The organism is Ruegeria sp. BH8, assembly GCF_056538065.1.
In genome coordinates this window covers 1-57,671 of record NZ_JBQFSP010000009.1, presented here as the reverse complement: position 1 = coordinate 57,671, position 57,671 = coordinate 1, and the positions used below count along the sequence as shown (strand labels likewise).

Genomic DNA, 57,671 nt, shown 5'->3' with positions numbered 1-57,671 from the left:
GCGTTGGTAACATCGTCCAGACCCATGATCAGCTCGGCGATGTTGGCGTTCATCACCTCAGTATGGGCGTGAACATCCTCAAGCGTGGCATTTTCGATGTCGATATCGGCCTCGGCCGTTCCAATCTTGGCCCGCGCCGCTTCGATCCGTGAGGTCAGCCCCTCAATCTGCGACTGGCTTTCGCGCACTTTCGTTTGCGTTTCTTTGATAAGCGCTTCGAATTGCTGGTTCGACATCTCTGCTGTCCTTTTTTTCTTTAATTACCCAATAAGATAGGGAATGTTACGGTCATTTACATCCCCTTGAGTCCAAAAATCACGCAAACTCTGGCAAACTTGGGGTGGAAAGGAAAGCCACGTGATCGCAACCTGACGTAGAACTCAACGCTGCGACTATGCTGCAACGATTGGGTATGAAAATAATTTGATCAAATCTGGGCTGATCGACCCGCATCGGTGGACATAGACAAAGCCCTCAACACCTGATTGGGTGCGGCAACTCAACTTCTGCGCGGAGAATGACATGCTGGACGCAACGACCGATCTGAAATCAATTCTGAAGAATCCTGACTTGCTTGTAACCAAAGCCTATATCGGTGGTCAGTGGGTGGACGGTGACAACGGAACTTTCGACGTGACCAACCCGGCCCGGGGCGATGTGGTGGCCAAAGTGGCCGATGTCAGCCGAGCGCAAGTCGCCGGAGCAATTGCACAGGCCGAAGCCGCGCAAAAGGAATGGGCCAAGTTGACCGGCAAGGAACGAGCGGTGATCCTGCGGCGCTGGTTCGACCTGATGATGGAGAACGCCGAAGATCTGGGCAAGATCCTGACCGCGGAGCAGGGCAAACCACTGGCTGAGGCCATCGGCGAAGTCGGCTATGGTGCCTCCTTCATCGAATTTTTCGGGGAAGAGGCCAAGCGCGTGTATGGCGAGACCATCCCGGGGCATCAGCGCGACAAACGGATCATGGTGCTGAAACAGCCCATTGGTGTGGCGGCCTCGATCACACCCTGGAACTTTCCCAACGCCATGATCACTCGCAAGGCAGGACCTGCGCTGGCGGCGGGGTGTGCTTTTGTTGCCCGCCCGGCGGCAGAAACGCCACTTTCCGCGCTGGTTCTGGCGCGTCTGGCGGAACAAGCCGGCGTGCCAGCTGGCGTGTTCAACGTAGTGCCTTCTTCCCAGGCCAGCGAGATCGGCAAGGAGTTTTGCGAAAACCCCGGTGTACGCAAGCTGACCTTTACCGGCTCGACCGAGGTGGGGCGCATCCTGCTGCGGCAAGCTGCTGATCAGGTCATGAAATGTTCGATGGAACTGGGCGGCAATGCACCCTTTATCGTGTTTGATGACGCGGATCTGGATGCTGCGGTCGAAGGCGCGATGCTGTGCAAATTCCGCAATAACGGCCAGACCTGTGTCTGTGCCAACCGCATCTATGTACAGGCCGGTGTTTACGACGCGTTCGCTGCCAAACTGAAAGCGGCGGTCGAAGCCCTGAAAATCGGCGACGGTCTGGCCGAGGGCACCACAACCGGTCCGCTGATCAATGCCGATGCGGTCGCCAAGGTGGAAGAGCATATCAAGGATGTTACGGACAAGGGCGGCGCCGTTCTGACCGGCGGCTTGCCTCACGATCTGGGCGGTACGTTCTTTCAGCCGACCATCGTGACCGGAGTGACTCAGGACATGATGGTGGCGCAGGACGAAACCTTTGGCCCGCTGGCCCCGCTGTTCAAGTTCGAGGATGAAGATGACGTGATCGCAATGGCGAATGACACAATCTTTGGCCTGGCCTCGTATTTCTATGCAAAAGATCTGAGCCGCGTCTACAAAGTAGCCGAAGCGCTGGAATATGGCATTGTCGGCGTGAACACCGGCATCATCTCGACCGAGTTGGGCCCGTTCGGCGGCGTCAAGCAATCCGGTCTGGGTCGCGAAGGCAGCCACCACGGCATGGAAGACTATCTTGAGATGAAATACGTCTGCATGTCGGTCTGATCTGGCGGCCATCGCCTTGGGGCGGTGGCCATTCTGCCCACAGGCGAAGCGTTGTTCCGGTCAAACGGGCCGGTGACGGCTGGGCAATGACCTTATTTCACCAAGCATGAATTCCCTGCGGGCAAGCTTCGTGGGGACTTTTCTATAGGCCCGATCCGATCCCAAACTTACGTCTTCTCCTCTTTGGCTATCACGGTCGTTACGGTGCGCGTCACCCGACTTCTGGTGATTGCAATCGCTCCTAAAACCAAAGCACAGGCTATGGCTTGCGCAGTAGTGATTGCTTCTCCAAACGCAAAGAACCCGACTGCAAACATCGTGGGCAATTCAATGCTTCCGACAACTGCAGTTTGAGAAGCGCCGATCAGCGGCGAACAGATCGTGTAGACAAGCTGCGGCACAAGCGCCGTGACCAATCCAATTCCAATGATCAGAACCCAATCGGACTGACCGTCAGGAAGCAGCGTGGAAACGTCTGCACTCAGCATCAAAGGCAAAAGCCCAAGAACCGATCCCAGCGACACCGAGGCGATACGTGCAAGTGGCGCAATTCGGGACAACCTGTGGACCAAAACAGAAATCCCGAAGCCAAAACCAAATGGCGCAGCCAGCGAGATTAAAAGCGTAGGAATGTGCTCGAACGGAACGGATGCTGGCGAGCCTGCTATGATGGCAGCCAGAATGATGAGGCCAGACGCAAGAAACGCGCGCCTTGTGGGAGTATCTGCGAACAAAGCCCACGCAATGATCAACGTGAAAACCGGATATGTCATATAGAGCACGCCCACCGTCGATGCGGGCAGTGTCTTTAAGGCTGTGACATATCCAATCCAGCCAAGCCCCATCACCACTCCGACCGCAAGACCCCAACAAATCTCGCGCCAGGCTTTTCGGTGTACGATGAGCACTGGCAGTAACAAAACCGCTGGAACGATGTAGCGATAGAATGCGACCGCGAAAGGTGCAACGCCCTGCTCAGTCAGCCCCCTGCTGAAATAGGGAACAAGCCCGAAACAGATTGAAGCAAAAAGAACGCCAACAACCGCAAGCGGTTGCGGAATAGCCGGTCTGGTCTGCGTGGATGTCGTCGACATCTGCAAGTTCTAGCACAGGTTCGCGATGAGTGTAGCCGAGTTTACCGGGCCGACGCATTGATGAGCATAGGCGCTGACATCAAAAAACAACGCCCCGCGTCTGGAGGAACGCGGGGCGCGGGTGTTGCGGCAGTCCGGGAGGAGGAGACTGCCGCCAGGCTTTCAAAGCCTCAGTTCACGGCCTTGGCGTCAACCACGTCTTTTTCGATGGCTTTAGCCGAGGTAATTTCGATCCGGCGCGGTTTCAGGGCCTCGGGCACTTCTCGCTTCAGGTCGATGTTCAGCATTCCGTTTTCATGGCTTGCGCCGGTGACACGGACATGATCGGCCAGAGCAAAGCGACGCTCGAACGCGCGGGTTGCGATGCCGCGATGCAGATAGCTGCGGCTCTTGTCCTCGGATGCCTTCTTACCGGCAACAACCAGCGAGTTTTCTTTCACTTCAACGGACAGGTCGCTTTCCGAAAAACCAGCGACGGCCACCGAGATACGGTACGTGTCGACATCGGTTTTTTCGATGTTGTAGGGCGGATAGCTTGGCTGTGCCACATCATTGGTCAGAACGCGATCCATCATGTCGGCGATCTGGTCAAAGCCAATGGTGGCGCGGTGCAGCGGTGCAAAATCAAATGTACGCATGTGTCATATCCTCAGTCTTGAGCGATTCACGATCTGGCCCTCCGGCTGGACGGACCAATGTTAATGACGGACCCCGTTGTGGCGATCCGATATCAGTGACATGGGAAGCGATTTGACCGAGTTCAACCCCCGCCGGAGCTGATGAATTTCGCACCAGACCCGGACGTGCCGGACCCAGCCTGTAACCGGCGGATCGTAGCCGTTGGTTTTGGCGCATCGCGCCGCATGATAGACTTGAGTTCGGCCACTATCTCGTCAAGCTCCATGCCGAACCCCACCTTTCTGCGACCGTTCGTGCCTACCGCTGAAACCACGGACAAAACCTGCCAGCGCGAGCCGTTTTTTGCCAGAATGGCGGATCCGGAAGACCCGAAGGTGACGTCGCAATCAAAAGTGATCAGGCCCTGCCTGCGATCCAATACGCGGCACGACCTTTCCCGCGTGATCGCCTCGGATCGTCCGCGCCCATACGAGGCTATGCTGATCTCGTTTCCCGAAACTCGCCCGCTGTGCAACACGAAAGGATCGGCAATCGAATACGGGATGGGCTCATTCAGCCGCATCAGGGCGACATCCATCCGAACGCCTTCGTGCGAAAGCGGGTTATTTGAAGCGTAGCCGGGCAGAACGGCAATTTGCGTAATCTGACGCTCGGCCAACGCGCTGCCGTTGCTCAGACCCGCACGAAACGTGATGTCTTCGGGCGCGTATGTTTCCCCGGTACGGCGGTCGACAGCACAATGGGCAGCGGTCAGCACCATGTCCTGCGCGATCAGAGTACCTGTGCAATAGGACTCTTCGCGCACATCCAGCCGCCCGATTGCTTCCCAACCGTAAAGGTCGTCCCGGTCTGTCAGCTTGCGTTTGTTGGCTTGCGCATGGGATGCGGTCGCCAGAACACTCAGGCCCAAAAGCAGACTTAGAAAGACCTTGGTCATGGCCGGATAAACCTTGCACCGACGTTCTTGCCCGTCCCCGAACCGGAGGTCGACAATCCAAATCCGTGCCCGGCAGACAGCTCGTCTCGCAGCAATTGCAGCGAATGTTCAACCGCAGTTCCGATCGCAACGCTCTGGCCATCCATGCTGGCCTTTGCCGCCACAACCGACACGATCTGAGGGCGCGCGCCTGTAAAAGAAAAAACCGGTGCTCCTGAAGACCCGAAGTCGACGTCGCAAGACATGATCATAACGCCTGCCTGCCGGTTCATGACCGAACAAACCTGTTGCAACGAAGGCGCTTCTGACCGGTCATGTGCATATGACACCACGCCTACTTCCGCACCCCGGCGCGGCTGATCTCCTGATTCAAACGGAATGACCGATGTGTTGCGGATCGGCTGCCAAAGCTCGATCAGGGCGACATCTGCGCCGACACGGTCCGTCGACGACTCAGCACTGAATTGATAATCCGGGTGAATTACAGCTTGTCTTGCCGTTCGATAAGCCAAAGCGCGGCCCAGCCGCCACCCGGCCAGAAATTCGATATCGGACGGGTTCACCCGCTGCCCGGACACCTTGTCGAACAGGCAGTGCGCCGCTGTCAGCACAAGGGTCGGCGACACAAGCGTTCCGGTGCAGAACCCTTTTCCGGCAATATCCAGACGACCGACAGCCATCCATTCGCGCCCGGAATCCGAGGTCTCCAGGCTTTCCAGCCTGGTGTCCTGTGCTGTAGCCGCCATCGGCAAAGCACAAAGAACAATCGCCTTAATCCATTTGCGCACTCGGGTCTCCGGGGACTCACTCTGAAGCTTTTGTCCTACGTGTCACGTTGGGCAAAAATAGGGCGATCGGTGTTCAGGTGAATTTCCTGAGGAAATGATGCGGGGCGGCATCAGAGTGGCTTATCGCAAAATTGGAACAGAATCTCCTGCCCGTTGCAACGCGGGTGGTTTCGGCCCCCCTGTTGCCCAATCCAGCAACTCGACCGTATGAACGACTGGCACTTGGGTGCCGGACCCGATTTGCATCATGCAACCGATATTGCCTGCGGCGATGATATCGGGCTTCTTCGCCTCAAGTGTTTTGATTTTGCGCTGCTTCAACTGACCCGAGATTTCCGGCTGCATCAGGTTGTAAGTCCCCGCGCTGCCGCAACACAAATGGCTGTCGGCGGGCTCGACCACTTGGAACCCGGCACGTTTCAGCAGGTCTTTGGGATAGGTCTTGATCTTCTGCCCATGCTGCAGCGAACACGCTGCGTGATACGCAACTGTGAGGTCCTGATCACGCCCTTCGGGCAAATTCAGTTGCATAACCAGCTCACTGATATCCATCGCGATACCCGAGACCCGTGCAGCATCATCCGATAGCGTGTCGTTCCGGAACATATGCCCGTAATCCTTGACCGTCGTCCCACAACCCGAGGTGTTGATCACGATGGCGTCCAATCCGTCGCCGTCCATCTCGCGAACCCAGGCTCTGATATTAGCGATTGCGGCTGCATGGCTGTCTTTCACCTTTCCCATGTGATGGGTCAGTGCTCCACAACATCCAGCACCCTCAGCCACCACAACCTCACATCCCAGCCGGGTCAGCAGACGGATCGTGGCGTCATTTATGTCGGTATTCAGCGCTTTCTGCGCGCAGCCCGTCATCAGGGTCACCCGCTTTTTCCGCTCGCCTTCGGGCGCAAAGCTTTGTGGATCATCATTACGGCTGACCGACGGAATGTTCTTGGGCGCCATGTCCAGCATGGCACGCAACCGGGCATCTGGCATGAGAAACCGAAACGGGCGACCCAGTTTCGCCCCGATCAGGGCCCAGCGAAAGCGCATCGGATAGGGCAGGATCTGCGCAAGAACCCAACGCAAAATGCGATCCGTCAAAGGGCGTTTGTAATTCGCCTCGATATATTCCCGCGCGTGATCGACCAGATGCATATAGTGCACACCTGACGGGCAAGTGGTCATGCAAGCCAGACAGGACAGGCACCGGTCGATATGTTTGACCGTCTTTTCGTCGGGCTGCCGCTCGTTTTCGAGCATATCCTTGATCAGATAGATGCGCCCGCGCGGACTGTCCAACTCGTCGCCAAGAACCTGATAAGTCGGGCAAGTCGCCGTGCAGAATCCGCAATGGACGCAATTTCGCAGAATTTCGTTTGCGCGCTTGGTTGCCGGGTCTTGCAGCTGCCGTTCAGTGAATGATGTCTGCATAAACCTATCCCATCAGCCCTGGAGTGAACAAACCACGTGGGTCAAACTTCGCGCGCAATCCCTTTGTCAGGGTCGAGACGGCCGCGGTCTCCGGTTGAAAGCGCCCCAGTCGCGCGACTGTTTCTGCATCCGCTCGTACAAGTGTCGCGTGGCCAGAAAACACACCTAGGCGCGCGCGCAGATCCGTGCCCTTAGGGACGCGCAGCCAGACAAGTCCGCCGCCCCAGTCAAACAGTAACTGATCCGCTTCAGCACGCGCAGAAACTTCGGCCGCATCTCCGGGTTTTACGGAAAGCCGCCAGACATCCCCGTCCTGCCTCTGAAACGGATGAGCATCGCGGATACCAGCCCAAAGCGTGTCTGCACCTGCTTCTTCTGAAATCTCACCAAACCGGGACAGTTCAGCCGTCAATCTGCCTGTGCGATATGCAACCGCGTCCGTGAAACCTTCGAGCCTAAGCAGGGCTTTCCCGGCGTCAGGATCATACGCAGCCCCCGTTACCTCGAACGGAGATCTCAGCGCGGCGGACAGAACCCGAACCGCAGTACCAGCATCCCGGACCCCAACAGATAATGTTGCCACCCGTTCTGGTTTTGGAAGCACCTTCAGCGAAACTTCGGTCAAAACTCCTAAAGTACCCCAGGACCCGCCCATCAATTTAACCAGATCATACCCGGTGACGTTCTTCATCACGCGGCCACCGTTCTTGATCACCTGCCCGCACCCATCGACATAGCGTACCCCCAGCAGAAAATCCCGGCAGGCCCCGGCTTGTATCCGTCGCGGGCCCGAAGTATTGGCCGCGACGACGCCGCCAATGGTCGGCTCACCCTGAGTCCCCAGCAATCCGCGATGATCCATCGGCTCAAACGCGAGGTGCTGACCGTCTGCTTCCAGCACTGCCGTGATCTCGGCCAAGGGTGTCCCTGCCCGCGCTACAAGGGTCAGCGCCCCGGGCTCATAAAGCGTGATACCGCGCAAAGCTCCGGTTTCGATTTCCGCATACGGGTCGGCAATTCCACGCGTCCCGCCTCCGACAATGCGTACAGGGTTTTCCAACCCGGCCACCAGCTTTGCCAGATCGGCCTCAGTCTCAGGTCTCATTGGCTTCATCTTTTCAAAAATACTCCGGGGGCAAGGGGGCAGCGCCCCCTTTATTCTGCTGCCATTCGCCGCGGCTCTGACACGTCGAGCGGAAACACTTTGGCCGCGTTAAGCAGCCATTTGGGATCGAAAACGTCCTTAACCGCCATCTGCGCCTCAAGGTCGGCAGGTGAGTATTGATGCGACATCAGATCCCGTTTTTCGATCCCCACACCATGTTCCCCGGTCAGACAGCCGCCCTCGTCAACACACAGCTTCAGGATCTCTGCCCCGAAAGCTTCGCATTTTTCCAGATCGCCGGGTTTGTTGGCGTCGAACAGGATCAGCGGATGCATGTTTCCGTCGCCTGCGTGGAACACATTTCCAACCGGCAGCCCGAACTCCTCACTCAGTTCTCCAATACGACGCAGAACGGTTGGTAAGGCTGACACCGGGATCGTGCCATCCAGACACATGTAATCGTTCAATTGTCCCATGGCGCCAAATGCAGATTTCCGACCCAACCAGATCTTGGCGCTTTCCTCGGCCGACTGGCTTTCGCGCAATTCAACCGGGTCATGGCGTTTGGCTATCTCGATGATTTTCGAAAGCTGATAATCGATTTCAGCGTCAGACCCCTCAACTTCGACGATCAGCAGCGCATGGCAGTCGGGATACCCGGCATGGGCAAAGTTCTCGCAAGCCCTGATGCACAATGTATCCATGAACTCGATCGCAACCGGCAATATGCCCGATTTGATGATGTCCGAGACACACTGCCCTGCAACCTCATTGTCATTGAAACCCATCAGGACCGGTCGCGCGCCCTCGGGCTTGCGAAGAATACGCAACGTGGCCTCGGTCACCACACCCAGCTGGCCTTCAGACCCACAGATGACACCCAACAGGTCCAGACCTGGTGCATCCAGATGCGCACCACCAATTTCGACAACGCTGCCATCCATCATGACCATGGTCACGCCCAACAGGTTGTTTGTTGTCACCCCATATTTAAGGCAATGCGCACCGCCCGAATTCATCGCGATATTGCCCGCGATGGCACAAGCCAGCTGCGAAGACGGATCGGGGGCGTAGAAGAAATCCTCTTCTTCGACCGCGCCGGTAACGCTTAGATTGGTGCGACCCGTCTGTACTCTGATGAAGCGGTTGTCATAGTCGATTTCCAGCACCTCATTCATCCGTGCGACGCCCAGAATGACGCAATCCGCAGTCGGCAAGGCTCCACCGGCCAGCGAAGTACCCGCCCCGCGCGGCACCACAGGCACGTTTTCGTCATGACAAATGCGCAGAACATCCGAAACCTGCTGTGTGCTTGACGGCAGCACGGCCAGCATTGGCGGGCATCTATAAGCCGTCAAGGCGTCACACTCGTAAGCGCGGGTTTCGGCGGGGTCGTGGATGATCGCCTCTTCGGGCAGAACCCGCGACAGCCGCGCAACAAGCGCAGATTTCCGGCTCAGAACATCCGGGCTTGGCTTTGGCATCTCCATGGCGTTCCTCTTTTTGGTAAAATAATATTACCAATTTATCGCGCTGGCAAGTTCCCATGCCCGGCCTTACTGTCGCGGTCATGACCTGGATCGAACGTGCCGCTCTTTTTGCCCCTCTGGACTATGCATCGCTGCTTCTACTGCTGGTTGCTTGGCTGTGGATTGGGTGGAAAATTGAACATCCGTCACCGCAGAGGCAATCCGTAGCCCTTATGATGGACGATTACCGGCGCGACTGGATGCGCGAGATGGTGACCCGCCAACCGCGCATGTTTGACGCACAGGTCGTGGCGGCCATGCGGCAGGGCAGTACATTCTTCGCGTCGACCACGATGATTGCCATCGGGGGCGGGCTGGCCTTGCTGGGCAACACCGAAAGGCTGGCAGGCGTCGCAATCGACCTCGCCATCGGCAGTGTCCCGGCAATGGTCTGGGAGATCAAAATCCTTTTCGTCGTATTGCTACTGGCCAACGCATTTCTGAAATATGTCTGGGCGCACCGCCTTTTCGGATACTGCGCCGTGTTGATGGCTGCAGTTCCCAATGACCCCGAAGACCCGCAAACCTATCCCCGCGCCGGTCAGGCGGCTGAGATCTGTGTCACCGCCGCGCGCAGCTTCAACCGTGGTCTGCGCGCCACTTATTTTGCACTGGCGTCGTTGGCATGGTTTCTTGGACCTGTCGCGCTCATTTTGGGTACAGCGGTCACGTTTGGCGTCTTGTATCGGCGCGAGTTCACCTCACACTCGCGGGAAATACTGATGGCCCGAGCGGCCAGCACGGATACGTGATACCGACACACCGCCACACTGGTTACACTGGTGCGATGCGATACTTGATTCTCTGCGCCATGTTGGCGAGCCCTGCCCTTGCCGACCCGCCAACAATCGAACAGGTCCTCACCAGTGCAAACGGTGATACATGGCGGTTCGATGTGACGATCCGGCATCCCGATACGGGTTGGGATCATTACGCCGACGGCTGGCGTGTTCTGGATATGGATGGAAACGAGTTGGGAATGCGCGTCCTGCTCCATCCACACGAAACCGAACAACCCTTTACCCGCTCTCTGGGCGGGGTGGTCATTCCCGAAGGCATGACTCAGGTGCAAATTCAGGCACGGTGCATCGTCGATGGATGGAATGAAGGCACCACAGTGGTCAAACTGGATTGATCCTCAGAAAATACCCATGGCCAGACCCGCACCCAAAGCGGCTCCTGTCTCGCGGCATTGATCCAGCTGGTCTTGCGGGATTGTCTTTTCGGCCAAGATGGCCTCGGGCGTTTGTACATGAGTGCAGATGATCAGCGGAGGCTGAACAGCTTTTAATCGCCAACCGGTGGCTATCCGTGCGATCTGACGGGCGGCGTTTTCGCCATCTGATCCTGCGCAAATCATCTGCGCATAGGGTCGGCCTTCTAGTTTTCCCAGCACCGGGTAGTAGCAGCGGTCGAAGAATTCCTTCATCAGACCCGAAATTGCCGCCAGGTTTTCTGGCGCGCAAAAGATGTAGCCATCGGCAGCCAGCAGATCTTCCGGCCCGGCTTGATTGGCTGGAATAAGCTTTGTGTCAGCCTCACCTCGCGCTGCTTCGGCCGCCGCTTCGGCCATCTGCCGGGCACCGCCTGTGCGGGAGTGATAAACGATCAGAAGCTGCGCCATGTCAGACCCGGTGGTAGGGGCCACCTGACAGAATGGTCGCGGCCCGGTAAAGTTGCTCGGCCAGCATCACACGGACCAGCATATGGGGCCAGACCATTGACCCGAATGAAACGGAAAAATCCGCCTCGGCCCGCAGAACTGGGTCGATTCCATCCGCGCCACCGATAACAAATGCCAGGTCCTGCCGGCCCGCGTCGCGCCAATCACCCAGCTTCTTCGCGAAATCGGGCGAGGACATGACCCGCCCCCGTTCATCCAGCGTGCACAACACTGCCCCTTTGGGTAGGGCCTTGCGCAGCAGCGCGGCCTCGGCTGCCATGCCTGCGTTTTTCTTGTCTTCAACCTCGATCACCTGCGCAGGCCCAAGGCCCAGCGCACGGCCGGTCCGGTCAAAACGGGTCAGGTAATCGTCAAGCAGTGTCTTCTCGGGTCCGGCGCGCAATCGCCCGACCGCAACTATGCTGATACGCATATCTCTCTCGCCTCCGGCCTGTTAATGCAGGCCGGGATGGCGCCTCAGTTCGCCGAGGCGCTGCCGCCCTGAGGCAGCCACATCTTTTCCAGCTGATAGAATTCACGCACTTCGGGGCGGAAGATATGGACGATGACGTCGCCCGTATCGATCAGCACCCAGTCGCCGGTGTCCTTGCCTTCGACCTTCGAGGTGAAACCGAATTCCTGCTTGATGCGATCCGTCAGCTTTTCCGCCATGGCCGAAACCTGACGGGTCGACCGACCCGAGGCAATCACCATGTGATCCGCAACCGATGATTTGCCCTGCAGGTTGATCTGCACGACGTCTTCGGCCTTGTCATCGGAAAGTGAGGAAAGGATTCGTTCAAGCAGCTTGTCGCTGATTGACTGAGAGTGGGCCATTATGTTGACCCCATCATCGGCGGGCAAACCCGCCTGTGTATGTAGAGACAGGACATAGTCCTCCTTTGCTGCGCGCCGTGAAACCCCGGCGCCGGGGTACTAATAAGGTAGCAAGGGGAATGCAACATTTCAATGAATGCACGCTGCAGGGCGCACACAGGCGCTTACTCTGTAATGATCTGTTGCGCAGTTGCGCCGTCTGGCAGCAACCGGATTTCGCGCTGCGGGAAGGGGATCGAGATACCTTCTTCCTTGAATGCGTCCCAAAGCGCCAGATAGACATTGCCCCGGATATTGGTCAGCCCCTTTGTCGGGTCGCTGATCCAGAACCTCAGCACATAGTCCACGCTGCTGTCACCAAACCCGGTGATGTGGCAAACCGGTTCATGTTTGCCGCCGCTCAGGACCCGGGCAACCGCCTTCACCGCCCTGATTGCGGTTGCGCGCACTTTATGCGGATCGTCGTCATAGCTGGTACCAAAATCCAGATCCAATCTCACGAACCGGTCGGAATGCGACCAGTTCACCACCTGGTTGGTAATCAGATCTTCGTTTGGTATCAGGTACTCGCGCCCGTCCCGCGTTACGACAGACACGTATCGCGCGCCAAGCGCATTGATCCAACCGAACGTATCCCCCAACGAGATCACATCGCCCGGCTTGATCGAGCGGTCCATCAGGATGATGATCCCCGATATCAGGTTCGACACCACTTTTTGCAAACCGAACCCGATACCCACGCCGATGGCGCCAGACAAAAGCGCGATGCCGGTCAGATCGAACCCCAACGTTCGGATCGCAGCTATAAAGACTGCCCCGTAAAGCAGAACCTGTATGCCTTTTGACAGCAGCACCTGCATGGACGGGGTTATGTCGTCATTGCTTTGCAATGCGCGTTCGGCTGCGCGCGTGCCGATACGGGCCAGTGTCAGCAGGATGCCAATCAGCAAAGTTGCCTTGAGAATCCCAAGAGCCGAAATATGCAGGTCCCCAATGGAAATCGCGACACCGTCAAGAAAACCCGCGACATCATCCGTCAGATTCAGCGCGACAAGCGTTGCGTAGATCCACATTGCCCACTTGAAAATCCGGCGAAGCGTGCGGTTTTGGACCAGTCTCGCGACCAGTGCTATCGCCAGCCACGCCGCCGCCAACGTAGCTATCACCCCGATAATATAGCTGCGCGATGGCCAGGTGAGCTGCTGCATGGTCAGATACAATGCCCACGAAAGCAGGATGAAGTAGACCAGCGCCAACCGCCGCATCAGCTGTACCAGAACCCGCAGCCGCCATTTTGGCCATCCCGTGCGTGAACGAGCCCAGGCATCCCATCTAGACTGGGTCAGGAATTTCAGCAGCAAAGCCAGCGCCCACAGCAACAGGATGATGAGCAATTGATATTGTCGCCAGCCCGGCGTGACGATCAGATCAAGCAGCCTCTCGAATTGCGCGGAAAAAGCCGCAACCATGTTGTTATAGAGGTCGGTCAGCGTACTTGGGATCAGGTCTTGGTTCATGCACGTCTCCTGCGGGGCCAGCTTGGACAGCAATGCAGGGCGATGCAAGCCTGACACTGGTTTTGAACCTTGATTGCCGGAAGGGCGCGGTATATCTGAACCGCATGAGACTCAATGTGGCCCAACTTCAGAATCTGGAAGATCGCGCGCGCTTGCGTGAACGGTTCTTTGGCGCTGCCCGCACCGTTCTGGCGCGCCTATCCGTCGCCTGAGCCAACTCGCCAGCTATTTCTCATTACATACGGGAGAGGACCGATGTCCCCCAAGACACTCTATGACAAGATCTGGGATGCCCATGTCGCGCACGAAGCCGATGATGGAACCTGCCTGCTTTATATCGACCGCCATTTGGTGCACGAAGTCACCAGCCCGCAGGCATTTGAAGGGCTGCGCATGGCAGGCCGTAAAGTGCGCGCGCCGGAAAAAACCATCGCTGTACCGGACCACAACGTGCCGACCACACCGGACCGCGTGAATGGGATCGAAAACCCGGAATCACGCATTCAGGTCGAAGCACTGGACAAGAACGCCAAGGATTTCGGCATTCACTACTACCCGGTGAATGATGTGCGCCAGGGCATTGTCCACATCGTTGGCCCGGAACAAGGTTGGACCCTGCCGGGTATGACCGTTGTCTGCGGCGACAGCCACACAGCGACCCACGGTGCATTCGGCGCGCTGGCCCACGGCATCGGAACGTCCGAGGTTGAGCATGTTCTGGCCACGCAAACGCTGATCCAGAAGAAGTCCAAGAACATGAAGGTGGAAATCACCGGCAAGTTGCAACCGGGCGTGACCGCCAAGGACATCACTCTGGCTGTGATCGGTGAGACCGGCACTGCTGGCGGTACCGGCTATGTCATCGAGTATTGCGGCGAAGCAATCCGTGATCTGTCGATGGAAGGACGCATGACCGTCTGCAACATGGCGATTGAAGGCGGGGCTCGTGCTGGTCTGATCGCGCCGGATGAAACAACGTTCGACTATGTCAAAGGCCGCCCGCACGCGCCGAAAGGGGCGCAGTGGGAAGCGGCTCTGACATGGTGGAAAACGCTTTACACCGACGAAGACGCGCATTTCGACAAGGTCATCACTCTGCGCGGCGAAGACATCGCGCCGGTCGTGACCTGGGGCACCAGCCCCGAGGACGTTCTGCCGATCACCGCAACCGTCCCGAACCCCGAGGATTTCGAAGGTGGCAAAGTCGACGCAGCCCGCCGCTCCATCGAATACATGGGGCTTAAAGCCGGCCAGAAGCTGAGCGAAGTTGAGATAGACACCGTCTTTATCGGCTCGTGCACCAACGGCCGGATCGAGGACCTGCGAGCCGCCGCCGAGATTCTGAAAGGCAAAAAGATCAAGGACGGCATGCGCGCCATGGTCGTTCCAGGTTCGGGTCTGGTCCGCGCGCAGGCCGAAGAAGAAGGTCTGGCGGATATCTTCAAAGAAGCCGGTTTCGAGTGGCGTCTGGCAGGATGTTCGATGTGCCTGGCGATGAATCCCGACCAGTTGCAACCGGGTGAACGCTGCGCCGCGACTTCGAACCGCAACTTTGAAGGCCGTCAGGGCCGGGGCGGGCGTACCCACCTGCTGAGCCCGGCAATGGCCGCCGCAGCGGCAATCACAGGACGGCTGACAGACGTTCGTGAAATGATGTAAGCTACCCTCATAACTGGATATTTGAGGGATTGAAGACATGAGTGACTGGACAAAATGGCTATTGCTTGGACTTCTGTCCATCGTGTTCGGCATCTTTGTGCTGGGCGCACCGGTCGTGGCATCAATTACCGTGACGGTGGTCACAGGTGTATTGCTGTTGATTTCGGGCGCATTGCAGGTTGTCGGCGGCTTCACAGTCGAAGGGACAGGCAACAAGATACTGTCACTTATCATGGGTGTCGTGATGCTGTTTCTGGGCTGGTCCTTTCTGGATCACCCACTGCAAGGAACGCTGACACTGGCAACCGTCTGCCTGATCCTGTTCATGGCTGGCGGCATTGCCCGCGTGATCCTGTCGTTCCAGATGCGTGGAACACAGTATTTCTGGGCGACGCTGGTCTCGGGCATCATGTCGATTGTTCTTGCAATCCTGATCTGGCGCTTTGCTGCAATGGACCCTTCGGTGCTGCTGCAATTGCTGGGTATCCTGCTGGGGATCGAGATGATCTTTAACGGGCTCGGCCTTGTCTTCATGGCGTTCTTCGTCAAGGACGCACCAAAAGAAACGAAACAAGCTTAACGCGGGGTCTGGGCGCGGCCCTCTCCCGCAGGAGTGTAAACATGGATAAGTTTGAAAAAGTCCACGGGGTGGCCGCCCCAATGCCGCTGATCAATATCGACACCGATATGATCATCCCGAAAGTGCACCTGAAAACCATCAAACGGTCGGGCCTGGGTGTCGTTCTGTTCGACGAGATGCGCTATCACGATGACGGTCAGGAGAATGAAGAATTCGTCCTGAACAAACCCGCCTATCGCGAGGCCGAGATTCTGGTTGCTGGCGACAATTTCGGCTGTGGGTCCTCACGCGAACACGCGCCCTGGGCGATCAAGGATTTCGGCATCAAGGTCGTGATCTCGACCAGTTTTGCCGACATCTTCTTCAACAACTGCTTCAAGAACGGCATTCTGCCGATTGTTGTCGGGGCAGAACACCACGCGATCCTGATGGATGATGCGCATAAAGGCGAAAACGCCCGCATGACCGTACATCTGGAAGACCAGCAGATCACCACATCGGACGGCGTCGTGATCGATTTCGAAATCGATCCTCACCGCAAGCACTGCCTGCTGAATGGTCTGGATGATATCGGGCTGACGATGGAAAAAGATCATCACATCGACAAGTTCGAGGATCACGCCAGTCAGGCCCGTCCCTGGGTGTGATTCTGGGGACGAATCTGTGGATACTCAACCTGACGGGGTCGCCAAGGCGGCCCCGCTCGCATTCTTGGGGTTGATTTTTCGAAAACCACAACATGTGGGTATCAATTTGAGATACACGTCGGATTTGCGTCGAAAATGATGCAATACCGCACCAGTTGCGCCATCTTTTTGCCCGAAATCCCGTGTTTTCTGCACCTCGGCTTGAGCAAAATGCCGCTTATCGTTCATGTTGACGCTGAAGAGGCATCCGTCAACGTCAGACGAAGCGACGGGCACAAGTTGGAAACAAGTCGACAAAGATCGGCTGATCCGGTTTGAAAAAGGGTTCGGATAGTGATTGCGCGCACAACAGGGGCGGCGATACGCGGTATACTTGTTGCACTTATGGTGCTGACACCTGCGTTGTACCTGCCTGTCTCATCTACGAACGGGACCGAGATACTGGTCTTTCTCGCGATCCTCGCGTTTATCCTGACCTTTGCCGAATACAATTCCGCCTTTCCCAGCTTCATCGAATTCCGCGACGCGCCCCCGGTCAATCGCCTTCGGTTTGTCGGCCTGATGTCGATGGTCACCTTTCTGACGCTGATCTGCAAAAACGCCTTTGAACCAACGCAGTTGACCACATTCTCTTATTCGGTTGGTTTGGCTGTCGCAAATGTGGTGGACTTCCCCTATTCTCCGGTGCGCCTCATCGTGTTGATGTTGCCCCCGGATGCCAGCCACGCCTTGATTGAACTGGTCCGCATCACGGCCAGCGTGGCTTATGTCGCGGCATTGGTCACGATTGTCAGCTTTGCCTATGCGGTCAGGGTTCGGGGATGGCCAACCGGAAATGGCGCCTTCAATGTTTGGACAAACCTGCCGCTGTTTGACCCGACCAAAGGGGGCGATGTCGTTACGCGCCTTCAACGGGATGGCCGCCTGAACATCTGTATCGGCATTCTGCTGCCATTCCTCATTCCGGCGATAATCAAGTTGATGAGCAGTGTGATCGCCCCGATCTCTCTCGGGAACCCACAGACCTTGATCTGGACCATGAGCGCATGGGCCTTCCTGCCCGCCAGCATGATCATGCGCGGCATGGCGACCCTTAGGATCGCGGGCTTGATCATGGAAAAACGCCGCGCTTATTCGACCAGCGAGTCAACACAGGCCGCATGATCCGCACCCTATGTCTGCTATTGCTGCCCTTTGCGGCACAGGCAGAGGTCGTGCGTATCGCCACCTATAATACCGAGCTCAGCGAAAAAGGTCCTGGCCTACTGCTTCGCGACATTCAACGCGATGACGCGCAGGTTCTGGCCGTTGTTGACGTTATTGCATCGGCACGCCCTGACATAATCGCCCTTCAGGGTATCGATTGGGACCTGAACAATACTGCTGTAATCGCCCTGACCGGGAAACTGCGCAACGCGGGGCTTGATTACGGATATTACCTTGCCGCACAACCCAATGCCGGGCTGGAAACCTCGCTTGATCTGGACGGTGATGGCAAGACCCAAGGCCCCGGCGACGCCCAAGGCTGGGGGCAGTTCACAGGTCAAGGTGGGCTGGCGGTGTTGTCGCGATACGAAATCATCACCGCTGAGGTTCAGGATTATTCCGAGCTGTTGTGGCGGAGTTTACCGGGCGCCATCCTGCCTAGAGCAAACGGGCACCCCTTCCCGTCTGACGCGGCACATCAGATACAACGCCTGTCTTCGACCGCACATTGGGTTGTACCGATCGAAACCCCTTATGGGCGGCTCAATCTCATGACCTTTCATGCCGCGCCACCCGTTTTCGATGGGCCCGAGGATCGAAACGGATTGCGCAACCAGGATGAGATCAGGCTCTGGTCCGTTTTACTGAACGGTGAACTGAGGCCAGTTCCCAAAGGTCCCTTCGTAATCGCCGGCGATGCCAACCTTGACCCAACGCGTGGAAAGGGCCGTAAACAGGCCATTCAGTCCCTTCTGGCCCATCCGCGTTTGCAAGACCCGCTGCCGAAAGACCCGTCAGGTTCGACCTCAACGGTCGCGTGGAAGGCCACGGGTGAAATGCGCGTGGATTATGTGTTGCCGTCGGCCGACCTGCGCATTTCGGATGCCGGTGTAACGTGGCCGGAAGAAGGCACCAAGCTATACGAATCCGCCCTGCGCGCCAGCAGGCACCGATTGGTCTGGATTGACGTCACCCTGCCCTAAGGCGTGACCGACTCTCCGTTCGCATAGGGCAAAGCCACAAGGCTGGGTGAGATCGCAGAACGCAATGCATCATCCAGATCTGTCTGATGCACGGAACCCAGCAACTCGGTCAGGTACGATCCGTCCAACTGATGTGGCACCTGCCACAGGTACCGCATTTCAATCAGGTGTGAGGACATGCGCCAGAATGGTCGCGCCAGCTGCAATGGCCACCATTGCATAGGCTTCACGGATATGTCCCGCCCGGTCACTCTCGTCAGAGACTGCGCGATCTCAGCTCCGGTCAGGGTGTAGCCAGCAAAAGGAACATCGCAGAACCGCGGCAGATCCTTTCGGATTTCACATAGCGCGACGGCAGCTTGGGCCAGATCAGGCAGATAGGCCCAGGCGTGCAGAGCTTTTGGATCTCCGGGATACACGAATTGATTGCGCGACAGATGCTTGGTCATGACCTGATCGAACCAGTTTCCAGATGCCTCGGTGTCAATGAAATCACCCGCACGCAGAAGGATCGTTCTGACGGTTGAAGCGCGATACGCCTCCTCCATTTCAATCCGGATACGGCCAAGCGGATTGGTGGCCAAGTGCGGTGTAAGGCCGGACCATGGGCCTTGCGTGCCCGCTCCAAAAACATAGACGTTTCCGGGAACCAGTACGGTGGCTCCGGTCTCGGACGCGGCGTCTATCACACGTCTGGTCAGGTCGGGCATTTCACGCGACCAATCAGGATAGAGCGGGTTCCACCCGTTTACGATGACATCCACCCCTTTTGCCGCCTGGGAAAGAGAACCGGACCCGCGACGGAATGTCGGCACGGTCCAACCCGCATTCCGAAACGCCTTTGCAGCATTGCGCCCAAACCGGCCCGACGCGCCGAGTATCAGAGCAGTTTGTGTCATTGATGCCTCCTGTTTCAGACCAATCTATCCATTCAATGCACGTATGGAATTGCCGGGAAATGTAGAATGTGTATTCAATTATGAATGGATAAAGCACTGACACATGCGGATTGGTCTCTGATCCAAAGCTTTCTGGCCGTGGCCGAAACAGGATCCCTGTCTGCCGCTGCACGGCACCTTGATCGCAGCCAGCCCACATTGGGACGGCAAGTACAAAACCTTGAGGCCGAACTGGGCGTATCCTTGTTCGACCGGCACGCGCGTGGCCTGAAACTGAGCGTGGCAGGTTCCCAGCTCTTGCCGATGGCGCAGCAAATGCACAGCGCCATGACTGCCTTCAGCCTTGCCGCCGCAGGGCAGTCGCAGCAGCTTGAAGGCTCGGTCCGCATCACCGCTTCGGTCTTCGCGTCGCATCACTTGCTGCCACCGATTCTGGCGAATATCCGAAGGCAGGAACCCGCCATTCAACTTGAGCTGGTCGCCACCGATACCACGGAAAACCTGTTGTACCGCGAGGCAGATATTGCCGTTCGCATGTATCGCCCCGCGCAAATGGATATCATTTCGCGTTATCTGGGTGAGGTGCCGTTATGCTTCTGCGCGGCCAGGTCCTATCTCGACCGTAAGGGACGCCCCAAGACACCCGAGGAACTTTTTTCCCACGACCTTGTGGGGTTTGACGCCAATCAGGAAATCATCAAGGCCATGCGCGAAAAAGGATGGCCCGCAAGCCGCAACAGTTTTGCGACCCGCTGCGATCTGCAAAGCGCCTATTGGGAACTGATCCGCGCGGGATGCGGCATTGGCTTCAGTCAGGTCCAGATGGCAGAAGCCGACCCGGATGTCGAAATCTTGAAGCTGGATGTTGAAATCCCGGTTCTGCCTGTGTGGTTGGCTGCGCCGCAGGCCATGCGCCAGACCCCACGTATCCGCAGGGTCTGGGATTTGCTGGCAGAAGGGCTCAAGGCCAGCCTCTGAGGATCAAAGTGGGCCCGTATACGTTCCGCGCGCCGGGTAGTTATTGCCCAAAGTGAACTTCAGACCACCCGCGATATCCGACATCGACGGACGTCCAAAAGGCGTGGTCTGCTGCCACCCAAAATAAAGCGTCCGGTCAGGTGCGATGTAAAAATGTCCGGGTTCCGCAAACAGGTCTGGTTCGGCACTGCCTTCGCGCCTGGTCGAGATGTTCAGCCCCCAACCCTCCCGTGCCTCAGACAGGGGCAGGCTGTGGCCTACACGCAGGCGGGAAACATTGGCTTTTGCTGCGGTTTCAGCGGCACGTTCGGCGGTATCGGTGGTGATCATGATAACCTCGACACCCAGCGCCGCGAAATCGTCCAGCGCCGCCTCGGCCTCGGTCATCTGCCTGATGCAGATCGGGCAATGCAATCCGCGATATTGAATCACCAGCGTTCCGTTTTCGCCCTTGTTGGTCTCGAGGTCGAAACTGCCATGGGCGACAGTTTCAATTTTCAGCGCAGGAACCAGATTTCCGGGTGTCAGCATGTGTTTTCCTTGTGTTTTGACAGGTCTGTCTCATTGACCCGATGCTGCGCAGACGCTAGGGCCTGTGCAACAAAACGCAAGGAGACCCTTCATGCCCAACCCCTCGCTCCTCATCCTGCCCGGAGACGGAATTGGCCCAGAAGTTATGGCCGAAGTGCGCAGAATCATCGATTGGTTCGGTGCCAATCGTGGTCTTCAATTTGACGTGAGCGAGGACCTGGTGGGTGGTGCCGCCTATGACGCCCACGGCAAGCCTCTGTCCGATGAGACCATGGCAAAGGCGCAAGAGGTTGACGCGGTTCTGCTGGGCGCCGTCGGCGGTCCGAAATACGACGATCTGGATTTCAGCCTGAAACCCGAACGTGGCCTGCTGCGCCTGCGTAAGGAAATGGACCTGTATTCGAACCTGCGCCCCGCGCAGTGTTTTGACGCGCTTGCCGATTTCTCTTCGCTGAAGAAAGACATCGTTGCCGGTCTGGATATCATGATCGTGCGCGAACTGACGTCGGGCGTCTATTTCGGTGAGCCGCGCGGCATCTTCGAGGAAGGCAACGAACGCGTCGGCATCAACACCCAGCGTTACACCGAATCCGAGATCGAACGCGCCGCGCGCTCGGCTTTTGAACTGGCAATGCGCCGCAACAAAAAGCTGTGCTCGATGGAAAAAGCCAACGTCATGGAATCGGGCATCCTGTGGCGCGAAGTCGTCACCCGCGTCGCAGCGGACTACCCCGAAGTTGAGCTGAGCCATATGTACGCTGACAACGGCGCGATGCAGCTTGTGCGCGCACCGAAACAGTTTGATGTGATCCTGACCGACAACCTGTTCGGTGACATCCTGTCCGACTGCGCCGCGATGCTGACCGGGTCGCTGGGCATGTTGCCTTCGGCCTCTCTGGGCGCGCCGATGGCTAATGGTCGGCCCAAGGCAATGTATGAACCCGTCCATGGCTCGGCCCCGGATATCGCCGGTCAGGGCAAAGCCAACCCGATCGCCTGTATCCTCAGCTTTGCTATGGCCCTGCGCTACAGCTTTGATCAGGGCGAAGAAGCGGATCGTCTGGAGGCCGCGATCGAGAAAGTACTGGCCGATGGTGTACGCACCGGCGACCTGCTTGCAGATGAGGGCGTTCAGCCCGTATCAACCACTGAAATGGGCGACGCGATCCTTGCGGCCTTGGATGCCAGCGTCTGAAACACGAAACAGCGAAATGACAAAAGGCGGTGCCCGATGCACCGCCTTTTTTCGTTTTTTCCCTCAGAGAAGGCTCTAGTTTCCACCGAAAATATTCTTCAGAAGATTGTTGATATCATCGGCAAAGCCTCCGCGCTTTCGGCGCGGTTGTGGCTGTGCGACCTGAACCGGCGGCGCTGGTGCCATCATCGGCAAGGGTGTCGGTGTCATCCCTTCGGTGACTCGCAGCATGGTTTCTCTCCAGATTTCCGCGGGCAAACCTCCACCGGTCACACCAGATAGGGGCGTGTTGTCGTCGTAGCCCATCCAAACGCCGGTTACGTAATCCGCAGTAAACCCGATGAACCATGCATCCCGCGCCGCCTGGGTTGTGCCCGTTTTGCCCGCCACCTGCCAGCCGGGCAACTTGGCCCGTCCACCTGTGCCCTCGGACACCACACGTTCCATCATCCATGTCAGCTGTTTGGCAGCCGCGTCGTTAATCACCCGTTCACCGATACCGGTTGTCGTAACCATGACAGGAGCTTCATCACCCAGTAGCTTCAACTCGGTCAGGCCATAAGGTTCAACGGCAGAGCCGCCGTTCAGAATACCTGCATAAGCCCCTGTCATCTCAATCAGCGTGCTTTCCGACGCGCCCAGCGCCAAGGCCGGACCTTGCGCCAGATCGCTGGCAATGCCAAAACCACTGGCCACGGTGCGGACGTTATCCAAGCCCGAAATCTCGGCAACTTTCACCGCCGGAATATTCAGCGAGTTCTTCAGCGCATCCGCCAGTGACACGCGCCCGTAGTACTTGTTGGTATAGTTCTTGGGGCACCATTGACCGGACCCGGGAATGTCCACGCAGTAAGGTTCATCCATCACCGTATCCAGCGGCGAATAGCCGAGTTCCAGCGCGGTAGCGTAGACAAAAGGTTTGAAGGACGAACCGGTTTGGCGCTTGGCGATGGTGGCCCGGTTGAACACCCCGGCAACCCGTGTTTCTCGGCCGCCGACCATGGCTCTCACCGCTCCGTCCGCGGACATGACCACGATGGCCGCCTGCGCCTTGGAGCCTTCGCGCACCTTTTCCTGAAAGATGAATTGCAAAGCCTCTTCCGCAGATCGCTGAATCCGCTGATCCAAAGTCGTCTGAATCACAACATCTTCGGTTGTGTTGTCGCCAAAATAACTGGGAAGTTCCGAAACAACCCAATCTGCGAAATAGCCGCCCGCTCGGGCAGCAGCCGCTTCAGACAGTTGCGCCGGGCGCGTACGCGCTTCGCTGGCTTGTGCGGCGGTCAGATATCCCTGATCCTCCATCAGACCGATAACCAGCCGCGCCCGATCCTGAGACCGTTGCAGGTTGTTGGTCGGCGCATAGCGTGTAGGCGCAACCAGCAGACCAGCCAGCATCGCGGCCTCTGCGGGCGAAACCTCGGCGGCAGATTTTCCAAAGTAGCGCTGGCTTGCGGCTTCGAACCCACGCGCGCCTGCGCCAAGAAAGGCGCGGTTCAGGTAGATCGTCAGGACCTCGTCCTTGGAGTATTTCACCTCCATTGCCAGCGCATAGACAGCCTCCTTGGCCTTGCGCCACAAGGAACCCTGACGGCAGTCGGCCTCATACGCGGCCTCGGAATCCCAATCGCTGGGATCATAGGGAACACCCAGACACAGCAGTTTCGCGGTCTGTTGCGTGATCGTCGATCCGCCATGCCCGGACAAAGGCCCGCGGCCTTCTTTCAGGTTGATGCTGACCGCGCTGGCGACACCACGCGGGCTGACCCCGAAATGCCGGTAAAATCGTTTGTCTTCGGTTGCGACAACCGCGTTTTTCAGATGCGGAGACACGGTATCGGCCGTGATCACGCCACCAAACTGATCACCACGCCAGGCAAAGACCTTGCCGTCACGATCCAGCAAGGTCACGGACCCCCGCGCACGCCCATCCAGCAAGGCATCCACATCCGGCAACGTGGCGTAGACGATACCCACCGCCAGCGCGAGCAGCATGGCCGAAATCGCACCGACACGCCAGGTCAGGCCCCAGATCAGCCGCCAGATCCACCGGAACAAACGGCGAAAGATACCACCGCCTTTGCCCCCTGATGACTTGCGGGTTTTCCTGCGTGTGGTTTTGCGCGTGGCCGTTTTGCGCGCCGTCGATTTCTTGCCCGCCGCGCTTTTGGTCGCCGCCGGTTTTCGGCCCTTTGAAGGGTACCGTCTATCCGCGACCAATGTCGGCTTGCGGCGCTTGGACTCAGTCATGCTCAAACTCTGCCCGGTTATACTTTTTGGTCACCATACCTCGACAACCGCAGTATGTAGAGGTCCGAATTTCCGGAATTTCCCCTCTCTATAGTGCTCAATTATTAGTCGCAACGACTGTGTTGTGCAAAAATTGTGCAACTTCGCATTATTTTCCGACAGGTTTTGGCCCCGAAAGCGTTTCTTACTGCGCCGCGGCGCGCTTTTTTTCTGCAGGTGCAAACAAGCCGGTCCCACCGGACAATCAGAGGGGAAAGACGTGAAACTGATCATTGCGACAATCAAGCCGTTCAAGCTGGAGGAGGTGCGCGAAGCACTGACCGAGGCTGGCGTGCGCGGCATGATGGTAACCGAGATCAAGGGCTTCGGCTCGCAGTCCGGTCACACCGAAATCTATCGTGGTGCCGAATATGCGGTGAACTTCGTGCCCAAGATCAAGCTTGAGATCGTGGTGCCTGCGACAATGGCCGACCAGATCGTCGAGACCATCACCAAAACCGCCAAAACCGGCAAGATCGGTGACGGCAAGATTTTTGTCCTCGATGTCGAACAGGCGATGCGTGTGCGTACCGGGGAAACCAACGAGGACGCGCTGTAAGTGCGCCCACTCACAATCATTCGAGGACTGACAATGAACCTGATGAAATCTCTCATCCCTGCCGCCGCCATTGTTGCGCTGCCGCAGATGGGTCTTGCGCAAGAGGCCGCCGCAACCGGCGAAGCGGCACAGCACACCCAGTATATCTTTACCACGCTTCTGTTTCTGATGGCGGGCTTTCTTGTTTTCTTCATGGCTGCAGGTTTTGCCATGCTGGAAGGCGGTCTGGTGCGATCCAAGAACGTTGCCATGCAGATGATCAAGAACGTGGCATTGTTTTCATTTGCCGCAATCATGTATTGGCTGATCGGATTCAACCTGATGTATCCAGGCGACGGCTGGTCCATCACGGGCTGGCTTGGCCCGTTCTTTTCGACCACAACGCTTGATGCGGTTGGTGTTGCGCCGGCGGATGCGGCACTGGACTATGCTTCGGTCGGTTCAGACTTCTTCTTCCAGCTTGTGTTCGTGGCCGCGACCGCATCCATCGTTTCCGGCGCCGTGGCGGAACGGATCAAGCTTTGGCCTTTCCTGATCTTCGTCATCGTGCTGACAGGCATCATGTACCCGATTTCCGGTTCATGGAAATGGGGCGGCGGCTGGCTGGATGCCAAGGGCTTCTCAGACTTTGCCGGTTCGACCATCGTACACTCGGTCGGTGGCTGGGCTGCGCTGGCAGGGGCCCTTATCCTGGGTCCGCGGATCGGCAAGTACAAAGATGGCAAAGTTCACCCGATGCCCGGCTCTAACCTGGCACTGGCGACCCTGGGAACGTTCATCCTGTGGCTGGGTTGGTTCGGATTCAACGGCGGCTCGCAGCTGGCGATGGGAACCGTGGGCGATGTATCGGACGTGTCACGCATCTTTGCCAACACCAACATGGCCGCGGCTTCGGGCTCGGTTGCAGCGCTGATCCTGACCCAGGTTCTGTACAGGAAGCCCGACCTGACGATGGTGCTGAACGGCGCGCTGGCGGGTCTGGTCTCGATCACGGCCGAACCGCTGGCCCCAACCCTGTTCGGTGCCCTGTGGATCGGTGCCGTGGGTGGTATTATCGTGGTCTTCGCGGTCCCGATGCTGGACAAGTTCAAGATCGATGATGTTGTCGGTGCCATCCCGGTCCACCTGTTCTGTGGCATCTGGGGCACCATCGCCGTCGTCTTCTACGGTGACGCAAGCCTGGGCGCGCAGCTACTGGGCATCGTCGCATACGGCGTTTTCACCTTTGTCGGCGCACTGATCCTGTGGACGATCCTGAAATCCACCGTCGGCATCCGTGTCAGCGAAGAGGATGAGATCAACGGCCTCGACATGGCTGAACTGGGAATGGAAGCATACCCCGAATTCTCGAAAGGCTAAGCCTTGCCGCCACCTGACAAAAAAACCCGGGCGTTCGCGCCCGGGTTTCCGTTTCGAATGTCGCGTCGGCGTTTAAACCCCGACATCCACAATTGCTTTGGCCAAAATCGGCACAGTCGCTGCGTTCAGCCCGGCAATGTTCAGGCGACTGTCGCCGACCATGTAGATACCGTGTTCAACGCGCAGTTTCTCGACCAGTTCCGGTGCCGCCCCAAGACGCGAGAACATTCCGCGGTGCTGGGCGATGAACCCAAACCGGTCGGATCCGGCCAGACGCTGCAACTCGTCAGCCAATTGCTGGCGCAGGCCCAGCATGGACAGCCGAACCTCTTCCAGTTCAGTTGCCCAGTCTGCCCGCAACGCCTCATCCATAAGAATGGTCGTCACCACGCGCGCGCCGTGGTCAGGCGGGAAGGAATAGTTCTGGCGATTCAAAAACGCCAGCGTGGCCTGATTCAACGCCGTTTCAGCCGCGTTGTCACTGACGGCCATCAGCAACCCGGTGCGCTCGCGATAAACGCCGAAGTTTTTGGAACATGACGCCGCAATCAGACATTCCTTTACCGATGAGGCCACCAGCCGCACGCCTTGCGCATCCTCTTCCAGACCGTCACCGAAACCCTGATAGGCAATGTCGATCATCGCAACGAGGCCCAGCGCATTGATCAGGTTCACAACCTCCTGCCATTGCACCATGTTCAGATTGGCACCGGTCGGATTGTGGCAGCAGCCATGCAGCAAAACCACGTCACCCGCTTTGGCGGATTTCAGGTCTGCGATCATCCCATCGAAATCGACGCCCCGGGTCTCTTCATCGAAGTAACGATACTGAACGGTTTCCATCCCCAGGTAATTCAGGATCGACAGATGGTTGGGCCAGGTCGGGTTCGACACAAACACACGTGCCGAAGGGTTCGCCATCCGGATCAACTCGAACGCCTGACGGCAGGCGCCGGTGCCTCCGGGTGTCGCCACTGCGGCGATGTTGCCACGCGGCACCGAAGTACCCAAAATCAATCCGATCATCGCATCCGCATAGGCCGGATCACCGGCCAGACCGGTATAGGCCTTGGTTTCCTGTTCTTCCCAGATGCGCTGTTCGGCGGCTTTCACCGCGCGCATCACCGGCGTCACGCCTTCGGCATTCTTGTAAACACCAACACCCAGATCGATCTTCTGATCACGCGGGTCTTCGCGGTACATCTGCATCAGCGCCAGAATCTTGTCGGCGGGCTGCGGTTTCAGGTTCTCGAACATCAGTTCTCTCCGGTTGCGACGGGCAGGGTCGGGAAGGCACCCCATTCAGCCCAGGAGCCGTCATAAAGCGAGTGGTCTTTCTTGCCCATGCGTTCCAACGCAAGGCTGAGAATGGCGGCCGTGACACCAGACCCGCAAGAGGTGATCGCCGGCTTAGACAGATCGACGCCTGCAGCCTCGAATATGGCGCGGCAGTCCTCGGGCGACTTCATTGTTCCGTTGGCGTTCAACAACTGCCCAAAGGGCACATTGCGCGAGCCCGGAATATGGCCCGAACGCAGCCCTTCGCGCGGCTCGGGTGCGGTTCCGGCAAATCGGTCGGCCGAGCGGGCATCGATGATTTCGTGATCCGCCAGCTTGGCGGCGGCGGAAACTTGCGTGACGTCCCGGACAAGCTGGTTTTGCACGCGAACGGTCATGTGGCGGTCGCGAATGACCGGAGGCAGATCCTCGATCTCGCGCCCCTCGGCCTGCCATTTTGGCAAACCCCCATCCAGAACCGCGATGTTTTCCTGCCCCATAAGACGGAACAGCCACCAAACGCGCGCTGCGGACATCAGCCCGGCACCATCATAAACCACAACCTGATGACCATCACCGACACCCATGGCCCGCAGGCGTGACATGAATTTTTCGACCGGTGGTGCCATATGAGGCAGGTCGGAACGGTGATCTGATATCTCATCAATATCGAAGAACCGTGCTCCGGGGATATGCCCGGCATCATATTCGGCCTTGGCATCACGGTTTTGCGCGGGCAAATACCACGACCCGTCCAGAATCCGCAGATCCGGGTCTTTCATATGCGCGGCCAGCCATTCGGTGGATACGAGGGTTTTTGGATCGTCCTGCATCAAAGCCTCCCCTAAGCGAGCTTGGGGTTTCCCTATACCCCGTGGCATGGGCGTTCAAGGCTGGATAGCGCTAGCGCTTGTTGACCTCAGGAATTATCGCGCCTTGCGCAGGCGGAAATGCTGGATGATGCCGATGACACTGATCACAATCCAAAACCCTTCGATCAGCATCGAGGCCAGATTGAAATTCTCAAGCAGCGAAAAGACGATCAGGACAGACCCCAGCAGGTTGATCACCGGAAAGGCCAGGTCATCGGAATTCATCATCCGCATCTGCGTCGCGAAATACGCCGCCACCACGATCAGCGCCCCGAATGAGCCGATGGCATCCACGATGGTAAGTGTGTCAAAGATAGCCGTCATATCTGGGCCGTGCCATTTTCAGGAGATTCAGTGTGTTGCGCATAGTGATGCATGTTTAGAAACGCGGCTCCTTGCGAACCGGCGCGATACCCGTGCGGCAGGTCCGCAGCAAAGCGCAACCCCTGCCCGGCCTGTAAGGGCACCCATTCCTCGCCACGCAGAATTTCCAAAGTACCGCTGAGGACAAATACTTCCTCGGTCACCCCGGCGGCATGAGCCGGGGATTCGTGGCTTTGGTTCGCGGCAAGGTTCACGTGAAAAGTCTCGGCTCCCAGTGCGGGATCGAAGGGAAAGACGATCTTGACCTCGATACTGCCGGGAAAGGTTACAGTCTGAAAGACCGATGGATCGCCCAGCGTTGTGTCGATCAACCCGCTGAGCGGTATCTGAAAGCCTTTGGCGATTTTCCAAAGCGTGGCGATCGTTGGGCTCGATTCGCCGCGCTCAATCTGGCCAAGCATGGCTTTGCTGACCCCGGTCATCTCGGCGACTTTGGACAGGCTCAACCCCGAAGCTGTCCGCACATCCCGTAATTTCAGCGTAATGTCGTCCATAGCCATACCCGCGCCCTGCGATTTACCTTGTACGTTATAACGCACATGTGCTACGTGCGCTATAACGTACGAACCCCGAATTATGCAACCCGAGGCAACAGGGAAAACAGCATCATGCCAATGTACCGATCCAGAACCTCTACCCATGGCCGCAACATGGCTGGCGCACGTGGCCTTTGGCGGGCCACAGGTATGGGTGACGACGATTTCGGCAAACCGATCATCGCCATCGTCAACTCATTCACCCAGTTTGTGCCGGGTCACGTGCATCTGAAGGACCTGGGCCAGATGGTCGCGCGCGAGGTCGAAGCCGCAGGTGGCGTGGCGAAAGAGTTCAACACGATCGCCGTGGATGACGGTATCGCCATGGGCCATGACGGGATGCTGTATTCGCTGCCCTCACGCGAAGTGATCGCGGATTCGGTCGAATATATGGTCAACGCCCATTGTGCGGACGCTATGGTCTGCATTTCGAACTGCGACAAGATCACTCCCGGCATGCTGATGGCCGCCATGCGTCTGAACATCCCGGCCATTTTCGTCTCAGGCGGTCCGATGGAAGCGGGCAAGATCGACATCGCCGATCTGGAAGCCAAGAAGATTGACCTTGTGGACGCTATGGTGGCCGCTGCGAACGACAAGTTCACCGACGAACAGGTTCAGCACATCGAAGAAAACGCCTGCCCCACATGTGGTTCATGTTCGGGCATGTTCACCGCGAATTCGATGAATTGTCTGGCCGAGGCGCTGGGTCTGGCCCTGCCGGGTAACGGCTCGACTCTGGCGACGCACGCAGACCGCAAAGAACTGTTCCTTGAAGCCGGCCGCAGGATCGTCGAGATTACCAAGCGCCATTACGATCTGGATGAAAAAGGCTTTCTGCCCCGTGAGATTGCCACCTTTGATGCGTTCGAAAATGCCATGAGCCTTGATATCGCCATGGGTGGATCGACCAACACGGTGCTGCACCTGCTGGCCATCGCGCATGAGGGTGAAGTTGACTTCACCATGGCCGATATGGACCGCCTCAGCCGTCGTGTTCCCTGCCTCTGCAAAGTCGCGCCCAACACCGAAAATGTGCATATGGAAGACGTCCACCGTGCCGGTGGTATCTTCTCGATCCTGGGTGAGCTCAGCCGTGCGGGCCTGCTGCACAACGAATGCAGCACCGTGCATTCGGCCACGATGGGAGAGGCGATTGCCAACTGGGACATCACCATCGCCAACAACCCCAAGGCACAGGAACTGTTCAAGGCCGCCCCCGGCGGTGTGCGCACCACACAGGCGTTCAGCCAGTCGAACCGGTTCAAGGAACTGGACACTGATCGCAAGGGCGGCGTGATCCGGTCCAAGGAACACGCGTTCAGTCAGGACGGTGGTCTGGCGGTTCTGTTCGGTAACATCGCCCGCGACGGCTGCATCGTGAAAACCGCTGGTGTGGATGCCAATATCCTGCAATTCACTGGCTCGGCTTACGTGTGCGAAAGCCAGGATCAGGCAGTCAGCGATATTCTCACTGGCAAGGTGAAAGAGGGCGACGTGGTGGTGATCCGCTATGAAGGCCCGCGTGGCGGTCCGGGGATGCAGGAAATGCTGTACCCGACATCCTATCTGAAATCGAAGGGTCTGGGCAAAGCCTGCGCCCTGCTAACCGACGGGCGGTTTTCGGGCGGAACATCCGGTTTGTCGATCGGCCATGTCTCGCCCGAGGCGGCTGAAGGCGGAGAGATTGGCCTGGTCCAGAATGGCGACACGATTGAAATCGACATCCCCAACCGCTCGATCAATCTGGCCGTGTCAGATGAAGAGCTTGCCGCCCGGCGCGAAGCACAGGACGTAAAAGGCTGGGTGCCTGCTGCGCCGCGCAAACGCAAGGTGTCTACCGCGCTGAAGGCCTATGCCAAGCTGACCACCAGCGCGGCAAAAGGTGCCGTACGCCAAGTCTAAACTGACACATTACCGGTCTGCTGACGCGGCAGACCGGTAAGCCGATCATGCACAGGCGCTCTCGGGCCAACCAGAGCAGATGTTTCGCAAGAAACGTTGACAGAGGACGAGGCATCCAGCCTTAAGATCAATCGCCCAGCTTGGCGTGAATTTCGTCCAGATCGATTTCGCCGATCGGCATCTTGTTGGCCGGGTTTTCGAAATCGTATTTGAACAACTCGAAATCCTGCTTGTAGATCTCATAGACCAGATGCATCGACAGGTCGTCGAAATAATCCTCGACCGGATGTGCGCGCTTGGGGCCATGGCCTTCGGATTCGTTGAACCGGGGTATTTCGGACAGCGAAACTGAATGCTTCAGCTTGGTATTGTCCAAGACACCCTGCATCCCGTCGTTGAACGCTTCGGTCCAGAAGATCCGATCATAACGGCCACCGTTCACGATGAAGGTCGACACGTGACCAGACATGGCCGACCAGTGAATGTCCGGGTCCATCGGGCGTCGCCAGCGGATGGTATCCCGCGCAAACAGCAGGAACCGGCGAAAGCTGGCGATTTGGTCAAACTCTCCCTTGCCATCGTCACCGCCCACCTCGATCCCGTAATTGTAGATCAGCGTTGGCACCAGATTGCCACGATACCGTTTGCCGTTGCGCTGGATCCCGCAGATCTTGTCGAAAAACGAGCTCAGAATACGCGTGTATGGGTTGCGCACACAGGTAAAGGAATACGAGGCATGATCGCGCACATTTTTGGAAATCAGATCCTGGCTCTGATCAAAGGCCCATTTGTGCATACCATCCTCGGCGTCATGGATGTCACCGTCAAAGAACTGGCCGTGATCCGAATAATACATGATCTGCCCAATGGTCGAGCAGGCGCATTTGGGCACGACGCGGTACACCATGCTTTCGCTCTCGGTCATCCAGGTACCGGGAAAACCCATCTGCTGTGCCTCCTACGCTGGTCTGGTCTCAAACCGATATGCCAGCTTTTGATAACAAGGAACCAAAATTATTCTGTTTATTCAATCGCTCATCCTCAGTATCACGGTTGAAACCGGGCAGAAACGGAAATTACCTAACCTCGATGGCGAAGATTGCCTATATATTGTTGTGCCATAAGGACCCTGATGCAATCATTGCACAGGCTGAACAGCTGACTGCTGCGGGCGATTGCATGGCGATCCACTTTGACGCCAGCGCCAGCCCCGAAGCTTACGGGCGCATCCGTTCCGCGCTGGCTCAAAATCCGAACGTGACCTTTGCAAAAAGGCGCATCAAATGCGGCTGGGGAGAGTGGTCGCTGGTGCAGGCCACGCTGAACGCCTTGCAGGCCGCCGTCGAAACCTTCCCCCGCGCCACGCATTTTTACATGCTGTCCGGTGATTGCATGGCGATCAAAACGGCAGAATACACCCATCGATTTCTGGATGATCACGACAAGGATTTCATCGAAAGCCACGACTTTTTCGAAAGCGACTGGATCAAGACCGGCATGAAAGAAGACCGGCTGATCTATCGCCATTATTTCAATGAACGCACCCAGCCGAAACTGTTCTACGCTGCCTATGAAACGCAGAAGCGTTTCGGGCTGACGCGGCGAATTCCCGAAGACGTTCAAGTGATGATCGGCAGCCAATGGTGGTGTCTGCGCCGCCGAACGGTCGAAATGATTCTGGACTTCCTGCGACAGCGCAGGGACGTGATCCGGTTTTTTGCGACCACCTGGATACCCGATGAAACCTTCTTTCAAACGCTGGTACGCCATCTGATCCCGAAGGGTGAGATCGAAAACCGTACTCCGACATTTCTGATGTTTTCGGATTATGGAATGCCCGTCACGTTCTACAACGATCACTATGACATGCTTCTGGGTCAGGACTATTTGTTTGCCCGCAAGATCAGCCCAGAGGCGCATGAGCTGAAAGAGCGTCTCGGCTCACTTTACGCGAGTGAGGGCATCGACTTTTCCATCTCGAACGAGGGGCGCAGTCTGTATGCGTTTCTGGCCGGCCGGGGGCGCATCGGGCGCCGGTTCGGGCAACGTTTCTGGGAGGCCGGAAGTGTTCTGGGCCCCGACCGAGAGCTGTTTGTGATCGTGTGCAAGAAGTGGCATGTCGCCAAAAGGCTGGTCGATCAGATCGCGTCTGAAACAGATATCCCCTGCGTCGAATACCTGTTTAACGAAGAGGAAACTCAACTGCCTGATCTGGGTGGTATTGAAACGACGCTGACCAAGCGCTCGCGCCATCGGCGGGCTGTTGTACGAATGCTTTTCGAAAGTTTCGGATCAGACCAGTTGGTTCTGTGCCTCGACCCGGCCAATCTGGACGTTGTTCAGGATTTCAGCGGTGATCAGGCCAAAACCCATGTGCTTGAGGTCGAATGCGAATACTCGGACGAATACCTGATTGGCCACGCGCGGCGCGTCGGATTGGCGGGTGACAACAGCCCGGTTGAGACTGTTTCCCATCTGCTGCCGACACTTCGCAACGACCTGAGTTACGAGTCCCAACAAATCCGCGCCGCCGGTTTGGACAATTACCTGCGACTGCGGGAAACCGCCCAGCGCGCCGAAAACATAGCTGTCATATCCGAATTTCTTGGGGTGGACAAAGAAAAGGCCGACGCGGTGATGCGGCTGGACTACCTGTTCGCCGACTAAACGGAAAGTCAGCCTGACATCCGACAGCTTTTCGGCCCCCTTTGCTGCATTGGGTGCACCGCATATTTGCCTGTCGGAAAGGACAGCCTAAAACCCAACATCACTGCCATCGTGATTTTTATTCAAAAATCGGATACTGTGCAGCCAATTGGGCCAATTTGCTTATACTTTTTCTCTTTGGCAGGCCGGCCCTGGCCAGTGAAAGGCAAAAACAGACGCGTCCTTAATTCTGAATGACGGGTATCTGCGCATCGAAAACCCGAAAGCCCCTGCTGGCCGCAATTAGACATTTGAAACGCAACTCCGGGGGGAACAGTTGTGCTTATAGATCAAATTGAAACATCCAGATCATATATCCCAAATGACGCAGACTGGAACCTGATATACAAGGTTCTGCCGGGCGAGGCCAAGATTGCCGACCCGTCAGTCATCAACCGTCATTTCGAATGTATCGAGGTGACCGACAACACGGTTCTGCCAGCAAGCGGCATGTATGTTGTTCTGCGCGGTGTGGTTCAGCTGCGGCAGAACGGTAATCCTTTGGCCAGCGCGGATGTCGGTGACTATTTCTATGAAGAGCACCTTCAGATATCAGACATTCCCGTCAGCCTCGAAGCGCTCGCGCTGGACGGATCGCGGGTGGCTTTTCTGTCCAGCGAGAACTGGCGTCAGATACCAGAGGAAATCCGGCAACCCTGCTTCGCCACGATGTTCGGCGATCTGGTCAGTGTTCAATTGCAGAACTTCCAGCAGCCGATCAATTGTTGCAGCGTGACGGCTGCCGCCCTCAGCATGTCCGCGTTGGGCTTCAGTTGCGAAGTGAACGACATTTTCCGTGAATGCGCGCTGCCTTCGTCTTTCGTCGTCAATGACGGTATCTCACTGGGTGAGCTGTTTGACGTCGCCTGTACCTACATTCATTCGCAGGGCTTGCGGGACAGTGTTCAGGTTCAGGCCTATTTCATGGACGAGGACACGACAAACGTGCAGCTGTTGCTGGATGCGATTGACGAATCCAACCGGCTGGGTGGTGACAATGATATTCTGGTGGCGAATTTTCAGGTCGGCGTCGCCCATGGCAAAGCGAATATGCCGGGCGGGCATTTTGCCGTAATCGCCAAGTGCAACCCAAGCACTGGGCTGGTGCACATGATGGACGTACATCCTGAGAAATACGGCAAGCTTTGGGTTACAACCGCAGACCGGCTTTGGAAGGCGATGTCGGACCGTGACGGAACCTCGATGCGGTCGCGTGGCATTTTGCGCTTCTCGGCGCGTGCCGCGGTCAAGACGCATCTGAAGACATTCAAGCAACGATGCAACTATGTCGACAGCACGCTCTATCTGGCAAAAGACCCCAAGAAACGGCGCAACCTGTTCCGCCGCGCCACTCCGAACATGAACTCCTTAGGTGTGTTGGTGGAAAGCCTGGCCATTCACGGCGATGACAAGGTGGACGAAGACGAGCTGCTGCGGGCCACCGAAGCCTCTTTCACGGATGTTGTCTCACGGGTGGCCACGGCCGCGGACATGCACAACATGGCCCAGAAATATCTGAACGCGGCTGAAAACATACACCTGAGCAGTTCACTTCGCAGTTTCGGAACGCGCGAGGACACATCGATCCTTACCCCCGAAGACTGGTTCAAGATGCAACTACAGGGCCTGGACGCCAACACGGACCGTCACCTGATGATCAATATCGACTTTAATCGGGTAACCGGGATCGAAGCCATCCGCCCGCCGGTAAACGTTTACCGGGAAACCGCGTTGCTCGAAGAATTCTGGTGCCTGTGTATCGCATATGATGAAGCAACCGACCTTGTGACGATCGTCGACATGAGCCCCGCAACGTCACAGGTCTGGCAAGCCCCTCGTGGCAACATCTTCCGCGGCCTGCGCGATCTGGAGGACCCGGCTTTGCTGGTGATCGAAACAGTTGAGCCGCCCGAAGATCCCGGGGATGTCGCCAGCATTATCCGGAACAACCCCATGGTTCTGTTTTATGAAGATGAAGACCCGTGGTCCTACATGCTCAGAAGTGTTCTTTCGAACATCGGTGCGACCAGCGTAAAGCAGGTGGATGTGGGCGGTCGCGACCCCAACGCGATAAAGATGCGACGTCAGCTGATATCTTTAGGTGAAAAACCCAAAGTTCCCTACCTGTTTTTCCAAGGCCAGTGCATCAGCAAAGGCGAAAAGCTGGAAGACATTGTGGACATGATCAAGGCAGGTCACCTTCAGGACCGCATGATCGAAGCAGGTCTTCCCGTTTCCAAGCTTGAAGAGACACCCAGCCTGAATAAGAACATGTTCGGCTATCCCAAAGGTGTGATGAACGAGGTAAGCAGCGGCAAACGCAACGTGCTGCTTTGTGCCTGCGGGTCATCGGCGGCAGACAAGATACCAGAACTTGTTGAGCGCATCGTCGACGCCGGACACAATGTCAAACTGATCCCTTCCACTTCGGCTGAAAAGTTCTTTCGGGACTTCGGCGCTGAACGGATCGACGCCAAGATCACCCATAACGACTATTACCGCGACGATGATGAATGGAATTTCCGTTACATGGAATTCGACATGCCAGTGCGTGCGTCGCATCTGGCGCTTTGTGACTGGGCCGATTGCGTGATCGTCGCTCCCATCACCTGCAACACCATGGGAAAGGTGGCAAACGGGATCGCCGATAACCTTCTGACCTCTGTCTTTGTGGCGTGGCAGTACCAGAAGAAGCCCGTGATCCTGTGCCCGGCCTGCAACACGAATATGTGGAACAACATCACCACCCAGAACAATGTCGCAAGGCTGAAGACGCTGGGCATCGATTTCATAGGCCCTCGGGAGGGCCGCCTGTCCAACGGCCGGATGGGGATTGGTATGATGGCCACGCCTGACCAGATCATGGAAGCACTGGGCGACGCATTCGAAGAACTGGACGACCAGAAATACCGCGTGTGCAAATGGGCCCGAGAGGCTGCCGCCGCCGATGATATCAATGAATGGAAACGTGTGTTCCGCGCCATCGATGAAGGTGTCGTGGGAGTCAATATCGTGGACGAAGCCCACGGCGATTCATTGCTGCATTATGCGGCTGGCGGCGAAGGCGAATTGAACGAAGGCGGTCACGATCTGGGCAAGCCAGATTATGAAGCGGCACAGGATTTGATCGACCGCGATATCGACGTCAATATCGTCAACGATCACGGTTTCACGGCATTGCATGTGGCTGTGATGAACAAAGCCCCAAGGATGGTCGACATCCTGTTGCGCGCCAAAGGCATGGATGCAACCTCGTGCATTAAATTTGTTCAGGGCATGGATATCGCCCCCGAGATACGGACCATGCTGGATGCTTGGGCGCGAGACCACAACCTTAAGATAAAAAACGCGGAACAGGGCCGTGACGAAACCTTTATTGCCGTTCAGGAACCCACCTATCTGTATTTCACATACGGCTCCCTGAAACAGGGGTTCCCGAACCATGAGGCACACAGCCGGGTCTTGAATGACTTCGTCGGGCCTGCCCGCACGCGGCAACCAATGCCCCTGATCGTTCCAAATGAACCGTACTGCGACAATCCGAACTGTGGCTTCCTGCACCGAATGGCGACCCTTGTCGATCAGCAGGGCATGGGCAAACAAGTAAGCGGAGAGGTTTACCGGGTGACGGAATCGGGCCTGCACGAGCTGGACAAGCTGGAAGGTTATCATGGTCCGGGCTCGTCCAAGAACGTCTATATCCGCAAAAAGATCAACGTGATCTTGGATGGCGTGATGAAACCCGCCTACGCCTATGTGATCGCCGATCCTGAAAAGTACATGCAAAACTGGCGTGACGGCAAATCAGACGTCATCAGCGACTACACGCTGGATATGGCGCAGGGTGAACCCAAGCCCGGATTCGAGCCGGCTATCTAGTTTTCCACTGTGCTGACTGGTGGCGGTTTCGGGCTTTCCTTGGAACTGAGATTATAGGCCGTGATCACCACCATACAAAGCAGGACGAACGGCCAGAACCCGGCCTTGGGAATAAGGTTGTCCCGATAGTGGATGATCCGCAACGACGTCTCAACGTCGGACGCAAACAGGTATGTATTGACCGAAACTGCCAGCAGCATGAAGTACATCAGGAAAAAGAACGACTCCATATAGATCACAGGAGAACCTGCGAACCCTTCACGCAGCTGCACATGGGCCAACAGGATCACGAAAAACAGAACCGAGCAGGTTCCGATTACACTGGACGTGCTGAAGTCATGCCGATCGGCCAGCCCCTCGCGGCGCGTGACGGTCATCAGCGCCCCAAACAGCAGCATTGTCACGACAAGCAGCGGGACCATGTGCACGATGAACGCGTTTGCGAAATTGCGTTTGATGACAAAGTTATAATGCAGCTCGGGCATGTTGGTTTGATAGGCGTTCTGAGCGATGCCCAACGTCGTATCCAGGCTTGACAACTTATAGTCGAAATAGGTGTTCTCACGTTCCCACGTACCCATCACGATCTGACTGTCGATGCCGAAAATATCATCCGGACCGGTCGCGGAATAAGCCTCAAAGTCAGGAACCAGCGCAACATTGATGTCAAAAGATGCGGGCCAGAAGCGCACCCAGACCGTTTTGTGATCAAAGGGGTAGCGGGTGTAGTCAAAACTCTGCCGAAGGGTTTGTTCAAAATACCACCCGATCAGCAACCCATCTTGTTGCGGCAGCCGATAGGCCTCTTCGATCAGGCCGTTTGCTGTATCGACCGCTTCCGGCAGAAGAAAACCGATCTCACCCTCGGCCGGACGGATCTCATCATGAACACCTGTGATGTAGCGCTGCCAGACGTAACCGGTGACCTGCACGTCGCTGGCACCAAGAAAGCTGAATGATTTTAAGAAGATCCCCGTTTTAACGCGGTAATCCGGCACGGCATCCAGTTCTTCCAGATATGCGTCCACTGATGCCTGATCCGGAAGTTGAGTGGGATCACCCTCAAAATGATTCAGTTCGATCCAAAGTTTGAGCAAGAGACCCCCAAGCCCAAGGGTCAACAAGCCAGAAATCAGCCACACCTTTCTTTCAACGCTCATTCAGCCTCCTGCCGTGTCACCTAATCAGCCAGAAACCCCACTGAACCCAGAAGGGATTGCGTGATACCCATAGCGGCAAACTGCGTTGTCAGATCGGCATACCCCCCGTGTTGTATTGGCGGAGTGTTCTGCTGTCCGCTTTCAGCCAAAAGTCGTGTTTGACAAATGGATAAATCGACCATTGGCAAAGGCTCGGTAGTCGTGAAGGCTGCAAGCCCATCCGCATATTCAATTGCTGCGTCCCAATCGCCGCGCGCCAGCATGACGGCGCAGGCGTCCGAGTAAAAGTGAAGGTGACTGTGACCCACACATCCCTCGGAAATGATCTCAGACCCCAGGTTCAACAAGCGCGTTTGCTCATCAGGGTTGGCCTCGGCCATTGCCAGGGCCGACAAGGCCTTGGGCCCTACAAAGTTCCGCCCATGTTCAAGCGCGATTTCAACCGCGCGACGACCTGTTTCCCGACCGTGGTCCAACTTTCCGGCATAAACCTGCGTTCGCGCCAGATGTTCAAGGGCCTGCGCCTCAAGGCGTTTTGCACCGACGCGTTCCGCAATTTCAGCTGAAACACTGAACGCTTCCAGTGCCTGATCAAGGTTGCCCAAAAAGGTCTCGGCCACGCCAAGGCAGGTCTGTGCAACGCATTCCGGAACAAAGGCAAAATACGTTTGCGAGACTTCGATGGCCTCAATGGCGTCCGCCTTGCCCTGTGCTACGTCCCCGGTGTAACTGCGCGCGACGCTGAGATTGTGCAGATTGGCGGCCAGATCGCGGACCAGCCCTTTTTCGCGCGCTCGTTCAACAGCTTGCGTATAAAAGCCTGTCGCTGTCTTCATGGTGGCTTTCATGAAGTTTGCATCACCAAATCCGCTTAGCGCCCCAACCTCGAGGCGGGCAGAGCCAAGTTTGCGGGCAAGCGTCAGGGCGCGTTCATTGGCGCTCTGCGCTTCCTTGTCCCGGCCCAGAGGGAAATAGACATTTCCGCGCACGTAGTTGATCTGAGCGACATCCCGCTCTGACCCGCAACGCTCGGCGGCGGATTCAGCCAGATCGAGCGCCTCCAGCGCGTCCTGATACAGGCTGGCTTGCCGCGCAGCCTGCGCCAGCCCGATATGCGCACGGCTGATTTGCTCATCAGTTTCGGCAACACGGGCAGCTTCCCGAAATTCACGCAGTGCGTCGCCGGACAGACCCTGAAGCCTGTGCGTTTCAGCCCGTGCGCAAAGCAGATCGAACCGGACACCTGCAGGGGACGGCAGTTCCAGGGCACGTTCGATCAATGGGCTGGCATCGTCGAACCTGAAGGCCTGGATCAGTTTGTCCGCCGCTTCCAGATACGCCTGTGCAGCGTTATTCGCCCCGGCCCGATCCAAATGTTGTGCGCACAAGGTCGCATCGCGATCCTCGAACCACTTGGCGGCCTGCCTATGCAGGCGCGCACGCTCGGATTTGACCAACGTTGCATAGGATCCATCCCTGATCAGCGCGTGGGCAAACATGAGGTCAGGCCCCGCCTCTCGGACCAGCGCGGATCGGATCAGGCTGGTCGTATCCAGATGCCCTTCACCCAAAATAAAGTTCAGCACTTCTGCAGAGAACCGTTGCCCCAGTACCGATGCTGCCTGAATGGCGGAGCGGCTGGTTCGATCCAGTGCATCCAGTCGGGACTGAACGATCCCCTGAATACTGCCAGGCACGCTTTGCTGTGTAAGCACATCCGTATTGCGCAACAACCGTTCAAGAAACAGCGGATTGCCCCCGGCGCGTTTGACACAGGTGTCCAGCAACTCGGGGTCGATGGCCGTGAATTCTTCGACCAACAGTCTGGCCTGTTCTTCCCCCATCGGCGCCAGTTCCATCTTGGATACCAGCGCGCCATCGGTTGCCATTTGCCAATCCCGGTCAATCGGGTCGCCTTCGGCCCGGCTGGTCATCATCAACACGCAAGGGATATCCCGCGTTGCCGCTGCAATATGAGAGCAGGTCATCAGGGTCTCGGGCGAAGCCCAGTGGATGTCCTCGATCTGGATCAGCAAGGGGGCTTCCTGGCTGCAGGCCGACAGCAACTCTTCAATGACCTGCCGCCGTCCGCGCAGGCGGGTCTTGTTGTCCATCACCGCAAACACCTCGGCCAGTCCCGAATCCTGCTCCAGTTCAAGCAGCGCATTGAGGTGCGCGGCGTTCGGAGGGCTGACCCAGCCCCTGGCGATTGTCTCCCTGGCCGCTGCGGCACCCGTTTCCGCGCCGTCTGACGGGCCAAGACCCAGAATGCTGCGGGCGACCATCTGAATGGCCGAATGCCCTTCGCGCGCGCCGAAATCCATCACGACGCCGTTGTGGATCGTGTAGGACTCGCCGGATGCCAGTTCAGCAACCTGCTCGGACAAATGGGTTTTCCCGATCCCGGGCTCACCCAGAATCACATGGACTTCACCCTTGCCGTGGCGTTTGCATCGGTCGAATGTGGCCGAGAACACCGACAGCTCCCGCTCGCGCCCGATAAATTTGTGACGCCGTGTGCGAATGTTCCGGGCCAATCGATCCAGACGCCAAACTTCGACGGGATCATTCAGCCCTTTGATGGCCTTCACACCAATGGATTCGCCCACGAAAAGCGGCCCCAATGAGCGCTGAATGTCATGTGAAACCAGTGTCTCACCCCCAGCGGAAATATCCGTCAGGCGGGACGCCAGATTCACCCCATCCCCTGTAACGGTGTATTCCGTATGCGACTGACTTCCGGTCGTACTGGCAATGACCTGACCTGACGCAATACCGATGTGGCAGGAAAGCGGCGGCGACAAGGTCGGTAGAACTGCATGTATCTCGGCAGCAGCACGCGCCGCCCTTTCGGTGTCATTGGTATGTGAAATCGGCGCTCCGAAAACGGCCATGACCGCATCACCGATATGCTTGTCTATACGACCACCATACTTTTCGACGACATTGTCCACTTTGCTGAAGAATTGATTCAGCAGCGCATGCAGATCTTCTGCATCCAATTCGCTGGATAGTTTCGTGAATGCGGTCAGATCGGCAAACATCACTGTAACCTGTCGGCGCGCGGGCTCGAGCTGCGCGGCAGGTTCAGGCTCTGCTGATGTTTGGCTGGCATCAATCTGTTCAATGGCGCGCAGTAGCCGCCGCCGATCACCGACGGCCGACACCCCGATTTCGATCAAATCCTCGGCCGTCAAATCAGGCAGGATGGAGAAATCGATTTTGTTGTCTGCGAAGGCCTGCGCGTACTCGTTTAATCCAATTGCGCTCAGCCAGCCCCTCAAGTCCTGAGACATGTTGCCCCTCTGAAGTCCCCCACTTCATTCAGGAACCTAGCATGTGCGCCGCTTCGAGTCTGCTAGAACCTATTTAATTTATGCTTTTGAGCAGGGTTAATCCAAAACTGGCTCCTGCACCAAGCCAGCGTTTCCAAAACCGCTCGACAGGATATACGAACAGCAGGCCTGGGTGATCTCGCGGAAGCGGGCTCTTTCCCGACGGTAAATATATACCTCTCGCTTGTCTGGCAAATCTGAAATCGGACGAAAGGCGACCGCATCCGGGATGAACTGTGCGACGGTCTGCGGCAGGACCGTGATCCACTGGCCTGCCCTGACAGTCGTGATCAGGGAATGCGTGTTGTGAATGGTAACCTCGGCCCTGTCCAGGATCTCTCGGAAAGGCGCGGACTCGATAAAGTCGCACAAGGCGTTTCGCACGAAGGGCGCCGCCATCAGGTCACAGATTTCGGGCGGTTTGGCCCGTGTCATAAGCGGATGATCGGATGCTGCAACCAGTCCAAAACGATCCTGAAAAAGCGGCTCGGCACTGACCCCATTCAGGGGATGATGGCCAGATGCAATGCCGATATCCGCCTTGTCCCCGGCAACGGCGTCCAGAACATGTTGCGAATCCCCGTCTCGCAACTCGATCTTCAACCCCGGAAAGCGTGATGTCATATGTCCCAGCAAGGCGGGAAAGACCAAGGCCCCCACCGACGGCACGGATACGATACGGATCAACCCATGTTCCGCCTGCGCCGCCATTTCTATGTTCTGAACAGTCTGATCAAAATCGCGCACCTGTTTGAGAGCAAGGTCCAGAACCTGCTGACCCAGCGGCGACAGGTGATTTTTCCGTTCACCTTCAAACAGTTTCTTGCCCAAGTGATCTTCAAACTGCTTCAGCATCATTGAGACGGCGGATTGTGTCCGACCCAGACGGCTGGCAGCCTCGGCAAGGTTTCCGGTTTGGGCCACGGTACAAAAACACCGCAGCATCTCGACTTTCATCGCCATACTTCAAACTTTCTGAAGCTTCCTAAAGTTATTTGAGTTTGACTGATGTTAGCCGAAAGTTCCATCCTGGCCCAAATCGAAATTTGCGAATTTGGGGCCTGACGTGACCAAACTGAACCTGATTGCCGGCGAATGGCTGGCGGGCGAAAGCGAAATTGAAAACCGCAATCCTTCGGATCTAAGCGATCTGGTTGGCATGTTCACACAAGCCAGCGCCGATCAGCTTGAGGCGACTCTGGATCAGGCGCGCGTCGCGCAGGCCGAATGGGCCGCCTACGGGCTGGAGCGAAAACAGGCCGTCCTGAACGCCATCGGCAACGAGTTGATGGCCCGCGCCGAGGAACTCGGCACTCTGCTCAGCCGCGAAGAAGGCAAGCCGCTGGCCGAAGGCAAGGGCGAGGTTTACCGCGCCGGTCAGTTCTTCACGTATTACGCCGCCGAGTGTCTGCGCCAGATCGGTGAAAACGCCGATTCCGTGCGCCCCGATATCGAAGTGGATGTGCGCCGCGAAGCTGTTGGCGTAGTTGCGATCATCAGTCCGTGGAACTTCCCCACTGCAACCGCCTCGTGGAAGATTGCCCCGGCGCTGTGCTATGGCAACGCGGTGGTGTGGAAACCCGCCAACATCACACCCGCCTCGGCTGTGGCCCTGACTGAAATCATCGAACGGCAGGATATTCCGAAAGGTCTGTTCAGCCTTGTGATGGGCTCGGGCCGTTCGGTCGGGCAACGTCTGGTGGAAAGCCCCAAGGTCAATGCGATTTCCTTCACCGGGTCGGTGCCCGTGGGCAAAGGCATCGCCGCCGCAGCAATCCAGAACCTGACCAAGGTTCAGATGGAAATGGGATCCAAAAACGCGCTGGCGGTGATGGACGACGCCGATCTGGATCTGGCAGTGACGCTGGCACTGGGCGGGGCCTTTGGCGGCACCGGTCAAAAATGCACCGCCTCGTCGCGTCTGGTGGTTCACGCGGGCATCCACGATGCCTTTGTCGAGAAACTGGTTGCCGGTGCGCAGGCAATGAAGGTGGGTCACGCACTGGAAGCAGGCGTGCAGATGGGCCCCGTCGTCAGCCAGCAGCAGTTGAAAGAAAACCTCGCCTATGTCGACCTGGGCAAATCCGAAGGGGCTGAGCTGGCCTGTGGCGGTCAGCGCCTGGAGATGCCTCATGACGGGTTCTACATGTCGCCGGGCGTGTTCCTGAACACCACCAACGACATGCGCATCAACCGCGAAGAAATGTTCGCACCGCTTACATCCGTCATCAAGGTCGGCAGCTATGATGAAGCGCTGAGCGTGGTCAACGACACCAATTTCGGCCTGACCTCGGGCATCGTGACCAAGTCGCTGGCCCGCGCCACCCATTTCCGCCGCAACGCACGCACCGGCGTGGTGACGGTTAACCTGCCCACCGCTGGCACCGATTACCACGTGCCTTTCGGTGGCCGGGGCGACAGCTCATATGGTCCACGCGAACAGGGTAAGGCAGCGGCTGAATTCTATACGACTGTCAAAACCGCCTATATCAGCGCAGGCCCCGTCTGATGCGGATCGACGGCCTGCAATATGCCAATTGGTCGGAGAAGATATTTCGCCAATTGCGCGAAGGGCGCGTGGACGCGATCCACGTCACCATCTCCTATCATGAGAATTTCCGAGAAACGGTTCTGAATTTCGAGAAATGGAACCGTTGGTTCGAGCAATATCCGGATCTGATCATGAAAGGGCGGTGGGCCGGCGATATCGACACGGCCCGTGAAACAGGCCGGACCGCCGTGTTTTTCGGGTTTCAGAACCCATCGCCCATCGAAGACGACATCGGGCTGGTTGAAATCCTGCACGATTTGGGCGCGCGGTTCATGCAACTGACCTATAACAACCAATCCCTGCTGGCGACCGGTTGTTATGAGGCCGAAGACACCGGCATCACCCGAATGGGCAAGCAGGTGATCAAAGAGATGAACCGCGTGGGCCTTGTGGTGGACATGAGCCATTCGGCTGACCGGTCCACAATCGAGGCGGCTGAACTCTCAGACAGGCCCATCGCAATCACGCATGCCAATCCGCACGATTGGTCCCCGGCCCTGCGCAACAAGCGAGATGATGTCATCCGCGCCGTGACTGAAAACGGTGGGATGCTGGGTTTTTCGGTCTACCCTCACCACCTGAAGGACAAGTCTGACTGCACGCTGGAAAGCTTTTGCGAGATGATCGCCCGCACTGCGGACAAATACGGGGCCAGTCATCTGGGGATCGGCACTGACCTGTGCCAGGATCAGCCTGACAGTATCGTTGAATGGATGCGTGTGGGGCGGTGGACAAAAGAAATCGACTATGGCGAAGGCTCGGCCTCTGCTCCGGGGTTTCCACCAATGCCGGGCTGGTTTCAGGACAACCGAGACTTTGGAAACATCGAACAAGGGTTACGCGCGACCGGCCTGAACGATGACGAAGTGGCCGGGATCATGGGCAGGAACTGGTATCGGTTCTTTGCCGAGAACTTCGTCCCACAAAGGTAGCCAAATGGAACCACACGCGCAGACAGAGATCGCCAGACGTGACCCCGCCACGGTCATGCGGCTGTCACGGCTGGGATCATTGCATCAATGCCGGCTCAGCTTTATGCGGCAACTGACACGCCGCATGGCCGATGAAAACTGGAGCTTTTCGCGACCTGCATTCGAAATTGACGACAAAGGCGTCGGCCATGCGGTCTATACCGCGCAAGGCCCCGATCGCGCCTATTCGCTGGTTGCATTTGCCCATGACCTGCCTGCCGATCAACGATCAGACCGGGTTATTGCCGAAGCCTGGGACGCCACCTTTGCGCTGTTCGATGGTATCCCGACGCCAGAAGACATTGATCGGCTGTCGCGGAACGTACCGCTGCAAGAGGCAGGGCGTGTCAGCGAAACCGAATTGTCACTGTCACGCGCCAATCGTTCTGTGCGACTCTGGGCTCATGTGGTGGATCGTCTGGCTGCGGGCCAACAACCGGACCTGGAACAGATTTATCAGGTCGGCTATCTGATGAGGACCACGGCTGTTTACGGGTCGGGCAAATTCGGCGCTGCGGATCGTGAGAAAACGGCGGACCGGGATGAGGTCAGCGGTCCCTTCCAGATCGAAATGCTGTCGGTGTACCTGACCCGGATCTTTGTACGCGATCTGGTGCAATATATGGCGCAGGTCAAAGGTGGGGATCAAACCGCCGAGCTTGATCCTGAAATCGCACGCTGGCTGGGCATCGGAAATTCCACGGGACTGGGAATGGCGCCGTTCATCGTGAACCATCCCGTTCTGTTCAACAACTGGATCATGGCGCGGGAAGAGGCCATCTCGCGCGTGCGGTCAATTAAGACAGCGACCGAAAAAGACGCGTGCGTCTTTCGCGACGTATTCGCGCGCAGCAAACAGTCAATCGCGTGGTGGCAATCCGAACATCCGATACAGGTGGAAAAACTGGCGGCACTGAAGGACGACCTGAATTCGATCGACGTATTTCTGGCTACAGACGACCTGACACAAGACCATCCGTGGGATCGCATGATCCGATGGTCGGAAACCGCGCTTAGCGAAGAAGGCCAGGAGTTGCTGGCCTCACTGATCCTTGAGCCTTACGGAGATGTCGTGGATGGGCTGTCCAGCTGCATGGCGGACACAAACACGGCTGCACAGGTTATTGATGGAACAATGCCGGTGTCAGGGGTGCGTACCTTGATCCGGAACAGTTTTGACTGGGCGCTGGATCTTGATTGGAGTGATCCGAAAAACTGCGCGCGCGCCTGGTACGTTTCCGAAGAGAAACTTGAACCCAGACTGGGTGAACGGTTTGAAGAACCAATTGCGGACTATGAACAACCGCTCGCGCCCGCGCGTGATGCGGCGCTGGCTTTCAAGGCTCTGCAAGAGTGGCCGGATGATGCGCCGATAGCAGAGTTTCTTTTGCGCCACCCCGAGCATCGCCACACCGTGCGCCGCGCCCAAATCAGCCGTATCGCGCCATATGGTGAGATCCATGACAACACAATCGGCGCGAAAGTGATGCCCATCGATATGTTGCGCGCAAAGCTGTCCTTCTTTGGCGCGACGCATTTCGACCCTCGTTCAGATCGCTGGGTCCGCATCTGCATGTATGCCGGCGCCCCCTACCCCGATGAGCTAAATACCGCAAACTCAGATTTGTGGGTTTATCCGGAGGTTGCACAATGACTTTTTCATTGAACGAAGTCGAAGCAACCGCCAAACGTGCAACCCGCGGGGCCGGATATGCCTGGGGCGTGGCGGAAGAGGCTGCAAAGGCCACCCGTTGGCTAAGCGCCCAAGGGTTCGACGGGCCCGCTATTCTGGCCCAACTGCTCAAACGTGAATATGCGCCCTGTCTGGAACGCCACATTCCTGTGCTTCAGAACGGAGTATGGGTTGGCGAACAAGACCTGTGCCCCCTGATGACCGGAGCTGTGATATCGGATTCCCCGACCGTCCTGTCCCAAGGCACCATTGCGATTTCAAATCTCGCAGCACCGCTGCTGTTGCTGCCCTTTGTCGCTGCGGGGGCCAAAAAGCTGGGAACGACAGTAGAAGTGGCCTTCGACGGGTATTCTGCGACAACTGATGGTGTTCATCTAAGCTGTGCAGACAGCAATTTGGACCGCGCTGATCATGTTGAGATAACCGAGGGCGACCACATTCAAAACGGTCGCCCCCTGCTAAGCCGTGCCGCCCCAAATGCAGAGGCGTGGCAGATCCTCAACTCCATGGCACACCGTACATATGCCCCTGCAACTGAAGAATCCCGACTGCTTGGCGCTGGTTCCGGCCTGTCGGACAATGACTGAAGGATCATCAGATGACCGAGACCCAAACCCTGTCGCTTGCCGAAATCGAAAAGCTGTCCTTCACCGCGTTGGTTGCCGCTGGCACAAGTGAAGAAAACGCGCGCCCTCTGGCCGTGGCCACTGCGGCAACCGAAGCGGATGGGGTGGCCAGTCATGGTCTGGCTTATATCCCGATCTACTGTGAACATGTACAATGCGGTAAAGTCGACGGTCAGGCAGTACCGGCGCTGGAAACCCCGCGCCCCGGCCTTATCCGCGTAGACGCTGCGACCGGGTTCGCACATGCAGCCATTGATCTAGGCTTTGATGCATTGATCCCGGCGGCACGCGAACAGGGCATCGCGGCCCTTGCGATCACCAACAGCTACAATTGCGGTGTGTTGGGTTATCACACGTATCGACTGGCGCAGGCGGGTCTGGTTGGTCTTGGATTCACCAATGCACCTGCATCCATTGCACCTTCGGGTGGATCGAAGCCCGTTGTCGGCACCAACCCGTTCTCTGTTGCGGTACCGGGTCCAGACGGGCAACCCGCCTTGCTGATTGATCAGAGCGCCAGCACCATCGCCAAAAGCGAAGTGATGAAACACGCCAGAGAAGGCAAGGCCATCCCGGTCGGCTGGGCGCTGGACCCGGACGGAAACCCGACAACAGACCCGAATGTCGGTCTGAAAGGAAGCATGGCCCCATCCGGCGGGTACAAAGGTGTGGGTATCGCTTTGCTGACTGAAATCATGGCGGCCGCTTTGACAGGATCTACTCTTGGGCTGCATGCCTCTCCGTTCTCGGGGACAGTCGGGGGTCCACCGAAAACCGGGCAGTTCTTCATCGCTATTGACCCTGCGGTTTCGTCAAATGGACTGTTTTCAACCGCAATATCGGATCTGGTCGCGTCGATCAGAGATCAGGACGGCGCGCACCTGCCCGGAGATGGGCGCCGTGCATGTCGCCTTGCCGCAGGTCAAAAAGGTGTCGCCGTCAACACTGCTACATTGGCCAGGATTGACGCGATAATTCAGAAAAACAGTTAAGAGCAGCCACCAGACCGGGCGGATATGGTGGCCGCTTGCGCCTAGTTCACGAAATGCAGCGTGTCGAATTCACTGCGCCAGGCAGAGACTTCCGAAGCGACAGGCGCGTCGTCCAGACCTCGTCTGATCAAATCGGCGAGGCGATCAGCATCTCGAGAGGTCATGCCCCAGCGAACCAATTCAGGAGTGCCGATCCGCAACCCGTTCAAGTCCCCTTCAACCGGCTTGACAGGCAATCCGATGCCGCATGCAAGAAACCCGCTTTCGCGAAGCTTCTTCGATACCGCCTGCCCTCCGCCATAGGGCTCTGCCAGAACCGCGAACTGATGCGAATTGGTGAAGCCTTCCGCACCCTCAAAGACGCGAACACCCTGCGCATCCAACGCTGCGGCCAGTGCTTTTGACAGTGCGATCATCTCGTTCGCGTACGCCTGACCAAAGTCTTTCCAATCCAGCATGGTAACCGCAAGCGCGGCCGTTTTGGCGGCATCGAAATTGGCTGTCATCCCGGGAAAAGCAATTGCATCCAATGATTTGGCAATGTCGACATCATTCGACACGATCAATCCACCTGCTGGTCCACCAAGGCTTTTATAGGTGCTCATGGTCATGAAATGCGCGCCCTCATTCAACGGGTTCGACCATGCACGCCCCGCGATTATCCCGCACTGATGCGCGGCGTCGAACATGACTTTCGCGTCAACTTCGTCCGCAATGGCCCGCACCTCGGCAACAGGGTGTTCAAAAAGGTTCAGACTTCCGCCGATCGTGATCAGCTTGGGGCGCTCAGCCCGCGCCAGGTCGCGCAGTTGGTCCAGATCGACTGTGTAGCCATTTGTGTTAACCGGTGCCTCGATCGTGCGCAGCCCGAACAGCCCTGCACAGCCCGCAGTATGATGGGTCACATGGCCGCCGATCATTGCGGGTGGCGCAATGATTGTATCACCCGGCTTACAGGTCGCCATGAAGCCATAAAGATTTGCAATTGCGCCCGACGGCACACGAACCTCTGCAAATCGGGCATCAAAGACCTCTGCACAAAGCTCGGCCGCGATGACTTCGATTTCTTCGATTGCTTCCAGCCCCATTTCATATTTGTCACCGGGATAGCCCAGCGAAGGCCGCGACCCGATGCCCGACGACAAAAGCGCCTCGGCCTTGGGGTTCATGACATTGGTCGCGGGGTTGAGGTTGAAACACTCTTCCTCGTGAATACGGCGGTTTTCCTCTGCCAGATGCACGATCCGGTCCAATAGGTCGTCAGACGATGCCGATGCTGTCTTTGTCGCGATATTCTGAACCAATGTTTCGCTTGCGGTGGGCACCCAGTCTCTATGTGCAAGTGTCATCTGACATCCTCCTGTTTCGTGCACTGTGACTGCTGCTGCGTGACTTCGCAAAGCAGATTTGTTATTTCTTGGCGTAGAAAAACTAAGGCTAAGGTGATGAGCGTTTCCCCAAAGCGTCCCAAAGGGCCCCCACTGAACGCAATGCGCGCTTTTGAGGCAGCGGCGCGCCACATCAGCTTTGTCGCCGCGGCTGAAGAGTTGAACGTCACACCGGGTGCAATCTCGCAACACGTCAAAACGCTGGAAGGCTGGGCCGGTGCAGCACTTTTCCGGCGCAACGCGCAAGGCGTAGAACTCACGCCCGAGGGGCAGTCGCTTGTCGCTGAATTTACCAGGGCTTTTGACCAATTGGCCGACGCGGCCCGTGCGCTGCGCAACCTTAAACCCAATGCAGATTTTCATATCGCTGCTTTACCGGCCATTGCTCAGCTCTGGCTTCCCAAAAGGCTGCGCCAGATCCGATCTCAATTTCCTGACATCAGTTTTTCAGTCACTGCGCTGGAAGCGCCGCCGAGCCTGGGGCGCGAACTGTTCGACCTGTCAATCTTCTTCGCTCCACCGGACGACACGGCCAATCAGGTGGTCGTTTGCCCGGACGAGATCGTGCCGGTTTGCGCCCCGGCGCTTAAGGACCAAGTTTGCCGCGCAAACGGTTTTCTGGGCGTACCGTTGCTGCACGATCTGGTGTGGAACGAAGATTGGACCAAATGGGCCCAACACTCTGGCTATGACCTGCATAGTGCCAAGGGCGGTGCTCAATTCTCCCTCTACAGTCTGGCCGTAGAGGAAGCGAAGGCGGGCGCAGGAATACTGATGGGACACCTGTGCCTGATCGAAGACGCCTTGGCCACAGGCGAGCTGACAGCTGCGCACACCAAATTGTTCCGCACCGACCGATCTCTGGTTATCCAAATGCCACAACGAACCCGCAGGAGACCGGAAACGGACCAGATTATCGCATGTTTGTCCCGTTGACCCAAATTGTCCCAGACCTCAGCGCTGGATAGATGGGAACTGAAAGGGGGGCGAAAGATTGCCCAAAACACCGGGCACTTATCTTCGTCAAACTCGAACGCTTGGTCCCAACTTTGCATGTTCAATCATGTTTGGGTACACACGAAAAACTGTCAGAGCGCTTCCGCAATCGTGGCCACTCGGTTTGGCCAGCGACACGTGGAGGGTCACAGTGCTCCGCGCCCGTAGAAGACGGGCTGCGTCAAACGGGTTTAGTCGGTCTCAGCTTTTGGCTTTGCCTGCGACCTTGGAGGCAGCTTCCATGTTTTCGCCGATGATGTCTGCTTCTGTTTCGCTTACGTATTTTGCACAGCGCGACATCATTTCGAACCATTCACGTGCGTCATCCACCATTCGTTCCATGGAATGGCGTTGCCATTCGGCGACGGCTTGCATCGTTTTGCTTGGATCTGGGTTGTCGCCAAACGTAGCTTCCCGGGCAGTTTGCAGCGCGGTGCGTGCAGCCTCATGGCGGCGCTTGAACCAGAGGCGGGAGTATTCCTCCGCCTCGCTCAGCAGGTGGTCCTGCGCTTTCCAAAACTGCTCAATCTGCGGCGTCACCGCGGAGTTCATGGACATCATGCCCTGCATGGATTTCAACACGTCGGTAAGGGCTTCCTGTGTCTCGATTTCGGCTGATTTTGTGGGCATTTGAACTCTCCCTGGAAAAGAAGACGGTGATTAATTTTACCACACCCAGAGGTGCACTCTCATTAACCGAGATCAAATTCACTGGGTAATTCGCGCCGTCGTTTCACAATACGCCCGTCCACAACATACACGGTCGGTTGATATCAACTCATCTGGGCGACTGACCGTCTGAACATAACCAGACTTGTCATCAACAGGGCCAGACCCAACACAGCCATCCAAACGAATTCCGGCCAGACCGTTTCGATTCCAGCACCTTTGAAAACAATTGCTTGGCTGGCTGACATATAGTGGCGCGATGGCAGAAACAGCGTTCCGGCTTGCAACCAGCCTGGTTGCCCTTCGACTGGTGTTTCCCCTCCGGACAGCATCAGCATTGGCAGGACAATCAGCATGACCAGAAGCGCAAATTGCGCCATTGAGCGCGCGATCGTCGCCAGAAATACCCCAAGCGCCGTAGCTGTAAACAGAAAAAGTGCGGTTCCAAATAGGAACAGTGTCTTTGATCCGGCAATGCGAATGTCCAACGAACCCTGCATGACAAAAGTCAGCGATAACCCCGCAGCGATCAGAACAACGGCCGCATTGGCCCAGATTTTTGCCATCGCAATGTCGAGCGGAGTTAGAGGCATGGCGAGCAGATGCTCAATTGTTCCATGCTCTCTCTCCCGGATCATGGCAGCGCCGGTCAGGATGGTCGTGAGCCACATGATCTGACCGATCAGCGCAACGATGCCCGCAAAACGCACCGTATCTCTGTTTGGGTTGAAGGCACTTCTCAGAATGACATTGATTGCGGGAGGATCTACGAGGTCAACACCAACTGCAAAGCGATGGATTTCAGCGCTCAATATACTGGTGATGTAATTGGCGCCGATACCTGCCTGCTCCATAGCCGTGGCGTCTATCAGAACCTGTATCTCTGGTGTGCTTCTGGCGCGCAGGTCTTTTTCAAAACCTGGAGGAATGGCAACGATGAAGATAAACCGCCCGGCATCCATGTGCGCTGGACCGGTCCCCGGTTCAATTTGCACGACCGGTTGAAACTCCGGTGGGAAAAACGCAGTGGCAAGGGTGCGCGATAGTGGAGAGTTATCCTCATCTGCAAATGCGATTGAGGCGTTATTCACCGAGCTTGCAACGCCTGTTGCTTCCATGATCGGAGCCAGCGTGAATGACCAGACCAGCAAGGCCATCATCACCCAATCGCGGCGCAGGCTCATCATTTCCTTCAATCCCAGCCAGAATATGCAAAAAAGGCGCTGCATTCACTTCTCCTGCGCGCGCAGGCAAAGGGCGGCGGCGAGTGTCAGCACTGGACCGAAACAGGCAAGCGCAAGAATGTCCGGGGCAAGTGATTCCCACCCTAAGCCCTTGGTGAACGCGCCGACGTTCAGGTGCAGAAAATAGGAAGATGGCCAAAGCGAGCCGATGAACTGAGCCCCCCCTTCCAAAGTGGAGACGGGCTGCAACAGGCCCGAGAACTGGATGGTCGGCACAACCGAGGCGATGGCTGTCGCAAATGTCGCTGCCACCTGGCTGGATGTCATTGTGGCAATCAGCAATCCATAGGACGTCGTTGCCCAGATATACAAAAACGCACCAACCGCTAGCGGAATGGGATCGCCTTTGAGCGGCACACCGAAGACGAAAATGGTCATCGCTGCCAGCAACAGAAAGTTTGCAAAAGCAATTGCAATATAGGGAATTTGCTTACCAATCAGGAATTCGAGCCGGGTTGTCGGTGTTACGTAGAAATTCACCACAGATCCCAGCTCACGCTCACGCGCGACACTGACCGCCGTCAAGACGGCCGGCAACATGATAAGCAAAATCGCCGGCATGGCCGGGGCCATTGCTGCAATGCTTTCAAAACTCTGATTGTAGCGAAATCGCGGTTCTATCCGGGCAATCTCGAAGTCCCGTTGCCCCGTCTTTCGGGCGTGTTCGTCCAGAAAGGACTGATGCAGTCCCGCGACATATCCTTCAACGGTCTCGCCTTTGAACGGAATGGCACCATCGACTGTCGCGAGGACCTGTGTTGGCTCGCCTGTGCGCAGCTTACGACCGAAGTTCGGTGGCAACTCTAAGACCAGTGAAACGTCTCCTGCCTGGAGCCGGTTGTGGCCTTCCATAGCGCTTTCCAATGGCGGCGTGGGTTTGAAATAGGACGACCCCGCGAACTCAGTTGCATAGGCACGGCTCTCAGGACCCTGAGAAAGGTCTAGAACGGCAAAGTCCAGTTCATCAATGTCAAGCGTGATGCCAAAGCAGAAAACCAACATCAAAATGGCTGACCCAAGAAACGCAAAGGCAAGGCGCACAGGATCGCGCGCCACCTCGACGGCCTCGCGTCGCGTATAGGCCAGTGCGCGCCCGACACTGCCACCGACGTGTTTGGAATTGGTGGCCAAATCAACTCTCGGTGCTTCAACCGGCGCCGGTCTTTCTGCCGCCTCCAGAATTGAGATGAACGCAGCCTCAAGGCTGTCGGCGCTTTCAGCGGCGATCAATTCGGCTGGTGTGCCTCCTGCCAAGACCTGGCCTGCGTGCATAAACGAAACACGGTCACATCGTTCTGCTTCTGCCATGAAATGGGTGGAGACAAAGATCGTTACCGCGTCTTGTCGGGACAACTCGACGAGCAAGGCCCAAAACGTATCTCGCGCCTCTGGGTCCACTCCGGATGTCGGCTCATCCAATATCAGCACACGCGGGCGATGGATGATCGCAACCGCCAGCGACAGGCGCTGTTTGATCCCAAGGGGCAGGGCGGCCGCAAGGGTATCACGATGCGTGCCGAGTCCGAATCGTTCCGTCAGTTCCGAAATGCGCGCGTCGCGGTCAGGGATTGCGAAAATCCGGGCGTGCAACTGAAGGTTCTGATACACTGACAATTCACCGTACAATGAAAACGCCTGACTCATGTACCCAATCTCGCGGCGCACCTTTCGATCCCTGGCGTCAACGGGTTTGCCGAATAACAATGCCTCGCCTGAGCTTGCAGGCAGCAAACCGGTCAGCATTTTCATCGTCGTGGATTTTCCGCATCCGTTTGATCCCAGAAACCCGAAAATCTCTCCGCGATTGATCGAGAAATCAACGTTGTTCACGGCGATGAAATCGCCAAAGCGCCGTGTCAGCCCGCGTGCAGTAATCACGGGATCCGATTTGATCTGTCGAACGATTGATTGACCCGGCGCTGAACCAGATGCCTCGTCTGCCCGCAAGCGTCGGTACGCAGTTTCGAAGTCCTTATCGGCACGCTTCAATTCGGCGGGTTTACCCTGAAAGATGACGCGACCTGCGTCCATCGCGACGATCCAGTCAAAGCCTTCGGCCTCCTCCATATAGGCTGTAGACACAAGGACAGAGAGCTTGGGGTTTTCCGTTCGGATAGCGTCGATCAATGCCCAAAACTGTCGACGCGACAACGGATCAACCCCGGTTGTTGGCTCATCCAGAACCAGGAGTTTGGGGTCATGAATCAACGCACAGCACAGGCCAAGCTTCTGTTTCATTCCACCAGAAAGCCTGCCCATCAGGCGATCCTCAAATGGTGCAAGCGCGGTCGCTGTCAGCAATGCGGTGATCCGGGCGTCACGCTCGTCGTGTCCCTGTCCGAAAAGGCCCGAGAAGAACTCCAAATTTTCGCGTACCGACAGTTCTGAATAGAGATTCCGACCCAAACCTTGCGGCATGAATGCGATCGCAGGGCATATTCGTCTACGATGAGTGGGCTCATCAATCGCTCCGCCCAGAACGTCGATTGATCCGGATTGAAGCTTTTTTGCACCGGTGATCAACCCAAGCAATGTGGACTTGCCCACCCCGTCTGGGCCAATGAAGCCGACAAGCTGTCCGGTTGGAAGGTCCAAGGTTACAGAGTTCAACGCGATGTGTTTTCGATACCTGTGTGTAACACCGGCAATTCGAAACTCTGACGAGGCGACTGTGGCATTCATTCGAACAGCTCTTGCGGGATGGGCTGTTCAAGCGCCTCGGGCCATGCGCTGGTGGGATCGATCCGTATCACGGCAATGCCGCGCAGGCCAGTTTTTACGTGTTCAATCCGGCTTTCAACCAGGTCCTGGGGGATACGAACGCGGACACGAAAGACCAGTTGCTCGCGTTCATCCAGAGTCTCGACTTGTTTGGGCGTGAATTGCGCCTCGGGAGAAACAAAGCTGACATATGCAGGTGTGGCGTATTCGGGTAAAGCATCAAGCACGATGCGAGCTTCGGCTCCAATCGGCAACAGCCCGGCTTCCCGCGCAGGAAGGAAAACTTCCATATACACGTTCTCGAGACTGAGAAGGGTCAGGATCGGTTCACCCGCTCCGACGACCTCGCCCGGCTCGGCCAATCGATAAAGAACGCGACCCGGCATTGGTGCCAGCAAGGAACTGTCTTCGATTTGCGCCTCAATCCTGCGCACCTCGGCTTCTGCAGCGGCAATCCGGCTTTCTGCGGTTGCAACTCGGGCTTTGGCGGCACCCAACACAGCAGACGCAACTTGGTGGATGGTTTCACGTTCCTCAAAAACTGTCTTAGAGATATTGTTCCCGGTCAGTAGCGCTGTAGCACGTTCAAGTTCCTGCGCCGCCCGACGTTGCTCACTTTGGCGTTGCAGAACCAAGGCTTCAGCTTCTGCTTTTGTCTGGCGCGCCAAGGCGACCTCGGCTTTTGCCCGGTCCAGCGCTGCGGACAATTCGTCTATATCCATCCTGGCAAGTACATCACCGGCGGCGACCATGCCGCCTTCAGGTGCCAGAACTTTGGCAACACGCCCGGCGATCGTTGGCGCAATTTCAACCTGCTCTGCCTCAATCCTTCCATTACCCTGTACGAAGCCACTCGGCAATTGATCGCCGTCTTGGGAGATGACGGAGTAAACAACCGCGCCAGCAACCACGATGACTACCAGAGCAAAAAAGATGGGCGAACTCTTCTTCATAGCTTTTGCCAGATCGTTGAATGCGACGGTCAGTCTAGTGCCTGGCAGGATTGGGGACTTTGCGATGGATCAAGCGTTTCCAAAGCATGCTTGGGGGAACAACATATCCTGTCTGTCGGAATGGACGTGTCCTGTTTTCGTGCCGCCCCAGGTGCTCGTTCAGCCTCTGTTGCGCATTCATCACAGGGTGAATTGCGTCCCCTGTTGCTTCCAGAGTGCTTTGAGTTGTGCAGTGGCCCTGAACGCAGAAAGCGCCCCTTGGGGCGCTAAGTGTTTGATATCTGACTTGAAGTATTGGTTGCGGGAGCAGGATTTGAACCTGCGACCTTCAGGTTATGAGCCTGACGAGCTACCGGGCTGCTCCATCCCGCGTCAGAGTCAGATTT

50 protein-coding genes and 1 tRNA gene (1 of these 51 running past the window's edge) are annotated in these 57,671 nt (G+C 57.0%); 22 read left to right on the top strand and 29 right to left on the bottom strand.

The window, feature by feature from the left end; all coding sequences use genetic code 11:
* A protein-coding gene (locus tag ACR0AD_RS14855) for a coiled-coil domain-containing protein (RefSeq protein WP_267365200.1) crosses the window boundary here: on the bottom strand, positions 1-236 show its 5' end (the start). It extends 844 nt beyond the left edge of the window; only the first 236 of its 1,080 coding nucleotides appear in the window; it begins with the start codon at positions 234-236; its stop codon lies beyond the left edge, outside the window.
* Positions 237-522: 286 nt separating this feature from the next.
* Here ACR0AD_RS14855 and ACR0AD_RS14850 point away from each other — a divergent pair, with 286 nt between their 5' ends.
* The gene (locus ACR0AD_RS14850; protein ID WP_480483897.1) at positions 523-1,998 is read left to right on the top strand and encodes an NAD-dependent succinate-semialdehyde dehydrogenase; all 1,476 of its coding nucleotides are present in this window, start codon (positions 523-525) and stop codon (positions 1,996-1,998) included.
* A gap of 167 nt (positions 1,999-2,165) precedes the next feature.
* Here the strand turns inward: ACR0AD_RS14850 and ACR0AD_RS14845 are convergent, their stop codons facing one another.
* The 7 genes from ACR0AD_RS14845 to ACR0AD_RS14815 all read right to left on the bottom strand — a co-directional run bounded on the left by ACR0AD_RS14845 (position 2,166) and on the right by ACR0AD_RS14815 (position 9,485).
* On the bottom strand, positions 2,166-3,092 hold the full coding sequence (locus ACR0AD_RS14845; RefSeq protein WP_209507228.1) for a DMT family transporter: 927 nt from the start codon (positions 3,090-3,092) through the stop codon (positions 2,166-2,168).
* Between the two features lie 170 nt (positions 3,093-3,262).
* Complete coding sequence (locus ACR0AD_RS14840) at positions 3,263-3,730, bottom strand: Hsp20 family protein (RefSeq protein ID WP_209599221.1); 468 nt, start codon at positions 3,728-3,730, stop codon at positions 3,263-3,265.
* Between the two features lie 122 nt (positions 3,731-3,852).
* The gene (locus ACR0AD_RS14835) at positions 3,853-4,668 is read right to left on the bottom strand and encodes a trypsin-like serine peptidase (protein WP_480483896.1); all 816 of its coding nucleotides are present in this window, start codon (positions 4,666-4,668) and stop codon (positions 3,853-3,855) included.
* The gene (locus ACR0AD_RS14830) at positions 4,665-5,456 is read right to left on the bottom strand and encodes a trypsin-like serine peptidase (protein WP_480483895.1); all 792 of its coding nucleotides are present in this window, start codon (positions 5,454-5,456) and stop codon (positions 4,665-4,667) included. Before ACR0AD_RS14830 ends, ACR0AD_RS14835 begins: the two co-directional genes overlap by 4 nt.
* A 120-nt stretch (positions 5,457-5,576) precedes the next feature.
* On the bottom strand, positions 5,577-6,890 hold the full coding sequence (glcF, locus tag ACR0AD_RS14825; protein ID WP_480488163.1) for a glycolate oxidase subunit GlcF: 1,314 nt from the start codon (positions 6,888-6,890) through the stop codon (positions 5,577-5,579).
* A gap of 4 nt (positions 6,891-6,894) precedes the next feature.
* Positions 6,895-7,995: an FAD-binding protein gene (locus ACR0AD_RS14820; RefSeq protein ID WP_480488164.1), complete on the bottom strand. Its 1,101-nt coding sequence runs from the start codon at positions 7,993-7,995 to the stop codon at positions 6,895-6,897.
* A gap of 50 nt (positions 7,996-8,045) precedes the next feature.
* Positions 8,046-9,485 carry an FAD-linked oxidase C-terminal domain-containing protein gene (locus ACR0AD_RS14815; RefSeq protein WP_480488165.1) on the bottom strand — a complete coding sequence of 480 codons (1,440 nt, stop codon included), beginning with the start codon at positions 9,483-9,485 and terminating at the stop codon, positions 8,046-8,048.
* 80 nt (positions 9,486-9,565) lie between these two features.
* On the opposite strand from ACR0AD_RS14815, the gene ACR0AD_RS14810 reads away from it, so the two are divergent.
* The gene (locus ACR0AD_RS14810; RefSeq protein ID WP_480483963.1) at positions 9,566-10,276 is read left to right on the top strand and encodes a DUF599 domain-containing protein; all 711 of its coding nucleotides are present in this window, start codon (positions 9,566-9,568) and stop codon (positions 10,274-10,276) included.
* Positions 10,277-10,311: 35 nt separating this feature from the next.
* On the top strand, positions 10,312-10,659 hold the full coding sequence (locus ACR0AD_RS14805) for a hypothetical protein (protein WP_480483891.1): 348 nt from the start codon (positions 10,312-10,314) through the stop codon (positions 10,657-10,659).
* A 3-nt stretch (positions 10,660-10,662) separates the two neighbouring features.
* Here ACR0AD_RS14805 and ACR0AD_RS14800 read toward each other — a convergent pair whose 3' ends face one another.
* The 4 genes from ACR0AD_RS14800 to ACR0AD_RS14785 all read right to left on the bottom strand — a co-directional run bounded on the left by ACR0AD_RS14800 (position 10,663) and on the right by ACR0AD_RS14785 (position 13,541).
* Complete coding sequence (locus tag ACR0AD_RS14800) at positions 10,663-11,148, bottom strand: flavodoxin family protein (protein WP_480488166.1); 486 nt, start codon at positions 11,146-11,148, stop codon at positions 10,663-10,665.
* A 1-nt stretch (position 11,149) separates the two neighbouring features.
* Positions 11,150-11,620 carry a 23S rRNA (pseudouridine(1915)-N(3))-methyltransferase RlmH gene (gene rlmH / locus ACR0AD_RS14795; RefSeq protein ID WP_480488167.1) on the bottom strand — a complete coding sequence of 157 codons (471 nt, stop codon included), beginning with the start codon at positions 11,618-11,620 and terminating at the stop codon, positions 11,150-11,152.
* A gap of 44 nt (positions 11,621-11,664) precedes the next feature.
* A complete protein-coding gene (gene rsfS / locus ACR0AD_RS14790; RefSeq protein ID WP_209599225.1) occupies positions 11,665-12,024 on the bottom strand; it encodes a ribosome silencing factor in 360 nt (119 codons plus the stop codon).
* Between the two features lie 164 nt (positions 12,025-12,188).
* The gene (locus tag ACR0AD_RS14785; RefSeq protein WP_480488168.1) at positions 12,189-13,541 is read right to left on the bottom strand and encodes a mechanosensitive ion channel family protein; all 1,353 of its coding nucleotides are present in this window, start codon (positions 13,539-13,541) and stop codon (positions 12,189-12,191) included.
* A gap of 116 nt (positions 13,542-13,657) precedes the next feature.
* Here ACR0AD_RS14785 and ACR0AD_RS14780 point away from each other — a divergent pair, with 116 nt between their 5' ends.
* The 6 genes from ACR0AD_RS14780 to ACR0AD_RS14755 all read left to right on the top strand — a co-directional run bounded on the left by ACR0AD_RS14780 (position 13,658) and on the right by ACR0AD_RS14755 (position 18,616).
* Complete coding sequence (locus tag ACR0AD_RS14780) at positions 13,658-13,753, top strand: isopropylmalate isomerase (protein ID WP_245220657.1); 96 nt, start codon at positions 13,658-13,660, stop codon at positions 13,751-13,753.
* Between the two features lie 43 nt (positions 13,754-13,796).
* Complete coding sequence (leuC, locus tag ACR0AD_RS14775) at positions 13,797-15,200, top strand: 3-isopropylmalate dehydratase large subunit (protein WP_480488169.1); 1,404 nt, start codon at positions 13,797-13,799, stop codon at positions 15,198-15,200.
* Between the two features lie 37 nt (positions 15,201-15,237).
* Positions 15,238-15,780 carry an HdeD family acid-resistance protein gene (locus ACR0AD_RS14770; protein WP_209507240.1) on the top strand — a complete coding sequence of 181 codons (543 nt, stop codon included), beginning with the start codon at positions 15,238-15,240 and terminating at the stop codon, positions 15,778-15,780.
* Between the two features lie 41 nt (positions 15,781-15,821).
* Complete coding sequence (gene leuD, locus ACR0AD_RS14765) at positions 15,822-16,427, top strand: 3-isopropylmalate dehydratase small subunit (RefSeq protein ID WP_480483885.1); 606 nt, start codon at positions 15,822-15,824, stop codon at positions 16,425-16,427.
* A 333-nt stretch (positions 16,428-16,760) separates the two neighbouring features.
* Entirely contained in the window at positions 16,761-17,591 is an 831-nt protein-coding gene (locus ACR0AD_RS14760) for a hypothetical protein (protein WP_480483884.1), read from the top strand.
* Complete coding sequence (locus ACR0AD_RS14755) at positions 17,588-18,616, top strand: endonuclease/exonuclease/phosphatase family protein (protein ID WP_480483883.1); 1,029 nt, start codon at positions 17,588-17,590, stop codon at positions 18,614-18,616. The genes ACR0AD_RS14760 and ACR0AD_RS14755 overlap by 4 nt, the downstream gene beginning before the upstream one ends.
* Here ACR0AD_RS14755 and ACR0AD_RS14750 read toward each other — a convergent pair.
* The gene (locus ACR0AD_RS14750) at positions 18,613-19,515 is read right to left on the bottom strand and encodes a Rossmann-fold NAD(P)-binding domain-containing protein (RefSeq protein ID WP_480488170.1); all 903 of its coding nucleotides are present in this window, start codon (positions 19,513-19,515) and stop codon (positions 18,613-18,615) included. The genes ACR0AD_RS14755 and ACR0AD_RS14750 overlap by 4 nt on opposite strands.
* Positions 19,516-19,599: 84 nt before the next feature.
* Between ACR0AD_RS14750 and ACR0AD_RS14745 the strand changes: the two genes are divergently transcribed.
* Complete coding sequence (locus ACR0AD_RS14745; protein ID WP_480488171.1) at positions 19,600-20,493, top strand: LysR family transcriptional regulator; 894 nt, start codon at positions 19,600-19,602, stop codon at positions 20,491-20,493.
* A gap of 3 nt (positions 20,494-20,496) precedes the next feature.
* Here ACR0AD_RS14745 and ACR0AD_RS14740 read toward each other — a convergent pair whose 3' ends face one another.
* Positions 20,497-21,024, bottom strand: a complete 528-nt coding sequence (locus tag ACR0AD_RS14740) for a redoxin domain-containing protein (RefSeq protein WP_267364240.1) — start codon at positions 21,022-21,024, stop codon at positions 20,497-20,499.
* 91 nt (positions 21,025-21,115) lie between these two features.
* Between ACR0AD_RS14740 and leuB the strand changes: the two genes are divergently transcribed.
* On the top strand, positions 21,116-22,219 hold the full coding sequence (leuB, locus tag ACR0AD_RS14735) for a 3-isopropylmalate dehydrogenase (protein WP_209507247.1): 1,104 nt from the start codon (positions 21,116-21,118) through the stop codon (positions 22,217-22,219).
* A gap of 75 nt (positions 22,220-22,294) precedes the next feature.
* Here leuB and ACR0AD_RS14730 read toward each other — a convergent pair whose 3' ends face one another.
* A complete protein-coding gene (locus tag ACR0AD_RS14730; protein WP_480488172.1) occupies positions 22,295-24,469 on the bottom strand; it encodes a transglycosylase domain-containing protein in 2,175 nt (724 codons plus the stop codon).
* A 259-nt stretch (positions 24,470-24,728) separates the two neighbouring features.
* Here ACR0AD_RS14730 and ACR0AD_RS14725 point away from each other — a divergent pair, with 259 nt between their 5' ends.
* Together ACR0AD_RS14725 and ACR0AD_RS14720 are read left to right on the top strand one after the other, a co-directional pair.
* Positions 24,729-25,067, top strand: coding sequence for a P-II family nitrogen regulator (locus ACR0AD_RS14725; protein WP_209507249.1), 339 nt, complete (start codon positions 24,729-24,731; stop codon positions 25,065-25,067).
* 33 nt (positions 25,068-25,100) lie between these two features.
* Positions 25,101-26,426, top strand: coding sequence for an ammonium transporter (locus tag ACR0AD_RS14720; RefSeq protein ID WP_480488173.1), 1,326 nt, complete (start codon positions 25,101-25,103; stop codon positions 26,424-26,426).
* Positions 26,427-26,498: 72 nt separating this feature from the next.
* On the opposite strand, the gene ACR0AD_RS14715 is transcribed toward ACR0AD_RS14720, so the two are convergent.
* The 4 genes from ACR0AD_RS14715 to ACR0AD_RS14700 all read right to left on the bottom strand — a co-directional run bounded on the left by ACR0AD_RS14715 (position 26,499) and on the right by ACR0AD_RS14700 (position 29,460).
* Positions 26,499-27,683 carry an amino acid aminotransferase gene (locus tag ACR0AD_RS14715; protein WP_480488174.1) on the bottom strand — a complete coding sequence of 395 codons (1,185 nt, stop codon included), beginning with the start codon at positions 27,681-27,683 and terminating at the stop codon, positions 26,499-26,501.
* Positions 27,683-28,537 carry a 3-mercaptopyruvate sulfurtransferase gene (sseA, locus tag ACR0AD_RS14710; protein ID WP_480488175.1) on the bottom strand — a complete coding sequence of 285 codons (855 nt, stop codon included), beginning with the start codon at positions 28,535-28,537 and terminating at the stop codon, positions 27,683-27,685. Before sseA ends, ACR0AD_RS14715 begins: the two co-directional genes overlap by 1 nt.
* A 93-nt stretch (positions 28,538-28,630) precedes the next feature.
* Positions 28,631-28,900 (bottom strand): CBU_0592 family membrane protein, encoded by a 270-nt coding sequence (locus tag ACR0AD_RS14705; RefSeq protein ID WP_480483876.1) that lies wholly within the window; start codon positions 28,898-28,900, stop codon positions 28,631-28,633.
* Positions 28,897-29,460: a helix-turn-helix domain-containing protein gene (locus ACR0AD_RS14700; RefSeq protein ID WP_480483875.1), complete on the bottom strand. Its 564-nt coding sequence runs from the start codon at positions 29,458-29,460 to the stop codon at positions 28,897-28,899. Before ACR0AD_RS14700 ends, ACR0AD_RS14705 begins: the two co-directional genes overlap by 4 nt.
* A gap of 108 nt (positions 29,461-29,568) precedes the next feature.
* Between ACR0AD_RS14700 and ilvD the strand changes: the two genes are divergently transcribed.
* A complete protein-coding gene (gene ilvD, locus ACR0AD_RS14695) occupies positions 29,569-31,401 on the top strand; it encodes a dihydroxy-acid dehydratase (protein ID WP_480488176.1) in 1,833 nt (610 codons plus the stop codon).
* A gap of 127 nt (positions 31,402-31,528) precedes the next feature.
* Here ilvD and ACR0AD_RS14690 read toward each other — a convergent pair whose 3' ends face one another.
* Positions 31,529-32,347, bottom strand: coding sequence for a sulfotransferase family protein (locus ACR0AD_RS14690; protein WP_480483873.1), 819 nt, complete (start codon positions 32,345-32,347; stop codon positions 31,529-31,531).
* A 143-nt stretch (positions 32,348-32,490) separates the two neighbouring features.
* Between ACR0AD_RS14690 and ACR0AD_RS14685 the strand changes: the two genes are divergently transcribed.
* A complete protein-coding gene (locus ACR0AD_RS14685; protein WP_480483872.1) occupies positions 32,491-34,068 on the top strand; it encodes a DUF5928 domain-containing protein in 1,578 nt (525 codons plus the stop codon).
* A 318-nt stretch (positions 34,069-34,386) separates the two neighbouring features.
* On the top strand, positions 34,387-37,986 hold the full coding sequence (locus tag ACR0AD_RS14680) for a flavoprotein (RefSeq protein WP_480488177.1): 3,600 nt from the start codon (positions 34,387-34,389) through the stop codon (positions 37,984-37,986).
* On the opposite strand, the gene ACR0AD_RS14675 is transcribed toward ACR0AD_RS14680, so the two are convergent.
* The 3 genes from ACR0AD_RS14675 to ACR0AD_RS14665 all read right to left on the bottom strand — a co-directional run bounded on the left by ACR0AD_RS14675 (position 37,983) and on the right by ACR0AD_RS14665 (position 43,444).
* A complete protein-coding gene (locus ACR0AD_RS14675; protein WP_480488178.1) occupies positions 37,983-39,146 on the bottom strand; it encodes a hypothetical protein in 1,164 nt (387 codons plus the stop codon). The genes ACR0AD_RS14680 and ACR0AD_RS14675 overlap by 4 nt on opposite strands.
* 20 nt (positions 39,147-39,166) lie before the next feature.
* Positions 39,167-42,442, bottom strand: a complete 3,276-nt coding sequence (locus ACR0AD_RS14670; protein WP_480488179.1) for an ATP-binding protein — start codon at positions 42,440-42,442, stop codon at positions 39,167-39,169.
* A gap of 96 nt (positions 42,443-42,538) precedes the next feature.
* The gene (locus ACR0AD_RS14665; protein WP_480488180.1) at positions 42,539-43,444 is read right to left on the bottom strand and encodes a LysR family transcriptional regulator; all 906 of its coding nucleotides are present in this window, start codon (positions 43,442-43,444) and stop codon (positions 42,539-42,541) included.
* A 103-nt stretch (positions 43,445-43,547) separates the two neighbouring features.
* Between ACR0AD_RS14665 and ACR0AD_RS14660 the strand changes: the two genes are divergently transcribed.
* Genes ACR0AD_RS14660 through ACR0AD_RS14640 form a run of 5 tightly spaced genes read left to right on the top strand, consistent with a single transcriptional unit; the run spans position 43,548 to position 49,314 of the window.
* Positions 43,548-44,990, top strand: a complete 1,443-nt coding sequence (locus ACR0AD_RS14660) for an aldehyde dehydrogenase family protein (RefSeq protein WP_480488181.1) — start codon at positions 43,548-43,550, stop codon at positions 44,988-44,990.
* On the top strand, positions 44,990-45,964 hold the full coding sequence (locus ACR0AD_RS14655; RefSeq protein WP_480483866.1) for a membrane dipeptidase: 975 nt from the start codon (positions 44,990-44,992) through the stop codon (positions 45,962-45,964). The genes ACR0AD_RS14660 and ACR0AD_RS14655 overlap by 1 nt, the downstream gene beginning before the upstream one ends.
* 4 nt (positions 45,965-45,968) lie before the next feature.
* Positions 45,969-47,657: a hypothetical protein gene (locus ACR0AD_RS14650; RefSeq protein WP_480488182.1), complete on the top strand. Its 1,689-nt coding sequence runs from the start codon at positions 45,969-45,971 to the stop codon at positions 47,655-47,657.
* Positions 47,654-48,283, top strand: a complete 630-nt coding sequence (locus ACR0AD_RS14645) for a DUF3726 domain-containing protein (RefSeq protein ID WP_480488183.1) — start codon at positions 47,654-47,656, stop codon at positions 48,281-48,283. Before ACR0AD_RS14650 ends, ACR0AD_RS14645 begins: the two co-directional genes overlap by 4 nt.
* 11 nt (positions 48,284-48,294) lie before the next feature.
* Positions 48,295-49,314 (top strand): Ldh family oxidoreductase, encoded by a 1,020-nt coding sequence (locus ACR0AD_RS14640; protein WP_480488184.1) that lies wholly within the window; start codon positions 48,295-48,297, stop codon positions 49,312-49,314.
* A 41-nt stretch (positions 49,315-49,355) separates the two neighbouring features.
* On the opposite strand, the gene ACR0AD_RS14635 is transcribed toward ACR0AD_RS14640, so the two are convergent.
* Positions 49,356-50,663: an aminotransferase class I/II-fold pyridoxal phosphate-dependent enzyme gene (locus ACR0AD_RS14635; protein ID WP_480488185.1), complete on the bottom strand. Its 1,308-nt coding sequence runs from the start codon at positions 50,661-50,663 to the stop codon at positions 49,356-49,358.
* Positions 50,664-50,759: 96 nt separating this feature from the next.
* Here ACR0AD_RS14635 and ACR0AD_RS14630 point away from each other — a divergent pair, with 96 nt between their 5' ends.
* Positions 50,760-51,638: a LysR family transcriptional regulator gene (locus tag ACR0AD_RS14630; RefSeq protein WP_480483861.1), complete on the top strand. Its 879-nt coding sequence runs from the start codon at positions 50,760-50,762 to the stop codon at positions 51,636-51,638.
* Between the two features lie 261 nt (positions 51,639-51,899).
* On the opposite strand, the gene ACR0AD_RS14625 is transcribed toward ACR0AD_RS14630, so the two are convergent.
* From ACR0AD_RS14625 to ACR0AD_RS14605, 5 genes are all read right to left on the bottom strand, one after another.
* Positions 51,900-52,328, bottom strand: a complete 429-nt coding sequence (locus ACR0AD_RS14625; protein WP_480488186.1) for a phasin family protein — start codon at positions 52,326-52,328, stop codon at positions 51,900-51,902.
* Between the two features lie 143 nt (positions 52,329-52,471).
* On the bottom strand, positions 52,472-53,596 hold the full coding sequence (locus ACR0AD_RS14620; RefSeq protein ID WP_480483859.1) for an ABC transporter permease: 1,125 nt from the start codon (positions 53,594-53,596) through the stop codon (positions 52,472-52,474).
* Positions 53,597-56,293, bottom strand: a complete 2,697-nt coding sequence (gene rbbA / locus ACR0AD_RS14615; RefSeq protein ID WP_480488188.1) for a ribosome-associated ATPase/putative transporter RbbA — start codon at positions 56,291-56,293, stop codon at positions 53,597-53,599.
* Positions 56,290-57,285: an HlyD family secretion protein gene (locus ACR0AD_RS14610; RefSeq protein WP_480483857.1), complete on the bottom strand. Its 996-nt coding sequence runs from the start codon at positions 57,283-57,285 to the stop codon at positions 56,290-56,292. Before ACR0AD_RS14610 ends, rbbA begins: the two co-directional genes overlap by 4 nt.
* A 295-nt stretch (positions 57,286-57,580) precedes the next feature.
* Positions 57,581-57,657 (bottom strand) — tRNA-Met (locus ACR0AD_RS14605).
* Positions 57,658-57,671: the final 14 nt, after the last annotated feature.

Coding starts and splice junctions, on each gene's coding strand:
- ACR0AD_RS14815 (WP_480488165.1), bottom strand. CDS start 9,485: ATGGAGATGCCAAAGCCAAGCCCGGATGTTCTGAGCCGGAAATCTGCG.
- ACR0AD_RS14665 (WP_480488180.1), bottom strand. CDS start 43,444: ATGGCGATGAAAGTCGAGATGCTGCGGTGTTTTTGTACCGTGGCCCAA.
- ACR0AD_RS14770 (WP_209507240.1), top strand. CDS start 15,238: ATGAGTGACTGGACAAAATGGCTATTGCTTGGACTTCTGTCCATCGTG.
- leuC (WP_480488169.1), top strand. CDS start 13,797: ATGTCCCCCAAGACACTCTATGACAAGATCTGGGATGCCCATGTCGCG.
- ACR0AD_RS14625 (WP_480488186.1), bottom strand. CDS start 52,328: ATGCCCACAAAATCAGCCGAAATCGAGACACAGGAAGCCCTTACCGAC.
- ACR0AD_RS14840 (WP_209599221.1), bottom strand. CDS start 3,730: ATGCGTACATTTGATTTTGCACCGCTGCACCGCGCCACCATTGGCTTT.
- rsfS (WP_209599225.1), bottom strand. CDS start 12,024: ATGGCCCACTCTCAGTCAATCAGCGACAAGCTGCTTGAACGAATCCTT.
- ilvD (WP_480488176.1), top strand. CDS start 29,569: ATGCCAATGTACCGATCCAGAACCTCTACCCATGGCCGCAACATGGCT.
- rlmH (WP_480488167.1), bottom strand. CDS start 11,620: ATGCGTATCAGCATAGTTGCGGTCGGGCGATTGCGCGCCGGACCCGAG.
- ACR0AD_RS14850 (WP_480483897.1), top strand. CDS start 523: ATGCTGGACGCAACGACCGATCTGAAATCAATTCTGAAGAATCCTGAC.
- ACR0AD_RS14845 (WP_209507228.1), bottom strand. CDS start 3,092: ATGTCGACGACATCCACGCAGACCAGACCGGCTATTCCGCAACCGCTT.
- ACR0AD_RS14810 (WP_480483963.1), top strand. CDS start 9,566: ATGACCTGGATCGAACGTGCCGCTCTTTTTGCCCCTCTGGACTATGCA.
- ACR0AD_RS14670 (WP_480488179.1), bottom strand. CDS start 42,442: ATGTCTCAGGACTTGAGGGGCTGGCTGAGCGCAATTGGATTAAACGAG.
- ACR0AD_RS14640 (WP_480488184.1), top strand. CDS start 48,295: ATGACCGAGACCCAAACCCTGTCGCTTGCCGAAATCGAAAAGCTGTCC.
- ACR0AD_RS14650 (WP_480488182.1), top strand. CDS start 45,969: ATGGAACCACACGCGCAGACAGAGATCGCCAGACGTGACCCCGCCACG.
- ACR0AD_RS14630 (WP_480483861.1), top strand. CDS start 50,760: ATGAGCGTTTCCCCAAAGCGTCCCAAAGGGCCCCCACTGAACGCAATG.
- ACR0AD_RS14750 (WP_480488170.1), bottom strand. CDS start 19,515: ATGACACAAACTGCTCTGATACTCGGCGCGTCGGGCCGGTTTGGGCGC.
- glcF (WP_480488163.1), bottom strand. CDS start 6,890: ATGCAGACATCATTCACTGAACGGCAGCTGCAAGACCCGGCAACCAAG.
- ACR0AD_RS14645 (WP_480488183.1), top strand. CDS start 47,654: ATGACTTTTTCATTGAACGAAGTCGAAGCAACCGCCAAACGTGCAACC.
- ACR0AD_RS14685 (WP_480483872.1), top strand. CDS start 32,491: ATGGCGAAGATTGCCTATATATTGTTGTGCCATAAGGACCCTGATGCA.
- ACR0AD_RS14700 (WP_480483875.1), bottom strand. CDS start 29,460: ATGGCTATGGACGACATTACGCTGAAATTACGGGATGTGCGGACAGCT.
- ACR0AD_RS14820 (WP_480488164.1), bottom strand. CDS start 7,995: ATGAGACCTGAGACTGAGGCCGATCTGGCAAAGCTGGTGGCCGGGTTG.
- rbbA (WP_480488188.1), bottom strand. CDS start 56,293: ATGAATGCCACAGTCGCCTCGTCAGAGTTTCGAATTGCCGGTGTTACA.
- ACR0AD_RS14785 (WP_480488168.1), bottom strand. CDS start 13,541: ATGAACCAAGACCTGATCCCAAGTACGCTGACCGACCTCTATAACAAC.
- ACR0AD_RS14835 (WP_480483896.1), bottom strand. CDS start 4,668: ATGACCAAGGTCTTTCTAAGTCTGCTTTTGGGCCTGAGTGTTCTGGCG.
- ACR0AD_RS14745 (WP_480488171.1), top strand. CDS start 19,600: ATGGATAAAGCACTGACACATGCGGATTGGTCTCTGATCCAAAGCTTT.
- leuB (WP_209507247.1), top strand. CDS start 21,116: ATGCCCAACCCCTCGCTCCTCATCCTGCCCGGAGACGGAATTGGCCCA.
- ACR0AD_RS14610 (WP_480483857.1), bottom strand. CDS start 57,285: ATGAAGAAGAGTTCGCCCATCTTTTTTGCTCTGGTAGTCATCGTGGTT.
- ACR0AD_RS14705 (WP_480483876.1), bottom strand. CDS start 28,900: ATGACGGCTATCTTTGACACACTTACCATCGTGGATGCCATCGGCTCA.
- ACR0AD_RS14740 (WP_267364240.1), bottom strand. CDS start 21,024: ATGCTGACACCCGGAAATCTGGTTCCTGCGCTGAAAATTGAAACTGTC.
- leuD (WP_480483885.1), top strand. CDS start 15,822: ATGGATAAGTTTGAAAAAGTCCACGGGGTGGCCGCCCCAATGCCGCTG.
- ACR0AD_RS14755 (WP_480483883.1), top strand. CDS start 17,588: ATGATCCGCACCCTATGTCTGCTATTGCTGCCCTTTGCGGCACAGGCA.
- ACR0AD_RS14715 (WP_480488174.1), bottom strand. CDS start 27,683: ATGTTCGAGAACCTGAAACCGCAGCCCGCCGACAAGATTCTGGCGCTG.
- ACR0AD_RS14805 (WP_480483891.1), top strand. CDS start 10,312: ATGCGATACTTGATTCTCTGCGCCATGTTGGCGAGCCCTGCCCTTGCC.
- ACR0AD_RS14690 (WP_480483873.1), bottom strand. CDS start 32,347: ATGGGTTTTCCCGGTACCTGGATGACCGAGAGCGAAAGCATGGTGTAC.
- ACR0AD_RS14730 (WP_480488172.1), bottom strand. CDS start 24,469: ATGACTGAGTCCAAGCGCCGCAAGCCGACATTGGTCGCGGATAGACGG.
- ACR0AD_RS14620 (WP_480483859.1), bottom strand. CDS start 53,596: ATGCAGCGCCTTTTTTGCATATTCTGGCTGGGATTGAAGGAAATGATG.
- ACR0AD_RS14635 (WP_480488185.1), bottom strand. CDS start 50,663: ATGACACTTGCACATAGAGACTGGGTGCCCACCGCAAGCGAAACATTG.
- ACR0AD_RS14655 (WP_480483866.1), top strand. CDS start 44,990: ATGCGGATCGACGGCCTGCAATATGCCAATTGGTCGGAGAAGATATTT.
- sseA (WP_480488175.1), bottom strand. CDS start 28,537: ATGCAGGACGATCCAAAAACCCTCGTATCCACCGAATGGCTGGCCGCG.
- ACR0AD_RS14800 (WP_480488166.1), bottom strand. CDS start 11,148: ATGGCGCAGCTTCTGATCGTTTATCACTCCCGCACAGGCGGTGCCCGG.
- ACR0AD_RS14675 (WP_480488178.1), bottom strand. CDS start 39,146: ATGAGCGTTGAAAGAAAGGTGTGGCTGATTTCTGGCTTGTTGACCCTT.
- ACR0AD_RS14720 (WP_480488173.1), top strand. CDS start 25,101: ATGAACCTGATGAAATCTCTCATCCCTGCCGCCGCCATTGTTGCGCTG.